The organism is Pseudomonas sp. HC1(2025) (assembly GCF_058742075.1).
In genome coordinates this window covers 4,959,077-5,014,142 of record NZ_CP196017.1, presented here as the reverse complement: position 1 = coordinate 5,014,142, position 55,066 = coordinate 4,959,077, and the positions used below count along the sequence as shown (strand labels likewise).

Genomic DNA, 55,066 nt, shown 5'->3' with positions numbered 1-55,066 from the left:
TTGGAGTGCACGTCTTCTGCGGTCACGTCAGCCTTGCTGAAGATCTGCTGGAAGTGTTCGTGAGTCACAGCGGCGAAGTGATCACGATCTTCTGGAGCAACGCCCAGGACCACGGCATAGGTGGTCAGTGCTTCGCCATTGCCTTTGGCCATGTCTTCGGACAGCTCGTTCATCATGCCATTCATGGCAATCCACGATTTGCCGCCGTAAGTCAGCGCGCTGTTGGTGCTGCAACCGTTGGTGCCCGAGGTCATGCCGAAGGTGGCGTTACCGGAGGTGCCGTTGGTGGTGGAAGCGAGGAAGTGAGCCGGCGTGCCGCGCTGGCCTTCGAACAGCATGTTGCCCCAACCGCAGTTAGGGCCACCTGGCGCTTCGGCCATTGCATTGAGGGAGACAACGGTGAAGAGAGTACCGAGAAGGATCCGTTTCATAGCTTTGTTCTCTTAGTGTGCAAACCAATGGACAAGGGTTCAGGCGCCGCAAAGCACCCTAGGGGCCAGTTATTAGTCCAACCCGCGCAGTTTGGAGTTTAGGCATGTTCCAAGGGTTCCGTGCTTTTTTGTAAAACAATCAATGCAGACTGGTTTTTTTGCAGGCCGCATCCCGTGTCTATGCTTTACCTCAGTCGTGCCTTGCCAGCCAGCTACGCACGGCGCCAGAATGCCGCCATTGCCCCGCCTGATGTAAGGAAGCCCGATGCCTGATCCTGTTGCTGCCAGCTTGCGTCTAGCGCCCGAAGCGCTGACCCGTCCTTTCTCCGCTGAACAGTTCAGCTTCTCGACCACCAATGACTTGGAGCCCTTTCGCGGTGTGCTTGGCCAGGAACGCGCGGTTGAAGCGTTGCAGTTCGGTGTGGCCATGCCACGCCCCGGTTACAACGTATTTGTCATGGGCGAGCCCGGTACCGGCCGCTTTTCGTTCGTCAAACGCTACCTCAAGGCCGAAGGCAAGCGCCTGCAGACCCCGGCGGACTGGGTCTACGTCAATAACTTCGACGAGCCCCGCGAGCCCCGCGCCCTGGAATTGCCTGCGGGCGGCGCGGCCCCGTTCATCGCAGATATCAGTGGCCTGATCGACAACCTGGTCGCCACCTTCCCGGCAGTGTTCGAGCACCCTACGTATCAACAGCGCAAAAGCGCGATCGACCGCGCCTTCAACCAGCGCTACGACCGCGCCCTGGATGTGATCGAGCGCCTGGCCCTGGAAAAGGACGTGGCGCTGTACCGTGACAGCAGCAATATCGCCTTTACCCCGATGCTCGATGGCAAGGCCCTGGACGAGGCCGAGTTCTCGCAACTGCCGGAAGCCGACCGTGAGCGTTTCCACACGGATATTTCCGAGCTCGAAGAGCGCCTCAACGAAGAACTCGCCAGCCTGCCGCAGTGGAAGCGCGAGTCCAACAACCAGATGCGCCAGTTCAACGAAGAGACCATCACCCTGGCCTTGCAGCCATTGCTGGCACCGTTGTCCGAGAAGTACGCCGAGAACGCCGGCGTCTGCGGCTACCTGCAGGCGATGCAGGTCTATCTGCTCAAGACCGTGGTCGAACTGCTGGTGGATGACGCCAAAACCGACGCCCAGGCGCGCAAGTTGCTGGAAGAGCAGTACTGCCCGAGCCTGGTGGTGGGCCATCCGCTCAATGGCGGCGCGCCGGTGGTGTTCGAACCGCACCCGACCTACGACAACCTGTTTGGCCGTATCGAGTACAGCACCGACCAGGGCGCGCTCTACACCACCTACCGGCAACTGCGTCCGGGGGCGTTGCATCGTGCCAACGGCGGTTTCCTGATCCTCGAAGCCGAGAAAATGCTCAGCGAGCCGTTTGTCTGGGACGCGCTCAAGCGCGCGCTGCAGTCGCGCAAGTTGAAGATGGAGTCGCCTCTGGGCGAGTTGGGCCGCCTGGCCACCGTGACCCTCAACCCGCAAGTGATCCCGTTGCAGGTCAAGGTCATCATCATCGGCGCCCGCTCGCTGTACTACACCCTGCAAGACCTGGATCCGGACTTCCAGGAGATGTTCCGGGTGCTGGTGGATTTCGATGAAGACATCCCGATGGTCGATGAAAGCCTGGAGCAGTTCGCCCAGTTGCTGAAAACCCGCACCTCGGAAGAAGGCATGGCGCCGCTGACCTCGGATGCGGTGGCACGCCTGGCGACCTATAGCGCACGGCTGGCGGAGCACCAGGGACGTTTGTCGGCGCGCATCGGCGACCTGTTCCAGCTGGTCAGCGAGGCGGACTTCATCCGCCACCTGGCGGGTGATGAACGCACCGACGCCGGGCACATCGAGCGCGCGTTGAAGGCCAAGGCCACGCGCACCGGCCGGGTCTCGGCGCGGATCCTCGACGACATGCTCGCCGGGGTGATCCTGATCGACACCGCCGGCGCGGCAGTGGGCAAATGCAACGGGCTGACGGTGCTGGAGGTCGGTGATTCGGCGTTCGGTGTGCCGGCGCGCATTTCTGCCACGGTGTACCCGGGCGGCAGTGGCATTGTCGATATCGAGCGTGAGGTCAACCTCGGCCAGCCGATCCACTCCAAGGGCGTGATGATCCTCACCGGTTACCTGGGCAGCCGTTATGCCCAGGAATTTCCCCTGGCGATCTCTGCGAGCATTGCCCTGGAGCAATCCTACGGTTATGTCGACGGCGACAGCGCCTCGTTGGGCGAGGCCTGTACGTTGATTTCGGCGCTGTCGAAGACCCCGCTCAAGCAGTGCTTTGCCATTACTGGCTCAATCAACCAGTTCGGTGAAGTGCAGGCGGTGGGCGGGGTCAACGAGAAGATCGAAGGCTTCTTCCGCCTGTGCGAGGCCCGTGGCTTGACGGGCGAGCAGGGCGCGATCATTCCCCAGGCCAACGTCGCGACGCTGATGCTCGACGAGAAGGTCTTGCAGGCGGTAAGGCAAGGGCAGTTCCACGTGTATGCCGTGCGCCAGGCCGACGAGGCGTTGAGCCTGTTGGTGGGCGAGCCTGCCGGCGAGCCGGATGCCGAAGGGCAATTCCCCGAGGGTAGCGTCAACGCGCGCGTGGTTGAACGTCTGCGGGCGATTGCCGAGATGATCAGCGAGGAAGACCTCAAGGAAGCGGAAAAGGAGCTGGCGCAGCAGGCGTTGGTCGAAGCCAAGCCCAGCTGATGCGGGATCACCCATTGGAGCCGGCTTGCCGGCGATGGCGCTCGATGTATCGCTATCGCCGGCAAGTCGGGTCCGAGCGGGGAAAGCGCCATATTTTTGGCTGGGTTGTGGGGAGCTGATGGCCGTTGGTCCCTACAATCTTGGTTTGTAGCGGTTTTCTTCTATTCTCAGCTCAAGGGATATCTACAGGAGTCATGGGATAGAGACGGCCTTGTGTCTGGAGGCTGAACACCGGATCTACCGAGGGTCGCCGCCATGCCGCGCAGCCTTTGCCTCACCCGCCAGTGCCTGGGCCTGGTCACCCGAATTGAATGTTCCATTCGTCCTCTTGCGGGGGATGCCGGGATGTGGACGTTGCTGTTTGCCGCCGGAATGACAGGTGAGCAGCCCTCGACCATCAAGTCCCAGGGGCCGTTCCATGGCCCGTTCGTCGCGGAAAACATTCTTGAATCCATCGTGCAAAGCCTGACCCTGCACGGCTACGAACTGGCCGACGACCCGCAGATCTGGTGCCTGCACTTGCAGGCCCACCTGCGCCAGCTCAATGGCGGACGGCCCCAGGCCCTGCACCTGTAAACCGCAACCACTGTAGGAGCCGGCTCTTACAATTTGCTCTCGGGCTTGTCCAGCTTGACCTCAAAACCGTATTGCACGGTGTTCAACGCCGTGCGCTGGTAGGTTTCAAGCGCGGTCGGCTGGCCATAAAAGTAATGCACATCAAACAGCGCGGTGCCGTATTCCGCAGCGCGGTGGCTGACGCCGAGGATTTCCTTCAAGTACTTGCCACTGGCGTCCTTGGCAAAGAAGCGCCAGCTATCGGAAGGGAAGAGCGCCTGGTCGACAATCAGCGCGTTGTCCTGGATCGACAGGCCCTTGGGCAGTTGGGCGGTGTTGACGGTGTTCTTTTCGATGGTGGCCAGGAACAGCGGGATCGATCCCACGGCAAATGCCGGGGTTTCCGGGAATAAATTAAGGTCGTAGGTGATGGTGGCGCGCCATGGGTCGACCTCAAAGGCCTCGGTGGGCAGCTCGATGGGCTCGCCGCGCTTGCCTTGATCATTTGCGGTGAAGAACGTCAGCGGGGCGTCGTTGCTGGTGCGAGTCGAGCCGATCAGGTCGTCATTGAAGGTGAAGGGATGGTCAAAGGCGATGTGGGCGGCGCTGGCGTCGTCCACCGACTGGCTGATGGTGACGCTGCTTTTCAACTGGTCTTCGGAGAGGCTGGCACTTTGGAGCCAGCCTGCGGCCTCATCGTCATACACCGTGACGGGCATGGGCAGGCCCTGCACGGTTTTCTCCAGACTGTTCTTGTCGAAGCGCCGTATCGGCAGTTCCAGGTCCTTGCGGGTGACTGTAGCGTCGGAGAAATCCAGCACGCTGACTTGCAGGCTATCGATCGCCCCGTTGAAGTAGACCTTGGCGTAGTGGCTGGCCTGCTTTTGTTCGAAGGTTTTCTGCTCGTCTTGCAACTGCTTTTCAAAGGCCTCGGACCAGGTTGTCTGCTTGCGCATCTGCGCCAGTTGCTGCTCGTAGAACGCCACCTGGGCGGCGCTTTCATTGATCGAACCGGCACGGGAAAGAAATTGCCCGGTGGTGTCCCGGGCCTGGACCAGCAGCGGGTTGGGCGACTCATCCGCCACTTGTGGCGCCAGGGGGCTGGTGTTGGTCAGTTCGATCTCGGCGTAGTTGTTCTTCAGGGCCAGCAGGGTCAGCGTGATGTTTGCCTCGGTGCGCTTGTGGCCCACGTCTTTGCGGGTCAGGTCGAAGGTCAGCACTTTGCTGGGTGCAATCACCTCGACCCGGCCCTTGAGGGTGACGGGTTGGGGCTGGCTCTTGTTGTCCGTCTCGATGCCTTCGATAAAGGGATAGGTGACGGTCAGGTCGTCCGGGTTGGTCAGGTTGGAGCTGCTGGGGCTCAACTGGATGCCGGGGTCGGTTTCCGACCATTCCGGCTGGAACGGGATGATCTTGTTGTTGCTCAAGGTCACCGATTGCCATTCCAGGCCATGGGGAAACGGGAATTGGTCCGGCATATTGAAACTGAACGGGAACACCGGTTGCAGATCGGTCAGGTAGTCCGAATGCGAGTTCTTGCGTAGGACGAACAGCCCGTTGATGTAGGTATCCACCAGAGCTTGCGGGGTAGGGTAGTGCGCAAGCACGGCCAGGCTGTTTTCCCCGTACTCGGTCTCCACTGGCTTGGTGTCGAGCTTGATGCGCGCCCGCTCCAGCAATAGCAGCGAGCCGCCCAGCTCGCCCACGGCCTCCTTGAGGCGCGGATCCTGGATCGTATCCAGGGATTGTTCGAACTGGGTGGTTTTTTCTTCCAGAGAAGCTTGCTTGTGCTCGTCGCTGGGGGAGCAGCCGCTGGCCGCCAGTAATGCCACACATAGGCCAAGACTGGCCAAGGGAGATCGCACATCCATTATTTGAGATTCCTGTCCGGCAGCATCTAGCCACGTTGATGAGGCCGACACTAGCAGAAAAATTGTCTTACAGAAGCGCTACAGGTCAGTTTCCGGGTGGTTATGGCGCAATGTGCGCGGCTGATATACTCGCCGCCATTTCTAGCCAAGCTGTGTGAGATTCCATGGAACGCTTTATCGAAAATGCAATGTACGCCTCCCGCTGGCTGCTGGCGCCGATCTATTTCGGCTTGTCCCTCGGGCTGCTGGCGTTGGCGCTGAAATTCTTCCAGGAAGTGATCCATCTGCTGCCCAATGTCTTTGCGATGGCCGAGTCGGAGCTGATCCTGGTGCTGCTGTCGTTGATCGACATGGCCCTGGTGGGTGGCTTGTTGGTGATGGTGATGATTTCCGGCTATGAGAACTTTGTCTCGCAACTGGATATCGACGACAACAAGGAAAAGCTCAACTGGCTGGGCACCATGGACTCTTCGTCGCTGAAGATGAAGGTGGCGGCGTCCATCGTGGCGATTTCCTCGATCCACCTGCTGCGGATCTTCATGGATGCCAAGAATGTCGATCCACAGCACCTGATGTGGTACGTGATCATTCACATGACCTTCGTGATCTCGGCGTTTGCCATGGGCTACCTGGATAAACTGACCAAGCATTGATCCATGACCGGCGCCTGCCGGCCCGGGATTTTGGGCTCATCAAGCCTGGGGCGAGTGTGCTAGTCTGCTCGCCCTTTTAGTTTGGATGACACGCCAGACCCCGCGTTTTTGCGGATTTTTGCAGTTGTCCTACAGCGGAGCCTTTCCATGTCCGAAGTCAATCTGTCCACCGACGAAACCCGCGTCAGCTACGGCATTGGCCGTCAGTTGGGCGACCAGCTGCGCGACAACCCGCCACCGGGCGTCAGCCTGGACGCGATCCTGGCTGGCCTGACCGACGCGTTCGGCGGCAAGCCAAGCCGTGTTGACCAGGAGCAAATGGCTGCCAGCTTCAAAGTGATTCGCGACATCATGCAAGCCGAAGCAGCGGCCAAGGCTGAAGCAGCCGCGGGCGCGGGCCTGGCATTCCTGGCTGAGAACGCCAAGCGTGACGGCATCACCACCCTGGCTTCCGGCCTGCAATTTGAAGTGCTGACCGCCGGCGACGGCGCCAAGCCGACCCGTGAAGACCAGGTGCGTACCCACTACCATGGCACCCTGATCGACGGCACTGTGTTCGACAGCTCCTACGAGCGTGGCCAGCCGGCAGAATTCCCGGTCGGTGGCGTGATCGCTGGCTGGACCGAAGCCCTGCAACTGATGAATGCCGGCAGCAAATGGCGCCTGTACGTGCCGAGCGAACTGGCTTACGGCGCACAAGGTGTTGGCAGCATCCCGCCGCACAGCGTTCTGGTATTCGACGTCGAGCTGCTCGACGTTCTGTAAGACCTGCTGATGGCTCTATGTAGGAGCTGGCTTGGCGGATCGCGGCGATACAGACGACTCGGTATGGGTTACACCGAGGTGATGTTATCGCCGGCAAGCCAGCTCCTACAGAGGGCCATGCAATCAGGTTCTGCGCGGTTGCTCATGGATGAAACTTGCCATGCAGCTCCGTCACCGGGCGCAACGCTCGGGCATAGCAGAACAGAAACAGATTCCTCACCACCTCTTTAAGCACCCCAGGTTCACTGGAGCTCAGGCCGTTGACGTCCAGGTCGCCCTGGTCCTGCAGTTCATTGAGCGCTTCTTCTTCCAGCACCGCACAGACTTCGCCGGTTTCCCGATGAAGGATCCGCAGGTAAGGGTGCGGACGGTCCAGCCAGGCATCAATCAAATAAGTCATGGGTCGCATCTCCTTGAAGGGTTTCAATGAGAATAATTCTTATTCAAAGAATAGCAAGTCCCTATTGGCAATTTCCTGGTTTTTCTGTGTGGGCATTGTTCAAGGTCAAAAGGGCTGGCCTTTTGCTACTGGGGAGGGGGTGGTACGGGGAGGGTGAAGCGCCATCCCGCGCGGGGCGCGGGATGGAGGTAGGTCAGACCTTGCGGACGAACTCGGACTTGAGCTTCATCGGGCCGATACCGTCGATCTTGCAGTCGATATCGTGGTCGCCATCGCACAGGCGGATGTTCTTGACCTTTGTGCCGACCTTGACCACCAGCGAGGTGCCCTTGACCTTAAGGTCCTTGATCACGGTGATGGTGTCGCCGTCTTGCAGGACGTTACCAACGGAGTCTTTCTTCACGGTTTCATCGCTGGCTGCTTCGGCTTCACCACCGACGGACCACTCATGGGCGCATTCCGGGCAGATCAGCTGGGCGCCGTCTTCGTAGGTGTATTCGGAATTGCATTTTGGGCAGGGTGGCAACGTGCTCACTAAAGCTCCTTGAAAGTCAGGATGGCTAAAAGTCGCACATTATATAGGGTTTTGCCGGGGGCGGGGCGATGCGGTCTCAATGTGGGAGCCGGCTTGCCTGCGATGCAGGCACCTCGGTCTATCAGCTGTAGCGAGGTGATGCTGTCGCAGGCAAGCCGGCTCCCACAGAGTGTTAGTGAGTACGGGCTACCGCAAACTCACTCAGCTCCACCAGGGCGTCCCGGTATTCGCTGGCTGGAAGGGCTTCCAGGCATTTGATGGCGCGGGCCACGTAGTCGCGGGCCAGTTGTGCGGTGTAGTCCAGCGAACCCGAGGCTTCCACGGCGGCGCGGATGCTTTCCAGGTCTTCGATGCCGCCTTTCTGGATCGCCTTGCGCACCAATGCCGCCTGTTCCGGGGTGCCTTCGCGCATGGTGTAGATCAGCGGCAGGGTCGGCTTGCCTTCGGCCAGGTCGTCACCTACGTTCTTGCCCAGGGTTTCGGCATCACCGCGATAATCGAGCAGGTCATCCACCAACTGGAAGGCCACGCCCAGGTGATCGCCAAAGGTGCGCAGGGCTTCGGCCTGTTCGGCGCTCGCTTCGCACAGGGCGGCGGCGCTGTGGGTCGAGGCTTCGAAGAGCATCGCGGTCTTGCCGCGAATCACTTCCATATAGGTTTCTTCGGTGGTGCTCGCGTCACGCACCTTGGACAGCTGCAGCACTTCGCCTTCAGCGATGATGCGCGTGGCCTGGGACAGGATCTTCATCACCGGCATCGAGCCTAGCTCGACCATCATTTCGAACGAGCGCGAATACAGGAAATCGCCCACCAGCACGCTGGGCGCGTTGCCCCACATGGCGTTGGCGGTCTCGCGGCCACGGCGCATGCCGGACATGTCGACCACATCGTCGTGCAGCAGGGTGGCGGTATGCAGGAACTCGATAGTGGCGGCCAGCAGGCGCAGGTCATCGCCTTCGCGGCCCAGGGCCTTGCCACACAGCAACACTAATAATGGCCGCAGGCGTTTACCGCCGGCCGAAGTAATATAGTCGCCAATTTTGGAGACCAGTGGCACTTTAGAAGTCAGCTGCTTCTTGATGATGCCGTCGACGGCGCTAAAATCGTCCGCCACCGCGCGGTAGAAAGCTTGGGGTTGCATCAGCGACAGTCGCTCCAGAAGGGTTGCGCGGCATGCTAGGACCCGCGCCCCTGGGTGTCAAGGCGCGATAGACGGCTACTTGCAAGCCTCTCGCAGCTTGCGTACAATCGCGCACCCTGAACTTCCTGGGCAGCACCTGCCTTACGCAATTGCATTCGGGACGTCCATCCCATGCAGCCATGCCAGCCAATACCTCTTCTTATAAAGCGCTGGGTGAGCAGGATTATCGGAGAAATACCATGTCGTACGCAGTAATTGTTACTGGTGGCAAGCAATACAAGGTCGCCCCAGGTGAATACCTGAAGATCGAAAAACTGGAAATCGCTACCGGCGAATCCGTTACTTTTGATCGCGTTCTGTTGGTCGCCAATGGCGATGACGTGAACATCGGCGCTCCAGTTGTTGCTGGCGCTACCGTTGTGGCTGAAGTGATCTCCCAAGGTCGTCACGATAAAGTCCGCATCATCAAGTTCCGTCGTCGTAAGCACCACATGAAGCGTATGGGCCACCGCCAGTGGTACACCGAGATCAAAATCACCGGTATTCAGGCTTAATTTCAGCCTAATTCCTCACTAGGAGAATTGACTCATGGCACACAAAAAAGCTGGTGGTAGTACCCGTAACGGTCGCGACTCAGAAGCCAAACGCCTTGGCGTTAAGATGTATGGCGGCCAGAAAATCATTCCGGGCAACATCATCGTGCGTCAGCGCGGCACCCAATTCCACGCCGGTTACGGTGTAGGCATGGGTAAAGATCACACCCTCTTCGCGAAAATCGAAGGCGTGATCAAGTTTGAAGTAAAAGGCGCGTTCAACCGCCGTTACGTGAGCGTTGTCTCGGCTTAATTGCGAGCTCGCTGGAAAAGCCCTGTCTTGCGACGGGGCTTTTTCGTTTGTGGGGTGAGTCTCTTGCAAAGCTGTTTGTAATGGCGAAGGCAGCGGGATTTGCGGTCGCTGATTGAGGTCGCTGCGCTCATTTTTGCAAGAGTCTTATGTCTTGGTTTCTTAAGCTCGTCCGTGCGGCGAGAGGCGTTTTGTTATGAAGTTCGTTGATGAAGTTTCCATCCGAGTAAAAGCAGGCGACGGCGGTAACGGTTGCATGAGTTTCCGTCGCGAAAAGTTCATCGAAAACGGTGGCCCGAACGGCGGCGACGGTGGTGATGGCGGTTCTATCTACATGATGGCCGACGAAAACCTCAATACCCTGGTCGACTACCGCTACACCCGGCACTTCGATGCCGAGCGTGGCTCCAATGGTGGCAGCACCGACTGCACCGGTAAAAAAGGTGAGGATCTGGTGCTGCGTGTGCCGGTCGGCACCACGATCATCGACTCCGCGACCCAGGAAGTGATTGGCGACCTGACCAAGGCCGGCCAGAAGTTGATGGTTGTGCAGGGCGGCTGGCACGGTCTGGGTAACACCCGATTCAAGTCCAGTACCAACCGTGCGCCGCGCCAGACTACGCCAGGCAAGCCGGGCGAGCAGCGTGACCTGAAGCTGGAAATGAAAGTGTTGGCGGATGTGGGGCTGCTGGGCCTGCCAAACGCTGGCAAAAGTACCTTCATTCGCTCGGTGTCTGCGGCCAAGCCAAAAGTGGCGGATTATCCGTTCACCACCCTGGTGCCGAACCTGGGCGTGGTCAGTGTCGATCGCTGGAAAAGCTTCGTGGTTGCGGACATTCCGGGCCTGATCGAAGGCGCTTCCGATGGCGCCGGCCTGGGCATTCGCTTCCTCAAGCACTTGTCCCGTACCCGTTTGCTGCTGCACCTCGTCGATATGGCGCCGCTGGATGAAACCAGTGCCCCGGATGCGGCTGAAGTGATTGTCAACGAACTGGCCAAGTTCAGCCCGTCCCTGGCTGAACGTGACCGTTGGCTGGTGCTGAACAAGTGCGATCAGATCCTCGAAGAAGAGCACGAAGAGCGGGTCAAGGAGATCGTTGATCGCCTGCAGTGGGAAGGTCCGGTCTACGTGATCTCCGCCATTGCCAAAGAAGGCACTGAGCGTCTGACTCGCGACATCATGCGCTACCTGGAAGATCGTGCTGATCGCCTGGCTGCCGATCCGGTCTACAAGGCTGAATTGGCTGACCTCGACCAGCGTATCGAAGATGAAGCGCGTGCGCAGTTGCAGGCGCTGGATGACCAGCGTGCCCTGCGCCGCAGTGGCGTCAAGTCGGTCCATGATATCGGTGACGATGATTGGGACGAGGAAGACGTGGATGATGAAGATGGTCCAGAAATCATTTACGTGCGTGACTGATCTGTTGCGATAAACTTAAGCGCCGCTCAATCGAGCGGCGTTTTAGTATCTGGAAATCGGTAGTCACGAATAACGTTATGGGCGGCGCTGGGTCGCGTGGCCCTCAATCTAAGGTTGAAGATGATGCGGAGCAAAGTGACGGGTGCGCAACGCTGGGTCGTAAAGATCGGGAGTGCGCTGCTGACGGCGGATGGCAAGGGGCTGGATCGCGCAGCCATGAGCGTCTGGGTTGAACAGATGGTGGCCTTGCATGAGGCGGGTGTCGAGTTGGTGCTGGTGTCGTCCGGGGCGGTTGCCGCCGGGATGAGCCGCCTCGGCTGGACCGCGCGACCCAGCGCGATGCATGAGTTGCAGGCCGCTGCTGCGATTGGCCAGATGGGGCTGGTGCAGGCCTGGGAATCCAGCTTTGCCGAGCACGGCCGCCATACCGCGCAGATTCTGCTGACCCATGACGATCTGTCCGATCGTAAGCGCTACCTCAATGCCCGCAGCACCTTGCGTGCCCTGGTCGAGCTCAAGGTGATTCCGGTGATCAACGAGAACGACACCGTGGTGACCGACGAAATCCGCTTTGGTGACAATGACACCCTGGCCGCGCTGGTGGCCAATCTGGTGGAGGCCGATCTGCTGGTGATCCTCACGGATCGTGATGGCATGTTCGACGCCGATCCGCGCAACAATCCGCACGCCCAGCTGATTTACGAAGCGCGGGCCGATGATCCGGCGCTTGACGCGGTGGCGGGCAGTGTCGGTGGTGCGCTGGGTCGAGGCGGCATGCAGACCAAGCTGCGCGCGGCGCGCCTGGCGGCTCGCTCCGGTGCCCATACGATCATCGTGGGTGGGCGCCTGGAGCGCGTGCTGGATCGCCTCAAGGCCGGTGAGCGCATCGGCACGCTGTTGTCGCCGGAGCGCGGCATGCTGGCGGCGCGTAAGCAGTGGCTGGCTGGTCACTTGCAGACGCGCGGTACCTTGGTGCTGGATGCGGGGGCTGTTTCTGCGTTGTCCCAAGGCAATAAGAGCTTGCTGCCGGTAGGCGTCAAGCTGGTCCAGGGCAGCTTTCGTCGTGGTGAAATGGTGGTGTGCGTGGCGCCCGACGGTCGTGAAATCGCCCGCGGCCTGGCCAACTACAGTGCCCTCGAGGCGCAGAAAATCATTGGGCAGTCGTCTGAGTCGATTGTCGGTCTGTTGGGTTACATGGCTGAGCCGGAGCTGGTTCACCGCGACAATCTGATTCTGGTCTAAAGGAAAACTGCGATGCGCGTGATGAAGGGGTTGCTCGGTCTGCTGGTGGCGATGCCGCTGCTGGCTTCGGCTGAAGAGATTGGCCAGGTATCGACGGTGTTCAAGTTTGTCGGACCCAACGATCGGATCGTGGTCGAGGCTTTTGATGATCCCAAGGTGGATGGCGTGACCTGCTACCTGTCCCGCGCCAAGACGGGCGGAGTGAAGGGTGGTCTGGGCTTGGCTGAGGATCGTGCCGAGGCGTCGATTGCTTGTCGCCAGGTGGGGCCGATTCGCTTCAAGGGTGAGCTGAAAGATGGTGACGAGGTGTTCAAGGAGCGCACTTCGCTGGTGTTCAAGACCATGCAGGTGGTGCGGTTCCTCGACAAGAAGCGCAATACCCTGGTGTACCTGGTCTACAGCGATCGCTTGATCGAAGGCAGTCCGCAGAATGCGGTGACGGCGATTCCGATCTTGCCGTGGCCTAGCGCGCAATAAACCTGGCAACTCTGCTCTGCATTATGTGGGAGCTGGCTTGCCTGCGATAACGGTTCAACAGTCGACATCAATGTTGAATGTTAATACTCATCGCAGGCAAGCCAGCTCCTACATTTGTTTTGGGGTGTGGCATAAATCGTGGGCAATAAAAAACCGACCCTGGGGTCGGTTTTTTAACAAGCTTATCGCTTAGGCTGCAACAGCAAGGTTCAGAGCCTTGATGTGGCCATTCAGACGACCTTTATGGCGAGCAGCTTTGTTCTTGTGGATGATGCCTTTATCGGCCATACGGTCGATAACTGGCACGGCCAGAACGTAAGCAGCTTGAGCTTTTTCAGCGTCTTTTGCGTCAATGGCCTTAACTACATTCTTGATGTAGGTACGAACCATGGAACGCAGGCTGGCGTTGTGGCTGCGACGCTTCTCAGCCTGTTTTGCACGTTTTTTGGCGGAAGGTGTGTTGGCCACCGTCGAGCTCCTCGAAAGACTTTTTAGGAAATAGCAAACAAAATAGGCCGCGAATCATGCCGATGAGTTGACGTCTTGTCAAGGGCGGCTGATGCGAACTGCTGAGTGGTCGATCTGAAGAGGCGGGTGATTTATTTCCGGCGCTTGACCTGTAAACTCGCGAGCTTTGGCTCTGTGCTGTTGCAGGCGCGCAGTATCGCATAAGTAGGCGCTTTGTTCGCCTGCTCTTTATCTATAGGCAAAAACTCTTTCAATGAATCTGCTCAAATCGTTGGTCGCCGTCAGCTCTATCACGATGATTTCCCGGGTTCTGGGGTTTGTGCGTGACACCCTCATCGCGCGTATTTTTGGCGCGAGCATGGCCACGGACGCCTTCTTTATCGCGTTCAAACTGCCCAACCTGTTGCGGCGGATCTTCGCCGAGGGTGCGTTTTCCCAGGCATTCGTGCCGATCCTGGCCGAGTACAAGACCCAGCAGGGTGAGGAAGCCACTCGCACATTCATTGCCTATGTCTCGGGGCTTCTGACCCTGGTACTGATGTTGGTGACCATCGCCGGCATGCTCGCCGCACCCTGGATTATCTGGGCCACGGCGCCCGGGTTTGCCAACACTCCAGAAAAATTCGCCCTGACCAGTGACCTGTTGCGGGTGACCTTTCCTTATATATTGCTGATTTCCCTGTCGTCCCTGGCGGGCGCGATCCTCAATACCTGGAACCGCTTCTCGGTACCGGCGTTTGTGCCGACCTTGCTTAACGTCAGCATGATCATCTTCGCCCTGTTCCTCACGCCGTACTTCGATCCACCCGTCATGGCACTTGGCTGGGCAGTGCTGGCCGGTGGCCTGGCGCAACTGTTGTATCAACTGCCGCACCTGAAAAAGATCGGCATGCTCGTGTTGCCGCGCCTGAACCTCAAGGACACGGGCGTGTGGCGGGTCATGAAAAACATGCTGCCGGCGATTCTCGGGGTGTCGGTGAGCCAGATTTCGTTGATCATCAACACTGCGTTCGCTTCGTTGCTGGTCTCAGGTTCGGTGTCGTGGATGTATTACGCCGACCGTCTGATGGAATTACCCTCCGGCGTGCTCGGCGTGGCGCTGGGCACCATCTTGCTGCCGACCCTGGCCCGCACCTATGCCAGCAAGGACCGCCATGAGTACTCGCGCATTCTCGACTGGGGCTTGCGCCTGTGCTTTGTGCTGGTGCTGCCGTGCTCCCTGGCCCTGGGGATCCTGGCCAAGCCGCTGACGGTTTCGCTGTTCCAGTACGGCCAGTTCAGCGCGTTCGACGCCTTGATGACCCAGCGCGCGCTGGTCGCCTATTCGGTAGGGTTGCTGGGGATTATCGTGATCAAGGTCCTGGCGCCGGGCTTTTATGCCCAGCAAAACATCCGGACCCCGGTGAAGATCGCAATTTTCACCCTGGTGGTTACCCAGCTGTTCAACCTGATCTTCATCGGGCCTCTGGCGCACGCGGGCCTGGCCTTGGCGATCAGCGCCGGGGCGTGCATCAATGCCGGCCTGCTGTTTTATCAACTGCGTAAACAGAAAATGTACCAGCCGCAGCCGGGTTGGGGCGTGTTCGCCCTTAAATTGCTGGTGGCGGTGGCGGTGATGTCGGCGGTATTGCTGGGCTTGATGCACTGGATGCCCGCGTGGGACGAAGGGCAGATGCTCGAGCGATTCCTGCGCCTGGGCCTGCTGGTCGTGGCCGGGGTGGTCGCCTACTTTGGCATGTTGCTGGTGCTGGGCTTTCGCCTGCGGGATTTCAATCGCAAGGCGCTGAATTGATCACAATCAACAATAAGCCGGCTGTTTTTTCGATTCGAATCATTTGGCCTGCGCTGTTGCCTGTCGCCCAGGGCTGGGTGTGGTTATAATCGACCACTTTATGAGCAAGAAGCGCGTTATGCAGCTGGTTCGAGGTCTCCACAACCTGCGCCCCGAGCATCGGGGGTGCGTCGCCACTATTGGCAACTTTGACGGTGTTCACCGTGGCCACCAGGCTATCCTGGCGCGGCTGCGCGAGCGCGCAGTCGAGTTGGGCGTGCCCAGCTGCGTGGTGATTTTCGAGCCGCAGCCCCGTGAATTCTTCACCCCCGAGACGGCCCCGGCCCGTTTGGCTCGCCTGCGGGACAAACTGCAGCTGTTGGCTGAAGAGGGTGTGGACCGGGTGCTGTGCCTGGCGTTCAACCAGCGTTTGCGCAGCCTCAGCGCCACCGAGTTCGTCGACCGCATCCTTGTCGATGGCCTGGGCGTGCAGCACCTGGAGGTCGGCGACGACTTCCGCTTCGGTTGCGACCGGGTAGGGGATTTCGATTTCCTGCAACAGGCCGGCGTGACCCAGGGTTTTACTGTCGAAGCCGCGCAAACCGTCGAACTGGACGGCCTGCGCGTGAGCAGTACCCAGGTGCGAAATGCCCTGGCCGCTGCCGACTTCGCCTTGGCCGAGCGTTTGCTCGGTCGCCCGTTCCGGATTGCCGGGCGGGTCCTGCACGGCCAGAAGCTGGCGCGCCAACTGGGCACGCCAACCGCCAACGTGCAGCTCAAGCGCCGTCGCGTGCCACTGACCGGGGTGTACCTGGTGAGTGTCGATATCGACGGCCAACCGTGGCCCGGAGTCGCCAATATAGGCGTCAGGCCAACGGTTGCAGGTGATGGCAAGGCCCACCTGGAAGTTCACCTTTTGGATTTTGCCGGGGATTTGTATGACCGGCGTTTGACGGTGGTTTTCCACCAAAAGCTGCGTGAAGAGCAGCGATTCGCCTCCCTGGAGGCGCTGAAAACGGCGATCAATGCGGATGTCGCCGCCGCCCGTGCACTAGCCGCACCTAGCGCCCATCGCTAATGAAGAGCCTTAAATGACCGACTATAAAGCCACGCTAAACCTTCCGGACACCGCCTTCCCAATGAAGGCCGGCCTGCCACAGCGCGAACCGCAGATCCTGCAGCGCTGGGACAGTATTGGCCTGTACGGAAAGTTGCGCGAGATTGGCAAGGATCGTCCTAAGTTCGTCCTGCACGACGGCCCTCCTTATGCCAACGGCACGATTCACATCGGTCATGCGCTGAACAAGATTCTCAAGGACATGATCATCCGCTCGAAAACCCTGGCGGGCTTCGACGCACCTTATGTCCCGGGTTGGGACTGCCACGGCCTGCCGATCGAACACAAGGTCGAAGTGACCTACGGCAAGAACCTGGGCGCCGACAAGACCCGCGAACTGTGCCGTGCCTACGCCACCGAGCAGATCGAAGGGCAGAAGTCCGAATTCATTCGCCTGGGTGTGCTGGGCGACTGGGACAACCCGTACAAGACCATGAACTTCAAGAACGAGGCCGGGGAAATCCGTGCCTTGGCCGAGATCGTCAAGGGCGGCTTCGTGTTCAAGGGCCTCAAGCCCGTGAACTGGTGCTTTGACTGTGGCTCGGCCCTGGCCGAAGCGGAAGTCGAATACGAAGACAAGAAGTCCTCGACCATCGACGTCGCGTTCCCGATTGCCGACGATACCAAGCTGGCCGAGGCCTTTGGCCTGGCAAGCCTGGCCAAGCCTGCCGCCATCGTGATCTGGACCACCACCCCGTGGACCATCCCGGCCAACCAGGCGCTGAACGTGCATCCGGAATTCACCTACGCCCTGGTGGACGTTGGTGATCGCCTGCTGGTACTGGCTGAGGAAATGGTCGAGGCCTGCCTGGCCCGCTACGAGCTGCAAGGTGCGGTGATCGCCACCACCACCGGCTCCGCGCTGGAACTGATCAATTTCCGTCACCCGTTCTACGACCGCCTGTCGCCGGTATACCTGGCTGACTACGTCGAGCTGGGCTCGGGTACTGGCGTGGTTCACTCCGCACCGGCCTACGGCGTGGACGACTTCGTGACCTGCAAGGCCTATGGCATGGTCAACGATGAGATCCTCAACCCGGTGCAGAGCAATGGCGTGTACGCGCCGTCGCTGGAGTTCTTCGGCGGCCAGTTCATCTTCAAGGCCAACCAGCCGATCATCGACAAACTGTCAGAAGTCGGGGCGCTGCTGCACACCGAAACCATCAAGCACAGCTACATGCACTGCTGGCGCCACAAGACCCCGTTGATCTACCGCGCCACCGCGCAGTGGTTCATCGGCATGGACAAAGAGCCTGTGGCTGGCGAAACCCTGCGCAAGCGTGCGATCAAAGCCATCGAAGACACCAAGTTCGTCCCGGCCTGGGGCCAGGCGCGCCTGCACTCGATGATCGCCAATCGTCCGGACTGGTGCATCTCCCGCCAGCGCAACTGGGGCGTGCCGATTCCGTTCTTCCTGAACAAGGAAAGCGGCGAGCTGCACCCACGTACCGTCGAACTGATGGAAGTGGTGGCCCAGCGCGTTGAACAGGAAGGCATCGAGGCCTGGTTCAAGTTGGACGCTGCCGAGTTGCTCGGTGACGAAGCGCCGCTGTACGACAAGATCAGCGACACCCTCGACGTGTGGTTCGACTCGGGCACTACCCACTGGCACGTGCTGCGCGGCTCGCACCTGATGGGTCACGAGACCGGCCCGCGCGCCGACCTGTACCTGGAAGGCTCGGACCAACACCGTGGCTGGTTCCACTCGTCCCTGCTGACTGGTTGCGCCATCGACGATCACGCTCCGTACCGTGAACTGCTGACCCACGGCTTCACCGTCGACGAGAACGGTCGCAAGATGTCCAAGTCCCTGGGCAACGTGATCGCGCCGCAGAAGGTCAACGACACCCTGGGCGCCGATATCATGCGCCTGTGGGTGGCTTCGACCGACTATTCGGGTGAGATGGCCGTTTCGGAGCAGATCCTGCAGCGCAGCGCCGATGCCTACCGCCGTATCCGTAATACCGCACGCTTCATGCTGTCGAACCTGACCGGCTTCAACCCGGCTACCGACATCCTGCCGGCCGACGAAATGCTCGCCCTGGACCGTTGGGCCGTGGACCGTACCCTGTTGCTGCAGCGCGAGTTGCAGGAACACTACGGCGAATACCGTTTCTGGAATGTCTACTCGAAGATCCACAACTTCTGCGTGCAGGAACTGGGTGGCTTCTACCTCGACATCATCAAGGACCGCCAGTACACCACTGGCGCCAACAGCAAGGCCCGCCGTTCGGCACAGACCGCGCTGTACCACATCTCTGAAGCGCTGGTGCGCTGGATCGCGCCGATCCTGGCCTTCACCGCCGACGAACTGTGGGAATACCTGCCGGGCGAGCGTAACGAGTCCGTGATGCTCAACACCTGGTACGAAGGCCTGACCGAATTGCCGGCCGACTTCGAACTGGGCCGCGAGTACTGGGAAGGCGTGATGGCCGTCAAGGTCGCGGTGAACAAGGAACTGGAAGTCCAGCGTGCGGCCAAGGCCGTCGGTGGCAACCTGCAGGCCGAAGTCACCCTGTTTGCCGAGGAAGGCCTGACCGCCGACCTGGGCAAGTTGAGCAACGAGCTGCGCTTCGTGCTGATTACCTCCACAGCCAGCCTGGCGCCATTCGCCCAGGCCCCGGCTGATGCGGTCGCAACCGAAGTGCCGGGCCTCAAGCTCAAGGTGGTCAAGTCGGCCTTCGCCAAGTGCGCCCGTTGCTGGCACTGCCGTGAAGACGTCGGCGTGAACCCGGAGCATCCGGAAATCTGCGGTCGTTGCGTCGACAACATCAGCGGTGCTGGCGAGGTTCGCCACTATGCCTAAATCCAGCCGGTTCGGACGTCTGGGTTGGCTCGCATTGAGCTTGCTGGTCCTGGTCATCGACCAGGTCAGCAAGGCTCACTTCGAGGGCACCCTGGAAATGTTCCAGCAGATCGTGGTGATTCCTGACTACTTCAGCTGGACCCTGGCCTATAACACCGGCGCCGCCTTCAGCTTCCTCGCTGACGGTGGTGGCTGGCAGCGCTGGTTGTTCGCCCTGATCGCCGTGGTGGTCAGTGCGGTGCTGGTGGTCTGGCTCAAGCGTCTGGGCCGCAATGACACCTGGCTGGCTATCGCATTGGCGCTGGTGTTGGGCGGTGCGCTGGGCAATCTGTACGACCGCATTGCCCTGGGCCATGTGATCGACTTCATTCTGGTGCATTGGCAGAACCGCCATTACTTCCCGGCGTTCAACTTTGCCGACAGCGCCATCTGCGTTGGCGCAATCATGCTGGCGCTGGATATGTTCAAGGGCAACAAACCCGGAGAAGCTGTAAATGACTGAACAAGTATTGGCCGAACAACGCATTGGCCAGAACACGGAAGTCACCTTGCATTTTGCATTGCGCCTGGAGAACGGCGACACGGTCGACAGCACCTTCGACAAGGCTCCGGCGACCTTCAAGGTCGGCGACGGCAACCTGCTGCCGGGTTTCGAGGCGGCATTGTTCGGCTTCAAGGCCGGCGACAAGCGCAACCTGCAGATCCCGCCGGAAAACGCCTTTGGCCAGCCCAACCCGCAAAACGTACAGGTCATCCCGCGTTCGCAGTTCCAGGACATGGAGCTGTCGGAAGGCTTGCTGGTGATCTTCAACGATGCGGCGAATACCGAACTGCCCGGCGTGGTCAAAACCTTCGATGACACTCAGGTGACCATCGACTTCAACCACCCGTTGGCCGGCAAGACCTTGACCTTTGATGTTGAAATCATCGACGTTAAAGCGCTCTAACTGACGAAACCGGTTCCTGTAGGAGCCGGCTTGCCGGCGATAGCATCACCTCGGTGTACCCGTTACTCCGAGGCGTTGCCATCGCCAGCAAGCCAGCTCCCACAAAGACACGAGGCACAGCATGCAAATCAAACTCGCCAACCCCCGTGGCTTCTGCGCCGGGGTGGACCGGGCGATCGAAATCGTCAATCGCGCCCTGGAAGTATTCGGGCCGCCGATCTACGTGCGCCATGAAGTGGTGCACAACAAGTTCGTGGTCGAAGACCTGCGGGCCCGTGGCGCGATTTTTGTCGAAGAACTGGATCAGGTGCCGGATGACGTTATCGTCATCTTCAGCGCCCATGGCGTTTCCCAGGCCGTGCGCACCGAAGCAGCAGGCCGCGGCCTGAAAGTCTTCGACGCAACCTGCCCGCTGGTAACCAAGGTGCATATCGAAGTGGCGCGCTACAGCCGCGACGGCCGTGAGTGCATCCTGATCGGCCATGCCGGCCACCCCGAAGTCGAAGGCACCATGGGCCAGTACGACGCCAGTAACGGCGGCGCGATCTACCTGGTGGAAGACGAAAAAGACGTCGCCGAGTTGCAAGTGCATAACCCTGAGAAGTTGGCATTCGTGACCCAGACTACCTTGTCGATGGATGACACCAGTCGTGTCATCGACGCCCTGCGTACCCGTTTCCCCGCCATTGGGGGGCCACGCAAGGACGATATCTGCTACGCCACGCAAAACCGCCAGGATGCCGTCAAGCAACTGGCCGACGAGTGCGACGTGGTGCTGGTTGTGGGGAGCCCCAACAGTTCCAACTCCAACCGCCTGCGCGAGTTGGCCGAGCGCATGGCCACCCCGGCGTACCTGATCGATGGCGCCGAAGACCTGCAGCGCAGTTGGTTCGACGGTGTCGAGCGCATCGGTATCACGGCGGGCGCCTCGGCGCCGGAAGTCCTGGTGCGCGGCGTGATCCAGCAGTTGCAGGCGTGGGGTGCGACAGGCGCCGACGAGCTGGCAGGACGTGAAGAAAACATCACTTTTTCCATGCCCAAGGAGCTGCGGGTTCGTTCGCTGCTCTGAGCCCCAACTCGTCGTACCCGCGGCACAAGGCCTGCTCGGTCTTGTCGCTGCGCAGGCTGATCCGGCCGGTGGGCGCCAACACTACCTGATGCAGGCTCAGCGGCTGGTCCGTTGAGCACACATGCACAGTGCCGGCGCGAAACCCTCCCGCAGACAGCAGGGGTTCGCCCAATCCGCTGAAACGAATTTGCGTGCGCACCGGGGTATTGCCCACGATCGGGATCCGCCCATTGTCCTGGCGCTCCAGCAGGACCGGATTGTCGTCGTCCAGATGACCGCGCCCATTCATGTCCACCACCACTCTCCAGCCTCGGCTCCAGTCATCATCCAGCGCATGGATGATCACTGTTCGATTACGTGCAATGGCTTGGGCGCGCGCGTAGCGCAGGCCGGACGCTAGCGTTTGTGCGGCGCTCAGTCGCGTTTGTGAGTCCAGCAGGCTCTTGAAGCCGGGTACCGCCAATTGCGCCAGGATGCCGCTGACGATCAAGCCGAGCAGCAGTTCGATCAATGTAAAACCTCGTTGTTTCATACCTCGTCCCTCCATGGACCGTGTGGCTGAACTAGTTATAGCGGCACTGCGGGCAGGGCGGTGATGGCCTTTCTGTCCAAAGTATTTCCCTTTATTCCGAGAGGCAGCGCGGTCACGGGAGCGGCGCTAGTCTTGGGCAACACACGGCTCTCTCGGTCGTTTTGATGACCTTCGACAAGGATGACGATGGCTATGCGAACCTGCCCGGCAACCTCTTGTGCCTCCCCTGCTACCGCCCGACAGGCCGGCATGAGCCTGATCGAAGTGCTCGTCTCGCTGCTGATTCTCGGTGTTGGCCTGCTGGGGGCCGGGCTGATCCAGCTGAATGCGCTCAAATACACCGACAGTTCCAGGATGATCAGCCAGGTGAGTTTCATCGCCTACGACATGCTCGACCGGATCCGCGCCAACGCTGGTGCCGACTATTCCTGGGGAAGCGACGATATCTCGCCCCCCAGCACCTTGGCCGTGAGTGTCCGCGACCAGGACTTGCATGACTTCGAGGCCAATATCAGCCACCTTGCCGGCGATTCCGCCAAAGGTTCGATTGCGATCAATCAGCGTGAGGTGACCATCAGCATCAGTTGGGATGACTCCCGTGCGGCCAAGGCCGGCAATACCCGTGAAACATTTACCCTGACCAGTCGCGTCGCTGTCGATCCGAGGCCTGTGCGATGAGGCGCTCCAGCCTGGGTTTGGGCCTGGTCGAAGCATTGCTGGCGGCGGCCCTGGGGTTGCTCGTGGTCCTGGCGGCCGTCCAGTTAACCCTGGCCGCCCGAAGCAGCGCCGCCAGCCAGCACGCGTCAGCATTGTTGCAGGATGACGGGCGATTCATCCTGGGCAAGATGATCCAGGAGATTCGCCTGGCGGGGATGTTCGGGTGCCTGTCCCTGCCTCTGATAGCTCAGGCGCCTGCTGATTTTTCCAGGCCGGTCAGCGTGGTGGTCAATGGTGCCTCGACCAGCCTGACACTGGTCACCGGCGATGTTGGTGGCCAAGGCAGTCGGCCTGACTGGACTGTGCTCAGCAATTGTGTCGACAACGCCCAGGCTTATTCGGATGTGCCGCCCAAGCCGGGGCCCGGGCAGATCGCCTTTCCCGTGCGCAAACTGACCTACACCTTTGAGTCGGGGCAGCTAAAACTCAGCACGCCAGCAACGCCGGCCAAGGCGGTGCTGGTGGATAACGTAGGGGCGTTCGAGTTGAGTTTCGGGATGGCCAGCCAGCCTGGCTCCAGTGTTGTAAACCGGTATGACAGCCATCCTGGCGACGAATCGCTGATCCGCAGTGTGCGTGTGCTATTGACGCTTCGCGACCCGGCAGGCCGTGTGCGGGACCAGGTCTACAGCGCCGTCGCCGCCGTGCGTAATCGCCTTGAATAGCGGATGGCGGATCACGGCTCCCAGGCAGCGCGGCGTGGTGCTGTTGATCAGCCTGGTATTGCTGCTGTTGTTGACGGTTCTCGGTCTGTCATCGATGCAGGGCTCTACGTCGCAGGAACAGCTCGCCGGCAGCCTCAGGCATCGCAACCAATCGTTTCAAACCGCCGAAAGTGGGCTCCGGCTCGGTGAGTCGGCAGTGCAAGCACACGGATTTGGTTTGCCGCCCTGCCAGTCCCAAGTTACCTGCGCACCGCCTAACGAGGCATATGCCATCAGCCAGCCGGGCGTCGATCCAATTTCGGCTATCACCTGGGTCGGCATACGGGGAGGCGTATATGGCATTCAAAACCTGGGGCCCGCTGTCGGGTTGGCACATTTGCCGCCCGATACCCCGGCGACCTTGTATCGGGTCACTGCAGTGGGGATCAGCGGCCAGTTGCGCACGGTTCTGGAGAGCGTCTATGCGCGGGTAGACCCGGAGGCCGATGGGCGATTTCGACGAATTCTCTGGCGACAACTTCAGTAGGTGAGCATCACGATGAGCGGCAACTGCAAAGGATTCACCTTGTTAGAGTTACTGATTGCACTGGCGATCATCGGCACATTGGTCGCGGTGACTTATCCGGTGTACACCGCCCAGGTGAAAAAGGCCTATCGCACAGAAATCGTCGGGCTGCTCACGGAGCAAGCCCAGCACCTGGAGCGCTATCACGTGAGAAATGGCACTTTTATTGATGCAAGCGGCGTCAGTACCGGCAATGATCGCTATAGAATCACCGTGATACTGGACCCGCAGGACTTCACCTTGATCGCGACGCCTTTTGCAGGCGCGATGCTGGGTGATCCTTGTGGTGAGTTCAGTTTGACCCGCACGGGCGCGCGGACCAATCCCGGCGCTGTGCCCGGCACTACGCGTCAAGAGTGCTGGGGGCGATGAGGCGGGTGGGCGACGGGGCGCCAGCGGCGCTCCTTTCTTTATATGGGCTGGATCGAACAATGACTAAGCAGCAAGTCGTGGTTGTGGGTGGTGGTGTTATCGGGTTGTTGACGGCGTTCAACCTGGCAACTCAGGGGGTGGCGGTTGTCGTGCTTGACCGTTCGTCGGTCGGCCAGGAGTCTTCCTGGGCCGGAGGCGGGATTGTTTCGCCGTTATACCCATGGCGCTACAGCCCGGCTGTCACGGCGCTGGCCCATTGGTCCCAGGACTTCTACCCGCAATTGGCCCAGCGTCTGTTTGCGGCCACCGGCGTGGATCCTGAGGTTCATACCACCGGCCTTTATTGGCTGGACCTCGACGACGAGGCCGCTGCCCTGGCCTGGGCTGAGCGGGAAGGCCGGCCGTTGAGCAAGGTGGATGTGTCGGCTGCCCGTGACGCGGTTCCAGTGTTGGGGCCGGGGTTTGCACAGGCCATTTATATGGCAGATGTGGCCAACGTGCGTAATCCACGCCTGGTCAAATCCCTCAAGGCTGCACTGTTGGCGTTGCCTGGCGTGACCCTCCATGAACATTGCGCGGTACAGGGGTTTATCCAGGAGGGCGGCAGCATCGTTGGGGTCAATACGGCGCACGGTGAGGTGCGGGGTGATCAGGTCGTGCTTGCCGCCGGTGCCTGGAGTGGTGAATTGCTGGGTAGCCTGGGGCTGACGTTGCCGGTGGAGCCGGTCAAGGGCCAGATGATTCTGTACAAATGCGCCTCGGACTTTCTGTCCAGCATGGTCTTGGCAAAAGGCCGCTATGCGATCCCGCGCCGTGATGGGCACATCCTGATTGGCAGTACGCTGGAGCATGAGGGCTTCGACAAGACACCGACCGAACCGGCCCTGGAAAGCTTGAAGGCCTCGGCGGTGGAGTTGATTCCGGCACTGGCAGATGCCCAAGTGGTGGGGCATTGGGCCGGTTTGCGGCCTGGTTCGCCCGAGGGCATCCCCTATATAGGCAAGGTGCCAGGGTTTGAAGGGTTGTGGCTCAACTGTGGGCATTACCGCAACGGGCTGGTATTGGCGCCTGCGTCTTGCCAGTTGTTTGCTGACTTGCTGCTGGGGCATGAGCCGGTGATCGACCCGGCCCCTTATGCGCCCACTGGTCGAATATAAACCGGGGCTCCTACCGTTCCAGAGTACTCAGCGCTCGATAGATTTCGGTCCCTGCTCCAGGTGCGCCTGGGTGCAGTACCAGTCCTGGCGTTGGCTCAATGCCCGGTCTTGAGGCAGATGCACGCCGCAGTGCGCACAGCGAACCATGGGCGCGGCACTTTGTTCGCCGGGCTGTTGCTGGGTCGAAGCGGGGCGCTTGAATTTGCGCCAGAACCATACCGCAGCAGCAATCAGGGCAATCCAGAACAGTAAACGAACCATGGCAGGCAGCTTCTCGACAGGGAATCCGGCAGTTTAGCCAAGGATGTTAGCGGCGCACAGGGTAATAAAGTCGCGCCATAAAAAAAGGAGCCCCGAGGGGCTCCTTCTTGCGCTGCCAAGACGGGTTCAGTCAAAGACACCGAACGTCATGTAGCTGAACCACGAGCGATCCTGGTTGTTGCCCAGGGCCTCTGGTGCCTCTTCCTCGATCACGTCGCCGTTCTCGTCGTGCGGCTTGAGCTCGGACGGAATGGCGTCCTTGGCGTCCTGGTATTGCTTGAGGATGTCCTGGTTGGCGCGGGTTTCGCCCGGCGGCAACGGTGGACGGGACTCGATCAGGCCCAGGGTGTACTTGCTCAGCCACGAGCGGTTGTCCGCTTCGGCAACCTGCGGCACAAACTGGCCGTCTTGCAGGCTAGGGTGGTCCGGGTAGTTGAGTTTCAGGGTTTCCAGGCTGGTAGCCGCAAGGGTGTCGAGGTGCAGGCGCTGGTAAGCCTCGGTCATCACTGCCAGGCCATCACCCACGGAAGGGGTTTCCTGGAAGTTTTCCACTACATAGCGACCACGGTTGGCGGCAGCAACATAAGCCTGGCGCGTCAGGTAGTAGTGGGCTACGTGGATTTCGTAGGAAGCCAGCAGGTTGCGCAGGTAGATCATGCGCTGCTTGGCGTCCGGCGCGTAGCGGCTGTTGGGGAAGCGGCTGGTCAGTTGGGCGAACTCGTTATAGGAGTCGCGCGCAGCACCTGGGTCACGCTTGGTCATGTCCAGCGGCAGGAAGCGCGCCAGCAGGCCAACGTCCTGGTCAAACGAGGTCAGGCCCTTGAGGTAGTAGGCGTAGTCCACGTTCGGATGCTGCGGGTGCAGGCGGATAAAACGCTCGGCAGCGGACTTGGCAGCTTCCGGCTCGGCGTTCTTGTAGTTCGCATAGATCAGTTCGAGCTGGGCCTGGTCGGCATAGCGGCCAAACGGATAGCGCGACTCCAAGGCCTTGAGCTTGGCCGTGGCGCTTGTGTAGCTATTGTTGTCCAGGTCGGCCTGAGCCTGCTGGTACAGCTCGACTTCACTGAGGTTTTCGTCGACGACGTCCTTTGTTGACGAGCAAGCAGCAGTCATGGCGAGGATGGCGATCAGCAGCAGGTGTTTCACTTGCATGGCGGCTTGCGTCCCTATGACGGCCGCTGTCTTGGGCGGGGCCGTCCTGTTATGATGAGCGCCCCGATGAAAGCCTCGGGGCAAAAGACGCCGTATTTAACCACAAGCGCGCAGCCGAAACCAAAGGCTGTGCCACGCCTAGTCTGAGCATGTCCGATAAAATTGAACTTCGCGCAGAGGTGCCGTCCGAATTGGGCGGCCAACGCCTCGATCAAGTCGCCGCACAACTATTCGCTGAGCACTCGCGCTCGCGCCTTTCCGCCTGGATCAAAGACGGCCGCCTGACTGTGGATGGAGCGGTTATCCGCCCGCGAGACATAGTTCATGGCGGTTCGGTTCTTGAGCTGACTGCCGAGCAGGAAGCCCAGGGAGAATGGATCGCCCAGGACATCGAGCTGGATATCGTCTATGAAGACGACGACATCCTCGTGATCAACAAACCCGCAGGCCTGGTGGTTCACCCGGCGGCCGGGCACGCTGATGGCACCTTGCTCAATGCCTTGTTGCACCATGTGCCGGACATCATCAATGTCCCGCGCTGCGGCATCGTCCACCGCCTGGACAAGGACACCACCGGTCTGATGGTAGTGGCCAAGACCATCCAGGCGCAGACGCAGTTGGTCACACAATTGCAGAGTCGCAGTGTCAGCCGCATCTATGAGTGCATCGTGATTGGTGTGGTCGTGGCCGGTGGCAAGATCAACGCGCCTATCGGTCGTCACGGCCAGCAGCGCCAGCGCATGGCGGTGATGGAGGGCGGCAAGCAGGCCGTCAGCCACTATCGCGTGCTGGAGCGCTTCCGTTCACACACCCATGTGCGGGTCAAGCTGGAAACCGGCCGTACCCACCAGATCCGGGTACATATGGCGCATATCAACTTCCCGTTGGTCGGCGATCCGGCCTACGGTGGTCGCTTCCGTATTCCGCCGGCCGCCAGCGTGACCATGGTTGAGTCATTGAAGTCGTTCCCGCGCCAGGCGCTGCATGCACGCTTCCTGGAACTGGATCATCCGACGAGCGGTGAGCGGATGAGCTGGGAATCGCCACTGCCCGACGACTTTGTCTGGTTGCTGTCGTTGCTCAAGCAGGACCGCGAGGCCTTTGTCGGATGAATGACTGGCTGATTCCTGACTGGCCTGCGCCGGCCGGGGTGAAAGCCTGCGTCACCACCCGTGCGGGCGGCGTCAGTCTGGCGCCGTTCGACAGCCTCAACCTAGGTGATCACGTCGAGGACAGCCCTGCAGCTGTGCTTGAAAATCGTCGTCGCCTCACTGCCGCGTTCGATATCCAGCCCGCCTGGCTGCGCCAGGTGCATGGCGTGGTCGTGGTTAAGGCCGACCCGGGACAGATTGCCGAGGCTGATGGCAGTTGGACCGAGACGCCGGGCGTCGCCTGCACGGCGATGACCGCCGATTGCCTGCCGGCCCTGTTTTGCAACAAGGCCGGTACCCGGGTTGCTGCGGCCCATGCCGGCTGGCGTGGCCTGGCGGCGGGTGTACTGGAAGCTGCCGCCGACAGCCTGGGGGCTGTGCCGACCGACGTACTGGTGTGGTTGGGCCCGGCGATTGGCCCCAAGGCCTTTGAAGTCGGCCCTGAAGTGCGTGAAGCGTTTATGCAGCAACACCCGCAAACCGCGCAGGCCTTCGTTCCCAGCCACAACCCCGGCAAGTTCCTGGCCGACATCTACCAGTTGGCGCGCCTGCGCCTGGCTGCGCGTGGAATCACCGCCGTCTACGGTGGCGGCTTGTGCACCGTGACCGATCCGCGCTTCTTTTCTTACCGGCGCAGCCCGCGCACCGGTCGATTTGCCTCCCTGATCTGGCTCGAACGCTAGACTCTGCTGATCCATATCAAGCAGTGCCGGCTTGAATCTTCCAGAATCCACCCCATCTATAGGGGTATCTGGCAGGTTTCTTCATTCAGGATGCGTTAATCGCGGGCAAGCTCGCTCGCACATAGCTCCGGCCTGCTCAAAAGGAAGGTGACTAATGCGTATTGATCGTTTAACCAGCAAATTACAATTGGCGTTATCGGATTCCCAATCCCTGGCGGTTGGCCTCGACCATCCGGCCATCGAGCCCGCGCACTTGATGCAGGCACTCCTCGAACAGCAGGGTGGTTCTATCAAGCCCCTGTTGATGCAGGTGGGCTTCGACGTCAACAGCCTGCGCAAAGAGTTGAGCAAAGAGCTCGACCAACTGCCGAAAATCCAGAATCCGACGGGCGACGTGAATATGTCCCAGGATTTGGCGCGCCTGCTCAACCAGGCAGATCGCCTGGCCCAGCAGAAGGGTGACCAGTTCATCTCCAGCGAACTGGTGTTGCTCGCCGCCATGGATGACAACAGCAAGCTCGGCAAGTTGTTGCTGGGCCAGGGCGTGAGCAAAAAGGCCCTGGAAAATGCCATCAACAACCTGCGCGGCGGCGAGGCGGTGAATGACCCCAATCATGAGGAGTCACGCCAGGCCCTGGACAAATACACCGTCGACCTGACCAAGCGCGCCGAAGACGGCAAGCTGGATCCGGTGATCGGGCGTGATGACGAGATTCGTCGCACCATCCAGGTCCTGCAGCGTCGTACCAAGAACAACCCGGTGCTGATCGGTGAACCTGGGGTGGGTAAAACTGCCATCGCCGAAGGCCTGGCCCAGCGCATCATTAATGGTGAGGTGCCGGACGGCCTCAAGGGCAAGCGCTTGCTGTCCCTGGACATGGGGGCGTTGATCGCCGGTGCCAAGTTCCGTGGCGAGTTCGAAGAACGCCTCAAATCCCTGCTTAACGAGCTGTCGAAGCAGGAAGGGCAGATCATTCTGTTTATCGACGAACTGCACACCATGGTCGGCGCTGGTAAAGGCGAAGGCTCGATGGACGCAGGCAACATGCTCAAGCCAGCACTGGCCCGGGGTGAGTTGCATTGTGTGGGGGCGACCACGCTCAACGAATACCGCCAGTACATTGAAAAGGACGCGGCCCTTGAGCGTCGCTTCCAGAAAGTCCTGGTGGAAGAACCGAGCGAAGAAGACACCATCGCGATCCTGCGTGGCCTGAAAGAGCGTTATGAGGTCCACCACCGCGTGGCAATCACTGACGGTGCGATCATCGCGGCGGCCAAGTTGAGCCATCGCTATATCACTGATCGTCAGCTGCCGGACAAGGCCATTGACTTGATCGACGAAGCGGCCAGCCGGATTCGCATGGAGATCGACTCCAAGCCTGAGGTGCTGGACCGCCTGGAGCGCCGCCTGATTCAACTGAAAGTGGAATCCCAGGCGCTGAAAAAAGAGGACGATGACGCGGCGAAGAAACGCCTGGAAAAACTCCAGGAAGAAATCGTCCGCCTGGAGCGTGAGTATTCGGACCTGGAAGAAATCTGGACCTCGGAAAAAGCCGAAGTACAGGGTTCCGCACAGATCCAGCAAAAAATAGAGCAGTCGCGCCAGGAACTGGAAGCTGCCCGCCGTAAAGGCGACCTGAACCGCATGGCCGAGTTGCAGTACGGGGTGATCCCGGATCTGGAACGCAGCCTGCAAATGGTCGACCAGCATGGCCACAGCGAAAACCAGTTGCTGCGCAGCAAGGTGACCGAGGAAGAAATTGCCGAGGTTGTGTCCAAGTGGACCGGCATTCCGGTGTCGAAGATGCTGGAAGGCGAGCGTGACAAACTGTTGCGTATGGAAAGCCTGTTGCACCAACGCGTGATTGGCCAGGAAGAGGCCGTGGTGGCAGTGTCCAATGCGGTGCGGCGTTCACGGGCCGGTTTGTCCGACCCGAATCGCCCGAGTGGCTCGTTCATGTTCCTCGGCCCGACCGGTGTGGGTAAGACCGAGCTGTGCAAGGCCCTGGCCGAGTTCCTCTTTGATACTGAAGAGGCGATGGTGCGCATTGATATGTCCGAGTTCATGGAGAAACACTCCGTGGCTCGTTTGATCGGAGCGCCACCAGGCTATGTGGGCTACGAGGAAGGCGGCTATCTGACCGAAGCGGTACGGCGCAAGCCTTACTCGGTGATCCTTCTGGATGAGGTCGAGAAGGCCCACCCGGATGTGTTCAACGTGTTGCTGCAAGTGCTGGAAGATGGCCGTCTGACAGACAGCCACGGGCGTACCGTGGACTTCCGTAATACGGTGATCGTGATGACCTCCAACCTGGGCTCGGTACAGATCCAGGAGATGGTCGGGGATCGTGAAGGCCAGCGTGCTGCGGTAATGGACGCGCTGACCAGCCACTTCCGCCCGGAATTTATCAACCGGGTCGACGAAGTGGTGATCTTCGAGCCTTTGGCGCGGGATCAGATCGCTGGCATTACCGAGATCCAACTGGGTCGCCTGCGCAGCCGTCTGGCAGAGCGCGAGCTGATGCTGGAACTGAGCAGCGAGGCCTTGGACAAGTTGATCGCGGTTGGCTACGACCCGGTGTATGGCGCACGGCCTTTGAAACGTGCGATCCAGCGCTGGATCGAGAACCCGCTGGCGCAACTGATCCTCTCGGGCAGCTTTATGCCGGGGACCAGCGTCAAGGCCACCGTGGAAAACGACGAAATCGTCTTCCACTAAGCCTGCAACTGGTGGTTATAAGCAGAGGCCCCGCATTGCGGGGCCTTTTTTTTCGATAGGGCGTTGAACTGTAAGGCAAAGGCTTGTAAAGTGCGCCCCGCAGCAACGTCAGCCCACGGGTTTCTTCTCCCCAAGGAGAAATCAGAAAGAAGCGCAAATCATTGTCTTAAAAGCAATTTAAAGGGTTGACAGGGGTTTTTAAGATTGTAGAATAGCGCGCCTCAGACACACGAACGTAGCGATACGGACGGGTTGAAGAGAAGGTAGTAAGCAGTATCGTAGTACTTTGAAATATGTAGTTCCGTGATAGCTCAGTCGGTAGAGCAAATGACTGTTAATCATTGGGTCCCAGGTTCGAGTCCTGGTCACGGAGCCAATTTCAAACCGGGGTATAGCGCAGTCCGGTAGCGCGCCTGCTTTGGGAGCAGGATGTCAGGAGTTCGAATCCCCTTACCCCGACCATTTTTGGGTCGTTAGCTCAGTTGGTAGAGCAGTTGGCTTTTAACCAATTGGTCGTAGGTTCGAATCCCACACGACCCACCATTTTTGAGACCAGTTAACGCTGGAATCGAATCTTAAGATCAGAGGCCAAAAGTCCTGATCGAAGAAGGCGACTTGAAAAGGTCGCCTTTTTTTTACCGGGGTATAGCGCAGTCCGGTAGCGCGCCTGCTTTGGGAGCAGGATGTCAGGAGTTCGAATCCCCTTACCCCGACCATATTAAAAATCCTCGTATCGAAAGATACGGGGATTTTTTTTGCCTGTGCAAAAGCTGAAGTTACCTCGATCAAATGTGGGAAGGGGCAAGCCCCCTCCCACATTGAGCAGCCCCACCCGGGACCGCGTTGTTAGTGGAGCTTGAGCCGCGGCTCGGTGCCTCGGCCAATCTTGCTGCCCAGCATCAACATCATCGTGCGGAAGAACCCGTACAACGCCATCTGGTGCATGCGGTACAGCGACACATAAAACATCCGCGCCAGCCAGCCTTCGAGCATCACACTGCCGGTCAGGTTGCCCATCAAGTTACCCACAGCCGAAAAACGCGACAGCGAGATCAGGGAGCCATAGTCGGTGTACTTGTAGTTGGGCAGTGTCTTGCCTTCGATGCGCAATTTCAGGGACTTGGCCAGCAGTGACGCCTGCTGGTGCGCTGCTTGCGCCCGTGGTGGAACGTTGCGGTCGGTGCCTGGCTGCGGGCAGGCGGCGCAGTCACCGAAGGCGAAGATATTCTCGTCACGGGTGGTCTGCAGGGTTGGCAGCACCTGCAATTGGTTGATGCGGTTGGTCTCCAGGCCGTCGATGTCCTTGAGGAAACCTGGCGCGCGAATCCCGGCGGCCCACACCTTGAGGCTGGCGGGGATAACTTGGCCGCTGCTGGTAATCAGGCTGTCGGCAGTGACTTCGCTCACGGCCGAGTTGGTCATGACCGTCACGCCAAGCTTTTCCAGGGTTTTATGCACAGGCCCGCTGATCCGCTCTGGCAGCGCTGGCAATACCCGAGGGCCGGCTTCGATCAGGGTGATGTGCATGTTTTCCGGCTTGATCCGGTCCAGGCCGTAGGCCGCCAGTTCATGGGCGGCGTTGTGCAGTTCGGCGGCCAGTTCGACGCCGGTAGCGCCAGCGCCAACGATTGCCACGCTGATTTGTTCCACCACATCGGTTTGCCCGGCATGGGCGCGCAGGTAGTGGTTGAGCAATTGCTGATGGAAACGTTCGGCCTGCTTGCGGGTATCGAGGAACAGGCAGTGCTGTGCCGCGCCTTCGGTGCCGAAGTCATTGGTGGTGCTGCCGACGGCAATCACCAGGGTGTCATACCCCAGCACGCGTGCAGGCACCAGCTCGCGGCCTTCTTCATCAAGGGTTGCGGCCAGTTGGATTTTCTTCTGTTCACGATCGAGCCCGCTCATGCGCCCTAGCTGGAACTCGAAGTGGTTCCATTTTGCCTGGGCAACATAATTGAGTTCGTCTTCAGAAGAGTTCAGCGAGCCGGCCGCCACCTCGTGCAGCAGGGGCTTCCAGATATGGGTCAGGTTGGTATCGACCAGCGTAATGCTGGCGGTACCGCGCTTGCCCAGAGTCTTACCCAGGCGGGTAGCCAACTCCAGGCCGCCGGCGCCGCCGCCGACGATAATAATACGATGGGTCATGGGGGTATCTCGCAAGGCTAAAAGAAATCGGTGCAGTTACCCGAGCGAGCGCCAGGCAGCTCATAGCGTCAGGTAACTCAAAAGACGGCTCAGAATGCCCAGGCCAATCACCACAACCAGTACCACCCCAAGGAGCAGCCACGGCCGGAAAGGCTTGCGCTCAACCTGGTGCTGGGACAGTTGCAGGTACTCTTCGACATGTTGTTGGTCGTCAGGGTTCAGGCGGCTGGTCATAAAGGCCTCGTCAGGTAGACGTTGCAGAAGGGCACCACGTTACAGGCTGATACCCACATCGAACACTATGCTGCGCCCCAGGTTGTTGCGCAAGAAATCCGGCGCGTCCGGATGGGCGAACAGCACCCGCGCAAAGGTCGGACCGACCAATGACAGCGAGCGCCAGCCCTGGCGCAGGTACTCGGTGGGCGGCGGGAAATGGCTGTTGAGGTCCAGCACTTCGCGCTTGAGGCTGGCGAAGGCGATGATATCCAGCTCGCCCAGGTCCATGCCGCGTTCTTTGTAATTATGGGCTTTCTTGCGCAGGGTCGGCGCCAGGCGCAGGAGGAATTCATGGGCGGGAATGCGCCTGGGCTTGGCCTCGCGCCGCACCAATTGGCTCAGGGAAAAGGCACTGCGTCGGCGCAGCAGTTCGTCGCGCCATTCGTCATTCAGGCGCCGGCCTTCGTCGAGGACAAAAAACACCTCGAAACTGGCATCGCGAAACAGCACATCGGGCGGTTCTTGACCCGCGGCATGAAACTCTTCGGCGCGGTAGGGCACATTCAGGCCTTGCAGCAGGCGCTGGCAGACCCAACGCTCACGCTCCCATTTGCGGGCATTGGACAGGAACGCGTTGGCTTGTTCGGCCGCTATGGTGAGCAGGCGCAAATAATCTGAGTCATCCATGGTTCCAGCTTAGCGTTCAAATGATGACCGCAGGAAGTCCCGTGTGAAAAGGCTCGGTGTAGACTGGCGGTTCGGTTGACGGTTTTGCACAAGGAGTTTGCGGTGAGGTTTTTGCTTGCGGTATTTCTGAGCTTTCTGCCCCTGTGGGCCCAGGCGGTTGAACTCGGGGAGCGGTTGGCGCCGTGGACCCTGCTCGATCAATTCGACCAGGCCTACACCCTGGATAACCAGGCGCAGGTCCTGCTGGTGGCGCGCAGCATGGACGCGGCCAAACTGGTGGATACGGCATTGCAGGGCCAGCCCAAGGGGTATCTGGAGGCGCGCCATGGGGTGTTTGTCGCCGATATCCAGCGCATGCCGAGGCTGATCGCCAAGCTCTTTGCGGTCCCGGCGATGCAGGCCTACAACTACCGGGTGATGCTCGATCGTGATGCGCGGATCGCTCCGCGCTATCCGGCACCTGTGGATAAAGTGCTGTGGCTGCAACTGGAAGACGGCAAGCTGGTGGCGCGCCATGAGTACGCCTCTGCCGCCGAACTGCGCCAGGCCCTGGAGCAGGTGCAGCCGTGATCAGCGCCGCCGTGCTGGCACCGCACACCCTGTGGCTGGGCTGGCTGCTGTATGCGCCGGTGATTGTATGGGCGATCCTGCGCTCGTCCTGGGTCGAACTGTTTGCCGACCGGCGGCGTCAGCACCTGTTATTTGGCACGGTGTTCGCGCTGTTCATGCTGTGGTTGGTGCGCCGGGACTTCGACACCGGGGTGTCCTACCACTTTATCGGCATGACCGCCGTGACCCTGCTGCTCGACTGGCCATTGGCAATCGTCGGCGGGCTCGCGGCGCAACTGGGCCTGGTGCTGCTCGGGCGCCAGGACTTGGCGGCAGTCGGGGTCAACGGCGCGCTGCTGGTCCTCTTGCCGGTATTGGTGACTGAGACGTGCGCGTTGCTGGTGGAACGGGCGCAGCCGCGCAATCCCTTCGTGTATATCTTCTGTTCCGGCTTTTTTGCCGCCGCATTGTCGGCGTTGCTGTGCCTGTTGGCCGGCCTGGGCTTGTTGTGGCTGGATGGGCGCTTTGCCATGCCCGAGTGGATCGAGGACTTCATCGGTTACCTGTGGCTGATCATCTTTCCCGAAGCGTTTATCAACGGCATGGTGATCAGTGCGCTGGTGGTGTTTTGCCCGGAATGGCTTGAGACTTTCAACCGCACGCGCTACCTCTCGGCGCCCTGGAAAGATGACAATTCACGCCCTTGATCCAAATCAAAGGCGTGACGCAAAAGTGGTCGCATGCTCTGCGAAACTTCCAGGAGCACGATCATGAGTGTGTACGAGTGGGCACGGCAGGAGTTGCGCAGAAGCCAGGATGCGGCACAGGAAATCGGTTTTGACCCGGGCTTGAGCCTGCGTGCCTTGCTCAGTGCAGTGGTGCAGCAGAGCAAGGGCGTGCGTAGTGCCGAAGACCTGGCCGACGAGTTGCAGTTTTTAGCGGAAAACCTCGACGACCAACAGGACTACGGCTTTATGCGGCCTTAGTGGGCGCGCGGTGGCAGGTCTTCGGAGAACAGTTCGTCTTCGGCGTCCGGGCTGACCGGAATCTTGTGTTCCTCTGAGGCCCAGGCACCCAGGTCGATCAGTTTGCAGCGATCCGAGCAGAATGGCCGGTTGAGGTTGGTCGCTTTCCATTCCACGGGGGCGCCGCAGGTTGGGCATTCGACGGTCAAGGGTTGGCTCATGTTCGGCCTCCACGCAAAGTAAGGTAAAAGTGGTGCAGTCGCTCGACCTCGGCCTGTAGCCAGGCCAGGTCCTGGTCATTGACCAGTACATCGTCGGCATGGTGCAGGCGATCTTCCCGTGAGGCCTGGGCCTTGAGAATTGCCTGCACCTGTCCTTCGCTGATGCCATCGCGCAGCAGGGTACGCTGAATCTGTGTTGATTGCGGCACATCGATCACCAGGATGCGCTGGGTCATGGTGTGCTGGCCCGACTCGATCAACAACGGCGACACCAGGATCGCATAGGGCGAGCGGGCGCGGGCCAGATGGCTGCGGATCTCGTCGGCAATCAGTGGGTGCAGCAGGGCCTCAAGCCACAGGCGTTCTTGCGGCGCCTCGAAAATACGCTTGCGCAAGGCAGCGCGATCCAACTGGCCATTGGGCAGCAGGATCGCGCTGCCAAAGTGCTCGGCAATCTTTGCCAACGCCGGCCGACCGGGCTCCACCACCCAGCGCGAGGCATGGTCGGCGTCGATAAGGTCTACGCCAAGGTCGATAAAGTGCTGGGCGGCAGCGCTTTTGCCGCTGCCGATGCCGCCCGTCAAGCCAAGAATCCAGGGTGTTGCGACAGAAGTGGTCATCTGAAACCGACAGACTGCAAATAGAAGTCGGTTATTTGACCACCCCAGAGCAATGCAATCCAGCCGGCAATCGCCAGATAGGGACCAAACGGCAGGGGCACCGATGTCTGCGCGTTACGCATGCGCAACAGAATCACCCCTGCTATCGCGCCCACCAGCGATGCCAGCAGCAGCGTCAGCGGCAGGATCTGCCAGCCACCCCAGGCGCCGAGCAGGGCCAGTAGCTTGAAGTCGCCATAGCCCATGCCGTCCTTGCCAGTGCACAGCTTGAACAGCCAGAACACCGACCACAGGCTCAAGTAACCGGCAACCGCGCCCAACAGGGCATCGGGCAGGGGCGTGTACAACTCGAAATAATTGAGGATCAACCCCAGCCACAGCAGTGGCAGCACCAGCACATCCGGCAGCAGTTGGTGATCGGCGTCGATCAGGCTCATAGCCAGCAGGCCCCAACTCAAGAACAGCACTCCAGCGGCCGGCCAGCCGAAGCCGTAGTGCCAGGCAATAAATGCCGAGAGCAGCCCGCAGGCCAGTTCGGTCAGCGGGTAGCGTGGGCTGATGGAGGCGTGGCACTGCGCGCAGCGCCCCCGCAGCAGCAAGTAGCTGAGCACCGGGATGTTTTGCCACGGGCGAATCGGCTGTGAGCAGTGCGGGCAGCAGGAGTTGGGGTGCAGCAGGTTATAGGTCGGGCCGCTGGGCTCCGGGGGCAGGCCGAGTATTTCATGGGCCTGGGCGCGCCAGTCCCGCTCGAGCATTTTCGGCAGGCGCCAGACCAGCACGTTGAGGAAGCTGCCAACGATCAGTCCCAGCACCAGTGCAGCCCAGACGAACAGCCAGGGGTGGAGGATCAGGAGTTGCTCCAGGGTCATGTTCAAAACGCCGTGCCAAGCTGGAAGATCGGTAGGTACATGGCGATCACCAGCGCCCCGACAATGCTGCCGAGCACCACCATGATCAGCGGCTCCATCAGGCTGGTCAGGTTGTCCACCAGGTTGTCGACGTCCGTTTCATAATGCTCGGCGACCTTCTCCAGCATGCTGTCCAGCGTGCCCGACTCTTCGCCGATGGCTGTCATCTGGATCGCCATGCCAGGGAACAGGCCGCTGGCGCTCATGGATTGATTCAATTGCATTCCTATTGCCACGTCCTGGCGCATGCGCGTGATTGCCTGGGTGAACCGCTCGTTGCCGGTGGCTGCGGCCACTGAATCCAACGCCTGTGCCAGCGGCACGCCGGCGGCGAAGGTAGTGGCGAGTGTGCGGGCGTAGCGGGCGACAGCGGTTTTTTTCAGCAGTGTGCCTGCCAACGGCAGTTTCAACAAACCAGTGTCCAGCCACAGGCGCAAGCCGTTGTGTCGACGGTAGCCACGGCGTATCCCCCAGGCAGTCGCGGCCACGGCCAGCAACAGCATCCACCATGCGCTCTGCATGAATTCGGACAGCAGGATAACCAGTTGGGTAAAGCGCGGCAGCGGTGTGTCGATGCCGGCGAACAGGCTTTCGAACTGGGGTACGACGTGGATCAGCAAGATGCTGCTGACCAGCGCCGCCACGAGCAGGACCACCAGCGGATAGGTCATGGCCTTCCTGATCCGGGTCTTGAGGCGTTGGCTCTTTTCCAGGTGGGTGGCTACTCGTTCCAGAAGGGTTTCCAGGGTGCCAGCCTGTTCGCCGGCCGCGATCAGGCTGCAATACAGTGGGGTGAAACACTGCGGCTGTTTCAATAATGCGCCGGTCAGGCTGTTGCCTGCGGCAATCTCCTGCTTCAATCCCTGGACCATCGTGCGCATGGCGCGGCTGTCAAAGCCTTCGCCAATCATGTCGAAGGCTTGCAGCAGGGGGATTCCCGCCCTCAGCAGAGTGGCCAGTTGGCGAGTGAACAGCGCAATATCGGCCGGGGTGATGGGGGTGCCCAGGCCCGAAAGGAGGCTGGAGCGCATCTGTACCCGAAGCGGGTTGATACCTTGCCGGCGTAATTGGGCCTTGATCATGGCGGGGCTATGGCCACGGGTTTCGCCAGAGACCTTGCGGCCATTGCGCAACGTGCCTTCCCAGGCGTAGGTGGTGGCGGGGTTCGCGGTGACATCATTCATTGGCGGCGACAGCTCATCGGCAGGTGACGATCTACAGCTTAGTCAGGCCTCTGTGTCCGTCAGGCTATTGGACAAGGGGAAAATGTCAGATTGTGCGTCTTGTGAGGGCCTAGCCCGGCGCGGATGAGTACACTGGCGCGGTTGTTGAGGGCAGGGCGCAGGACGTGCCTTGCGATGGGGTTTTATTCTGGAGAGTGAGTGTGATGCGTCAGAACGGCTTTACTTTGATCGAGTTGTTGATCGTCGTGGCGATCATCGGCATCTTGGCCACCATTGGCCTGCCCATGTACACCAAGCACCAGGCCAAGGCCAAGTTCACGGCTGGGCTGGCGGAAATCTCGGCGTTGAAGGCGGGCTTCGAAGACACGTTCAACCAGGGCACGGTGCCCACGCTGGCGCTGATCGGTGGCACCAGCCCGACCGCCAACTGCGTGATCAGCGTGGTGGGTGATGTGGCTGCGGGGACGGGCTCGATTGCCTGCGAAATCCTCGATGCGCCTGCGCCGATCCAGGGCAAGCTCATTACCCTGGCGCGCAGTGCCAGTGAGGGTTGGAAGTGCACCACCAGCGCTGACGAGCAGTACGTTGCAAAGGGGTGTGCGGCTGGCAACTGAGGCCGGGCTGCCTTAATCAGTGACAGGAGCCCGGCGTGACGGGCTCCCAAGTAAAGGTTGCCCATGACGTTATCCGTGCAACAGCGAGGAAGCGTGTTCCTGGTGCTGGCGCTTAGCCTTTTGCTACTGGGTATTACCCTGTCCTTCAGTGGCCATGACTGGCAGCGTGTCATGCAGGTCGGCGTGGGTGTCTGTGCGTTGCTCTATGGCCGGGCGACTCCCGCCATGCGCCTGGTCGACAAGCCCACCGCTATCGGCCTGGCGCTGGTATTCGGCCTGGGCCTGATCTCTTCGTCGTTGGCCCACCAGCCACTCTGGGCGCTGACCGAGTGGGCGCTGATGATCACCTGCGGGGTGATTGCCGCAGCGTTTGCCCGGTTGCGGCGCAATGGCGATCCAACCCTGGATCAGGTGCTGATCCTGTTTGTGTTGCTGCTGTGCCTGATCAAGGTTGTGCAATACGGGTACGCGGGCGTGCTGGCGTTTACCAGTGGCGCACCGACACTGGACACTGACCTCCTGCTTTCCGGGTTCTCCAACAAGCGCTTCTACGGCCAGTTCCAGACATTTACCTTGCCGTTGCTGGCATTGCCGCTGTTGCTCGCGAGCACCTCGCGGTTGGCGCGAGGGTTGGTATTTGCCCTGTTGTGTGCCTGGTGGTTGATTGCAATCAGTGGCGGCACCCGTGGCACCTGGCTGGGCATCGGCGTGGCTGCAATCGTCGTGGCTTTCCTGGGGGCTGCGGGGCGCCGCTGGTTGACCTGGCAGTTGGCTGCACTGTGTGGCGGGCTGTTTTTGTACTGGTTGTTGTTCACGGTCCTGGCGCGTTACCTGGGGCTGGAAATTGCCAGTCTTTCCAATGACCGGCTCACCACCAGCCTTTCGGGCCGTGAAGTGATCTGGTGGCAAGCCTGGGACATGATCCGCGAACGGCCGTGGCTGGGTTTCGGGCCGATGCACTTTGCCGATATCCCTAACCCGATTGCCGCCCACCCGCACCAGGCGATCCTGCAGTGGGCCAGTGAGTGGGGCGTGCCATCGGCCTTGTGTGTGGCGCTGCTGGCGTTGCGCGGCGGTTGGGCCACGTTGGTGGTCATTCATCGGCAAGGGGCGGCAGGGTCCGCGCAAGACCTTCTGCGCCTGTGCCTATTTGCCGCGCTGCTGGGCGCGACGGTGCAGGCCATGGTCGATGGGGTGATTGTGATGCCCTATTCGCAACTCTGGTTGGCGCTGGTGGTGGGTTGGCTGATGGCATTGCATCCGTGGCGCACGCCGGTTGTCGCGCCTATGCCGCTGTTGTACCGGGCCTGGCAAGCGTCGGCAGTGCTCGCGGTGGTGTGGCTGGTATTTGTCGTGTATCGCGACTTGCCTGGTGCCACTGAGCGCAGCCAACACTACATTGACGTTGCCAAAAGCCATCTGCAGCCACGGTTCTGGGTCCAGGGAGTCATTGCGCCGCACATTCGGTAAGTTGCCGGGCGCCCAATGCAGTGCTAGCTTTAGCCCACCGCCCGTGTAGCTCAGTTGGTAGAGCAGCGCACTCGTAACGCGAAGGTCGCAGGTTCGACTCCTGTCTCGGGCACGATTAGCTAGATTCATACGGTGCCAAGCCGTGTCATTAGGCTGTTAAAGTCCAGTGTAATAAAGGCTTTTCGTTTCATGCGGTGCCATCCAGTTCCACACAAGCGCTTGTCTTATGAGTACCTCTACAAGTACCCTTAGGTTGTTCAATAATCCATAGGTACTCGGCATGGCTCTGACGGCTTTGCAGGTGAAGAATGCTGCGCCACGAGAGAAGGACTATGGCCTTGCTGACGGCGGTGGCCTGTTCCTTTGGACTCGGGCGGCAGGAGGTAAGTCTTGGCGCCTCCGCTTCCGCTTGGATGGCAAGCAGTCTCATATTTCACTTGGCACCATCGACAAGGTAACCCTCGCCCAAGCGCGGCAGCTTGCTTCTGATGCTCGCCAGCTTGTGGCGCAAGGGCGGCATCCTGGGCTTGAGCGGAAGGTTGTGCGTGCCCAGGCGGCAATCTCCCGCGCTAATACGTTCAAGAGCCTCTCGCTGGAGTGGCACCGACATAAGTCGTCACGTTGGTCGGTAGGTTATGCCAGTGACGTTATCGAGGCTTTTGAATTGGACATTTTCCCCAAGGTGGGAAGTTTGCCGTTGACCGAAATCAAGCCCATGCAATGGTTACAGGTTTTTCGCCGCATAGAGTCACGAGGGGCTCTGGAGAAGCTGCGCAAAGTTCGCCAACGCTGCCAAGAGGTCTACCGTTTCGCGATTGCCACTGGTCGTGCTGAGTACAACCCAATCGCAGATATTGGAGGGGCACTTCAGAGTCCTACCACCCGGCACTATCCCTTCTTGCCCATTGCTGAAATTCCCGAACTCATTCGCAGTATCCAGGCGTGTCCGGGGCATGATGTAGTTAAGATTGCCACCCGCCTATTGATTCTGACGGGAGTGCGTACGGCTGAGCTGAGGGGGGCGCCCTGGTCGGAATTTGATCTTGATAAAGCTCTCTGGCTGATCCCTGCTGCTCGAATGAAGATGCGCCGCGCTCATCTAGTTCCGCTTCCCAAGCAGGCGGTGATTGCACTGCGCGAGCTTGAGGATATTACAGGTGGCTACACGCTAGCGTTCCCAGGTCGCAACGATCCGGCAAAGCCAATGAGCGAAGCTGCAATTAACCAACTACTGAAACGGTCTGGCTACGACGGGCGTGCCACTGGTCATGGGTTTCGTCACACAATGTCTACCACTTTGCATGAGCAGGGATACCTCAGTGAGTGGATCGAAACCCAGTTAGCACATGTGGATAAGAACAGCATACGCGGCACATACAACCATGCCCAGTATCTTGAGTCGCGGCGAGAAATGCTTCAGTGGTACGCCGACCATTTATATGTTCAGCCATTGGGGGCTGTCGGAACTCCCATCGAATCAGGGGAGGGCGCTATATGAATGATGATTTGATGCGCCTGTCTGATTTGGTACCGACATACGCTCGTTGCTACAAGGTCAGCACTCAAGAAGCTGCATATGCGCTGCATGAACTGATCGAAGAGCTATATGTTGAATATGGCGTAAATCGGTGTCGCCCAAACTCGGTAAATAGTATTTTTTGGGTTGGAACGGCGGGGGGGGCGAAACGCACACTCAGGGCTTACGTGCTCTATTTTCAGTTGCTGAGCAAATATTTCTATGATCTTTTTGATTCTCCAATTGAGAGTGATAAAAATCTCGTAAGCTGTTATTGCGAGGACGATCAAAAGTCAAAAAATATACCTGCAAGTGTGGTTTATTTTTCTAGGGCCGCTCTTAGTGAGTGGGTTATTGATGCTGGGGTTGAGGTTCCGATCTTTTTGTCTGTTGGTACTGCTGGTAGGCAGGCTGAGGGGGATGATGAACGTAGGGAGTTCCAAACAAAAGAGTTGAACTCAATCAGTCTCATCATCAACGGTTTGATTAGCCTGATAAAGGAAGTTGATAATGCCCATGTCGAGCAGCCCCTTGATGATGCCGCCGCGAGACGCGCATCTACTATTAGGCATCGTGCTTTAAAGCTTCGCTCGTCACGTAAGAGCTTTGCTGTAGGCATGGCAGTTTTAGCTCTCGCAGATGCAGCAGAGGTTGAAATGCCCAAAACTCAAAAGACTTTTCGAAAGTACCTGGGTGATCATTCTTCCTGTGGTACAGATAAGTCATAGGAAAAAAAATGGAATTTCCTCAGAAAAAATGGCAATTGCCACGACTCGCCGTTTGATGTGCCATTAAATCCCTAGTCATCCAGCCGGTCCCAAGGAGACCCGTCCCGATGGCTAGTCAATCTGTCTCACCTCTACTGCTTCGCCTTCCTAGCGTCTGTGCTTTGGTGGGGCTGAGCAAATCTCAGATATATCGCCTGATTCGAGCTGGCGAGTTCCCTGCCAGTATTTCGCTTGGGACAAACTCTGTTGCTTGGCCTTCCGATCAAGTGCAGACCTGGGTTGCAGAAAAAATCAGCGCATCCGTTCGTTTAGGATGACTGCCAATACGCCAATTCCTAGCCGTATCTTTGCCCTGCTAGAAGAGAACCAAAAGCGTTCTCGTGAGCTGCCGCTAGAGGTCAAGGTCAAGGTCAAGGTCGAGAAGGAACGTAGCTCATTGCCGAATTGGTCAGACTCGGTTCGGCGTGTTCCCAACGTCGCGCTTCGCTCTGCCCTGTTCGGTGCAATCAGAAAAGGGCCCCGTCCATACGTAGAGCAAGCGGAAATCAACGCTCTAGGCGGTATCAACATTGTTTACACGGGCGCTTTGCTTGATCAGATCGATCTAGACGTATGGGAAACTGTGCTGCATCTGTCGCGGGCGCAGGACCTCTGCTCAGAGTGTAGAGTAACTGCCTATCAGCTTCTGAAAATTCTCGGGAAAACCGATGCAGGAAAAAATCGAACGAACCTAGATAAAAGTATAAGTAGACTCAAGGCAACTGCCTTGAAGATTAGAGTAGGGAAGAACTCATATGAGGGAAGTTTGATTCACGAAGTCTATCGAGATCATGACGAGCGGAGTGCGCGCATGTATGTCATTCGATTAAATCCCAAACTCGGTGTACTCTTCCAAGGTGACCAATATACTGACTTGAATTGGCTTGTCCGCCAAGCTTTACACGGGAAACCACTTGCGCAATGGTTGCATGGCTTTTATTCAACCCATGCAAAGCCCTACGATTTCAGGATCGAGACATTGCATCAGCTATGTGGAAGTCGCGCTAGATGTCTATCTGGTTTCAAAAAGGATTTGCGGCGATCCCTTGAGGCTTTAGAACGTGCGAGCGCTGCCGCAGGTAAGACATTTAGTTACCAAGTAGAAGGAAGCCTAGTACGAGTCAAGACTACTCCTAGCGCGTCACAGCAGCGACACTTGGCCAAAAAACACTAGTGCCGCTCCAGGGCCACTGCTTATGCCGCTCCAGCAGTCTGGGGGGCCCCTGCTTATGTCATTCCAACCGTCTGGGGAATGCCGTTCCAGCGCCCCTGCTTATGCCTCTCCAGTAATGTGGTGTATACCGTTCCAGCACCCTGCTTATGCCCCTCCAGCAATGTGGGGTGTACCGTTCCAGCGCCCCAGCTAATGCTGCTCCAGCAGTCTGGGGCATGCCGTTCCTGTACCTCAGCATTTGCCGTACCAACACCCTGAGTCATGCCGTACCAGCACCCCCGACTACCGTTCTAGCACCCCGTTGATACCGTTCTGACACCCCTGTAGATACCGTACTAGCACCCCCTAGTCGTAGCGAGGAAATAGCCCTCTAGGCCAGAAGGAGTCGGCTGTGTAGAGATTTTTGAGGAGTATAGTAATCTATTATTAATCAATATTAATCGCGGCCTTTTCGGCGAAACCACGCGGGTGACCGAGTGTTAACGCTGAGTCGGCAGGAAGCTCTGTTCGGGTTGGACCTCATTAGAAAAGCGTCTTGAGCTTAGATCCGCCACTGCTGGGTAATTGCACTCCACCTGAGCACCCATTTGCATTCCACTTGCCTACTCATTTGCATTCGACTCGACCAGTCGTTTGCATCGGATTTCACCAGCACACTGGGTGCCCTGACTGGCAGAAGTCGACCCGAAGCGGCCGTTCAAAAAGGGCGGTAGTCGGCCCAGGCTGTGTAAAAACGCAGAGGCCGTTTTCAAGTCCTCGCGTCTACGTTAAATCTGCAAGCGTTCGGTTAGGCAGCAAACCTGGATTTTGCGTAGGAGCGTGATTTTTGCGCCGATTTTGATTGCTACGACTACCCGAAAGAGTTTTTACACAGCCTCGGCCAAAAGCGGTCACTCACGAATACACGCTTTCAACTGAATTGGCCGGTAGCGGCCTATCGCGAAGGAGAGATACCGATCTATAGCTACATCCTTTCGTTATCAGAATTGGCCGAAGGCTCACACGGACAAGCTACAGTTTTTCGTACACCACCTCGAATTCTTCACCCAATTCCTCTTGGATGGATTTCAGTAATTTGGTGGCAGCCTCTTCAAATCTTGCGTAATCGTCTGTATTCCAAGGGCCGGGATCAGTTGGGGAATCCCAGTTCAGCGAGGTGTCATGCCACTGTGAAAGCTTGTTAAGCAGTGCTTGGACTTCGTCACTGAGTGGCAGCTTCTCTTCAATAGGCCCTACAGAAAATTTATCCAGGGCAGTATCGTTTCCACACCAAAGGCAACCGCCGCCCCATTCGAACATTAAACGAACACGATAGCGTTCTGCCTCCATCATTGGGCTCCTTTTTTACACATCAGCAGGGTAAAAATTCATTACTGAGGTCATCCAATTGGTTTCTCGCAGCCTCAATTTTACCGATGATGAGTTCGAGCGAGTTTTTGGAGAATTGGACAAGTTCATGCTCAAGCCCCCTCTTGCTGAATTTAATTTTGACTTGGGTGTACCCATCCTCATTGGTGTGCATCCAATTCGCATGAACAACCTTGTTGCGAAGGCTGCCACATTCCCGAAGATCTGACAGGAGCTGTGAGAACCAGGCAGGCTGATCGCCTCTGTCACGGAAAAAATCAGAAGCGAATCGCTCGAACAAATCCAGCTTAGTCGCATACATCATATTACCCACGACCAAGAGACCTTTTTGATCTGTTCGGTCAGAGATGAATCCGCATAAGATATTATCGATGTCCGCCTCAAGTGTATTAAACCAGAGGACAACCTCTCCGATTAGAGGCATCAACTCGTAGACATACTCATACGCATTATCTGTATCTCCGAGACCTTCAATAATCAGTTGGCCTACCGGCATGGTCTTTGTCCGCATGAGTTTCTGATTCTCTGAATTAATCCGTCGCATACAGTACCGTCTCAACACTGACGTTACGAGGAGCATCAGGTCGACTAGCGCCGGCCAAATAGCCCATGACGGTCAGCTTAGGATCGCAAGCGGTCTGTCCGGGCATGGACGCCTCAAGCTAGGCCCAAGCAAGCTTCGTGACGGGAAATATAAAAACTCCTGAAGGGCAGCAATCGGCCCAGGCTGTGTAAAAACGCGGGCCTCGTTTTGAAGTCTGCGCCGCTACGTAAAATCCGCCAGCGTTTGGTTATGCAGCAGACCTGAAATTTGCGTAGGCGCGCGATTTTCGTTCCGAATCTGCTCCTCAAACCTGCTCTAAAACGTTTTTACACAGCCTCGGCCAGAAGCAGACGTTCGCGAGAGGCTGCTTAAGGCCAAATGCAGCCGCTCTCGGGGTAGAACGTGGATGGCAGCGTCCGCATGAGCAATCAAAATATAGGACTTTGGTCATATCACCACGCTGCCATGGCACTAACTGCCTATTGATCCTGAGTTCTTAATATATTGATCCATGCTGTTGGAATCTCGCGCCCCCAAGCGATGTAGATTGGAGAGAAAGCAATTTGCGCCTGATCCCGAGATGTTTCAGTTTCTGCAAGTGTCACAGCGGTGTTATCGCGAATAATTTTGGCGCGAAGATGTACTGGTTCCCCACACTTACTCACGAGGGTGCCCGTCAGAAACTCATCCTTTTCAGGTGAGTCTACGGCTCGACGGTAAGGGTTACTTGCGTCAAAACGCGCTGACCAAACCTCACCGATAATGATTACAGCATCCGCGCCGTGCTTAATAACCTCATTTGCAAGCTTTCTCATGACAAGGTACTTTTCGCCGTGCTCTTCCATGTTCAGTGTGATCATGCTCGCTATCGCAGCCCCCTTAAGCAGGAATGCAATAGTGATATGACCCCCATCAACCGTGAGCATTTTTCGAGCAGTAGCGAATAGGTTATTAAGAATAGATTCCGGGCCGACAGCTGATGATGGCAATATTTCTTTAGGATCTAACCCGTATCTTTTTGCGACTTGCTCCGTTTCGGCTAAGTCAATTTCAACTTTTTTCTGCTCTAACTTTATTGCTTGACCCGTCGCAAGCCATATATCTTGGCTACGCGCATCACTATGGCCAATCATGCAGGGTAGCCTACCTCCCCGCGACTCTCTGCCAGAAGTGTGATCTACGTCATCGACCATTGTCGATGGTGACTCTAAGCCGAGTTCAAGGTGAGCATCAGCCACTAATTCAGCTATTTTTCCATAGGCTATCCCCACAGCTTCTAATAGCTCGTAATCCGGCAAGCTATTTTCAACCCAGCGCCGTTGAATGCGAAGAATACCATCCTTGAGAACATGCTTTTTTAGTTCTTCAGTTTGAATGCTATCTATCAATTCTGCCGAGTTTTGGAAAAGTTCGGCGGGCACTTCAATGATGGGACCCTCCTCGTAGTATGACGCTATGATTTCGGCTCTAACAAAACTGTGTGTCTCCAGATCGCCCTGTTTTTCGATTTTGTTGCGTGCGTCCACCATCCAGCGCATCAATGGATCAGCGCGTAACTTTGACTGCCACGTTTCATACCAAGGATCGAAATTAGTAAAGATACGTTTGTTGCTCTGCAAAATGAAACTAACAGTGCGCAGGGTCTGAATTGCAGTCTGTATAGAAATCCTGAAGGTTTCGGGATCGAAATATCCACGCTCGGCCTCATGCCAGTGACGATGGACATCATTAAGTCGGCGATCTACGGCACCTAATGGGCATTTATACTCATGCTGATCTATCGTCATTTCAGAATCCTGCTGAAAAATTGCAAAAAAATCGTTGAACCGAGCGGAGGTTAGCGTCGACCTCACCTAGCTTGAGCCTCTATCGCGAGTTTCGACGAGTTATGTGAATGAGTCTAGATGCTGCAATAAACGAGTTTCCGCTTCTGGCCTATCTCCGCAAGCCATGGCAGGCAGAACCGGCCAAAATCGGATGCTCGCTTAAGGGAAAAGATAGCTATTTCACAACGACGTATTGGTCTACGCCGACAGAGTATTTGTATGGCACGCCACCTTTGATCAAAAGGTCATCCGCAGGAGGATCTATACCGTTGAGGGCGAGAAAGTGGATGAGGTAAATACCTGAGTTCTCGAGGCTCTGTACAAATGTGATCTCATAGCTCTCACCTGCCCCAACATTCACGAATCGCAGTGGTGCACGGTTTAGAGTTCCCGCGTAGCGACCAGAAAGGAGGTTGATCGGTTTCTGGAAGAGCGGTTTGCCATCAGCAAAAGTAACCGGCACCAGCGTCAAGGCGTCATCGTCTAAGGTAACTTTGCTTTCCTTGTTTCCAAGATTGGAAAGAATCACCTTAACCTGAAGTAGGTTTTGCCCTTCCATGAGTGTCTGAACCGTTGACTCGACCTTGGCTTGGATATGCGGCTTTTGTGTGGTCTTCTGATCCATTTCCTTCAGTGTGTACTCTGTGACTTCCTTTTCCTTTTTTACATACACAGTGGAGTAGTAACCCCATACCGCCACGACGATTGCGGCGATGATCGTCGTAGCCTGCGCTAGGATCTGAGATCCGAGATGGACCTTTTCGATTTTGCTTAGCGAACTCACTGGTTTTCCTCGTTCCTTAATAAACAAAAAACAGGCATGCTCTCGGCTTGCTATGGTTCCTATCCGCCCTCTAGTTTAGAAAAAAGAATTTTCAAGAAGACACATGTTCGCCATCCAAGATAGCTTAGAAAAGAAAACGCTAAAAAGATGGAGAGTTCTATCGGCAAGACTTCATTATCCGAAAAATAAAAGCAAAGTAAAATTGCAGCGGAGCAGGCTATGACCACGATAAGTGCTACCATCTCAAGCAGAGCATACTGGTACTTATATCTCGATACGAGTGCCAAATATTGATCAGTAAATTGGAGTTTTATCATTTCGTGTTTGTTTTTTATTAGTGACCATTCGCTATCTACTTCGCGAATAATAGAGCGCAGTGTATTCCACTGATTAACTATAAGAAGAATCATGAACAAGGAAAAAACAATTACACCGGCTGTAATTATCCCATTTTTTAACGTGAGGTGATTCGATTTCTCATACTGGCTTCCAGCAATAATCAATGCGGCGGGCACAGTTAAAAGCTGATTCTGAATGTCTGAGAATACCTTATTAATCCTTGAAATAAACTCTAGCTTGCTCTTCTCAACCTCAGCCTTTACTTTCTGAAAGGAGAACTCCGAAACATACAGCTGATATCCAGAGGATACCCTACGATAAAACTCATCAAAGTTTTCGGTAATCAAGCCGAGAGACAATGGCTCCTCAAACTCTTTAGACAGCTCAAGCAATACCACTTTGACAATAGTTGCCTTTTGGTCCGAGTGAATCTCATCTTCGATAAATCTAGACTTGAAGTCTTCTAGTTTTTCTAGCGGCTGTATTTCATTTGCTGAATAGCTAACGAATAAATCAACTTTCTCCTTATTGAAAAATACTAAACAATCAGAGTCAATTTCTTTGCCATGATCCGCAATTTTTCTTAAAAGTGCATATAGCGAAACAGCATCCAAATAACCTTGTACTTGTTCTGGGGTGCTTTCATTAATTTCGGAGTGGAGATAATCAAAGTCTGCTATATAAAAGTCTTGCGGAGCTTCTTTTCTACGTGAGCCAGCCGCCAGCAGATCGGAAAATGTCGGCGAAAAATACTCTGCCTTTGAGGAAAGAGCTTGATATTTGACCGTTGATTTAGCTTTGTCTGAAGCTATCAGTAGCCCTGCAGAATCCAGCTGTGCACATACATCATCGAAACCCTCGGACCTGATGATTCCTTCAACCCGACCTCGGTCAATAACAGGCTCAATCAACTCTCGATATATATCTACCGAAAGCTGTAATTTACTCTTCAACATCTACGAGTTCTCCCAACGCCCGCTTCATATCTAGCAGAAGCTCTTTAGGGGGGTGGAGAATAACTATAGCATCAAGATCTTCTCGATACTTTACAGTTTCCTGCCGCAAATCTTCGACGTCAAAACTAACGCTAATGCTTCCGAATCGCCTGCTAACTCGCATCAGTTTTTTATAGGACGCCGGATTCGGAGAAAAAATATCATTAATTTCGTAGCCGGACTCTTTTACAAATGTTAGAAAACTTTCGGGGTCTTGGTCATCTATATGAGCAGACAAAGCACCTAAATTAACAGGCAGTTCATTGTGCTTCATCTCTGCGCAAAAATTGTAAAGCTTATCTCGTGCATTTTGTGTTCGCTCGGGGTTCCATCCTTTTGCCTCGCAAAAGTCCTCTACGGCTTTAATTGTGACGTCGGTGTTATGCTTCGCATCCGTGTACTCCGTACACGATAGAGCATTCCTAAAATACCTAGAGATGTCACTATCACCAGCGCGGCGCTTAATAAAAGAGAGATAGGGCTGCTCATTTATAAGCCATTTATTAATGTCGATGCGAGCAGCTTCGTGCAGGTGACTGATATCAAAAGAAAGAGAGTTGTTGAGATCTAAAGTATCTTCGTCGATTCCCACGCCGTCTTTCAATTTCAGCAATGCAATCAGCAACCAGTCTCTACCCTGATTCGTGTACCGAACATATAGAGGCCAAGACGTTGTGGCCATAAACTGATCCTGCATTTTGGAAGCAATCAGGCTCGCCAAGTTTTCGCTAAAAGCTACCAAGTCAATATCTTGCGTGACATAGCTTTTCAGAAGGGGGGGGAAAGGGTGAACTATTTCTTCAAGACCAAACGTACCATAACCATTACTAAGTTTTGTATAAAGACTTAAAACATCCGCGCATAGAGCTTCTAGCTTTTCATCGACAGGCAAGACCTCTTTGCGAGGCCTGATAACTACCGATCCCTCACCAATGGTTTCTTTTGCTTTGACGACACCATGGATTATAGACTCTGTGATTTCCATATCTTTACTCTCAAAGTACCCAGCAAAAATTAGATGGCTGGAATTAGGAGCGTATAATGGCAAATTGCCTTGGCGCAACCTTTCTCTCATACAGCTTAGCTTTACTGGTTTTTTATACAGCATATGCAGCTCTGCCACATCTACCATTCAGCGGTTGCCACGGAGCCAGAGTTTCGAGGTATGAGAGCAATTGCCTTCACACCTACTCGCCAACCGTCCAATACGCTCGTCTCAGTAAAGACGCCGGTAAATATTTGGCCGGAACAATCACCATTCAATGTCCGCTTCTGGCCGTTTTTTGCCGGTCAAGGCCACCCAGTGTGCTGGTGAAATCCGATGCAAACGACTGGTCAAGTCGAATGCAAATGGGTGGTCAAGTCCATGCAATTACGCAACTGCACAGTTAGAGTGCTCGACTCTCAGGTATGTCTCACGGTAGCAGATGCCCAATCGCTTTCAGACGATCAATGCTTTGATCTGTTGACCAGGCTTGCACGCCTACTGCGTAGCCTTAGAAGTGGCCTTCATCGCCGCGTCGAGATCTTGGTCAGCGATGGAAAGCATGACCCTTAGATTCTCCATCTCGTAATGATGACTCTTGGATGCCGCACCCATTTTGACCAGATACTGTTGATTGATTTCCTCGATCTCGGCGCGATGCTCTTGGATTAGGATGTTCTGACGAGCCACGCTGGCATCAAGCGTTGCTGCTAACTGTGCTCGAGACTTTTTACTCTCGATCAATAGCAGTACCAGTACCCCCGTCACAATCAGAAGCGTACCGATCACGAACAGCAAACTGCTGCTGATCCATACGGGGGAAATGCTTATGTTCAACGTAGATAGACCTCGGTAATTTCTGGACGAAAGTGCCCAAGCTCCTGAGAGACGACTCGCTTGGCTTCTTCACGGGTGAGATGAGTTTGCATTGTACTAAGGCGTTCTTGGGCGTAACTGTGACGCAGTCCGTGGGCTCCATTGGACCAACCAAACGCTGATTTTGAAGCCGCACCGAATGATTTGCTCCAGGGCTGACCACCGCCAAGTTCGTAGAACTGTTGGTAGCGGACACCACGATCTATAACGCTACGTGCCTCTGGTAGACGTGTCGCTTCCAGGCGCCTGGCTAGGTGTATTGGAATGCGCACCTCGCGGGTAAGCCCCCCTTTACCGTAGACAGTGTAAGCAATGGAGTTTTCCCGGATACCGGCAAACTTCAGACCATGCGCAGGGCGAGCATCTGGAGCTTTGTGGTGGATACGGCGCAGCGTTAGTAACTCATGGGCACGTAGTCCTGACGCATGGGAAATCTCGGTTGCTAGGGCGTTGTGTGGCGACTGGCGAGCGGCGATGAGAGTCACTTGCTCACGGGTGTATGACCTCGACTGCTCGGCCAATCGGCGTCCAAGTGTCGGCTGCCCCGCCTTTCCTTTTCGGGCTGCCGGTGCGGTGCTTTTGATGACAGCCAGAGATTGACCTGGTGGGAGCTGATGAGTGACATGCTGCATCATCGCTTGCAGGGCTTGCCGCTCCATATCGAGCGTCTTTTGGCCAACGACTTCGGCACGTTGTTTTAGATATTCGAGGGCACGAGTCGGAGTCATATCACGAAGGCTGCCCAAGCGGTGCTCTTGGAGATGGACAGTGATCTGCTTTAGGCGTTGTTCATAGTTCCGCACGGTGCTGACCGATTTGATGTGGCTGCCCTGCAGTTGCTTCATCACGGACGCCGCTTGCTTCGCCGGTTTGGCGAATTTAGCCATACTGGCGGTTCCGATGTAGCCAGCGGTTTACGGTCGAGCGTTCGACTGTAATGCCTTTCTCGGCTATCCAGCGCTGTAGCTCGCTTCCATTACAACCTACTGCGTCTAGCTGCAACAGCTCGTGCTTGTAGTTATCAAGTAACGAGCGCCGTTGGGCATAAGTTCGGGGTTTTCTCCGAATCCTAGACTCGGACTTGAGGCGCGCAGCGATGATCTGCGCATCGAATTCGCTCATGAGAAGCTCTCTGGTTGTGTAAGAACTTCTGACCGTTTCCGGTTCAGCGACACACCATCCTAAGATGGTTCGTTGTGTGCCTGTTCGCCCCCCTTTGCACTGGTGTGCAGGCGGGGACTGTTCACGCCTACTCGGAGTCTCCGAGCGGGTTCCTGATTGTCCGTTCAGGTGCGGTTGCCATTGTTGGTTTGGCTACCCTGGTTAGGTTTTCGTTTCTCCTCTGTTGGTCGTTGATGTTCCCGATAATTTAGTCGGGGCCAAGCCGGTTACGCGAGCGATGACGCGACGCGTAATCGATAAGGCCCTGTCTGCGATGACGCAGGACAGGAGCCCTCTGCCATTGCTTACACCCATGAATAACACGGGCACGAGCGACCGGGCAGGGCGGTTTTGAGCTTGGTCAGCTTACGAGAGCCACAGTGGATGACGCAATCGTTTGGGGTTGCGTTGTGTGTGTTGCGCAAAATCATAGATACCCAGTAAGCCCGCTATGTAAAGCGCCGGTTAGGCGCGTTACATAGCGGGCTTGCCGTGATGAATTTGACGCATTGTAGTAAGTGCAACGAGTTGCATTGAGAAGCGAAGAGCCGGTCCTTAGTCTGAATACTTGCCGAAGCCAAAGTCAGTAAAAATGAGGGTGAGGGAATGTCAAAACGAAAAATCGCAGGAATTTTGGACGCGGTGTACGAGCGGGCGCCGTCGGTCACCAAGTGGGTCGGATGGACCGGCATCGTGCTAGGGCCTGCTCTTGGTTTTCTTCACATAGTGGCGGTGTTTTTAATGCCTGGTGTGTACGGGAAGCGCGTCTTGGAACAGTACGACCTGGTGCAGCGAACCGGCGATTTGCTGGTGGCCCCATTTGCCCAATACCTGATAGTCATCGGTTTTACGTTGTGCCTTCTGTGGATCGGTTTATGGGGCGTAAGACTTGTGCTAGCAGCACGTTCCTGGTTTCAGAGGCGTTCCGTATGAGCGCCTCTGCAACTCCTGAAGGGTATGCGGGATTCAGCTGGATATTCGCGCTTTGGGAGGACGTCGGTATGACAATGCTCGCAGCCACCCAACCGATTTTCACCGCCCTTAACAACAGCAGTTCAACACTGGTCTTCAGCGTGGGCATCATGTGGCTCGTCATGATTATGTTGAAGGTCGCAGACGGTGGGATGGCTCGTGGCCTAGCCGGAGGTGCGGTCATTTTTTTGGTCATGCTTTTAGGCATGAGACCAGAGACCGTTCAGTTGCCTAGCGGGGTTTCGGTTACATTAATTGATGCGCAGGCAACGCCCCTGAAAGTGGCTATGGCTGTTCATCGCATTTACAGATCTGCCCTAGATGGGGTTCTCAACGAACATACTATTGCGGGATCGATTGTGCCCGCACAGGCGGCAGTGGATGACATTGCCGCGAGAGGTACGCAGATCTATCAAGGCACTGATTTGGCTCGTCTGATACACGACTACAACACCAGCTGTGCGCCGAGCCGGGCGGAACTTGGACGGGCTGAGCATTCGACTAAAATCGAGGCGATGCATGCTGTGGGATTGCTCGGCGGCGGCGGGTTGGGTATCCCAGATGAACAAATTAGTCTAATCGCTCAAGCTAAGGCGGCTGGCGGCGGCATCACTACCTATATGACCGGATCTGCGGAGGAAAACGGTGGGTGGCTCAACTACCTTCTAGGTGGAGGCGCCGCCCGAAAAGGTCTTGAGAAAGCTGTAGACCTCGGTTCGGTTCAATCGCGTCGTGAGGCAGGAATAACTGCGTTGGGCAGCGCAGGGCCTTTTATGGGCGGGCGTTATGCCCTGCCTACCAAAGCCCATTGGCAAGCATTATTCACCGGGCAGCCGGACTCAACACCTTCGTATTTGCCCATAACATTGGTTCCGGGTCAGAAGTCTCAGGTTATTGGATCTGATGATCATGCCATGATGTTTGAGCCCACCAGTTGCTTAGAGGCCTACAAAATCGCTCAGATTGGGGCTGAGCAGGCCTACTTGGCTTT

Annotated in this window: 58 protein-coding genes and 5 tRNA genes (2 of these 63 cut by a window edge); 39 read left to right on the top strand and 24 right to left on the bottom strand. The window is 57.5% G+C overall.

Annotated features, from left to right (window positions below; all coding sequences use genetic code 11):
* A protein-coding gene (locus ACSSVH_RS22470; RefSeq protein ID WP_029292080.1) for a DUF3015 domain-containing protein crosses the window boundary here: on the bottom strand, positions 1–431 show its 5' portion. 58 nt of this gene lie to the left of the window's left edge; the window shows 431 of its 489 coding nt (coding positions 1–431); it begins with the start codon at positions 429–431; its stop codon lies off the left edge, out of view.
* 265 nt (positions 432–696) lie between these two features.
* On the opposite strand from ACSSVH_RS22470, the gene ACSSVH_RS22465 reads away from it, so the two are divergent.
* Together ACSSVH_RS22465 and ACSSVH_RS22460 are read left to right on the top strand one after the other, a co-directional pair.
* On the top strand, positions 697–3,135 hold the full coding sequence (locus ACSSVH_RS22465) for a Lon protease family protein (protein ID WP_169951066.1): 2,439 nt from the start codon (positions 697–699) through the stop codon (positions 3,133–3,135).
* 255 nt (positions 3,136–3,390) lie between these two features.
* Positions 3,391–3,711, top strand: a complete 321-nt coding sequence (locus ACSSVH_RS22460; protein ID WP_169951064.1) for a PA4575 family protein — start codon at positions 3,391–3,393, stop codon at positions 3,709–3,711.
* 26 nt (positions 3,712–3,737) lie between these two features.
* Here the strand turns inward: ACSSVH_RS22460 and ACSSVH_RS22455 are convergent, their stop codons facing one another.
* Positions 3,738–5,561: a hypothetical protein gene (locus tag ACSSVH_RS22455; RefSeq protein WP_492633753.1), complete on the bottom strand. Its 1,824-nt coding sequence runs from the start codon at positions 5,559–5,561 to the stop codon at positions 3,738–3,740.
* Between the two features lie 164 nt (positions 5,562–5,725).
* Here ACSSVH_RS22455 and ACSSVH_RS22450 point away from each other — a divergent pair, with 164 nt between their 5' ends.
* Positions 5,726–6,214 carry a TIGR00645 family protein gene (locus ACSSVH_RS22450; RefSeq protein WP_057441112.1) on the top strand — a complete coding sequence of 163 codons (489 nt, stop codon included), beginning with the start codon at positions 5,726–5,728 and terminating at the stop codon, positions 6,212–6,214.
* Between the two features lie 147 nt (positions 6,215–6,361).
* Positions 6,362–6,979, top strand: coding sequence for a BamJ family beta-barrel-assembly machinery protein (gene bamJ / locus ACSSVH_RS22445; protein WP_038443496.1), 618 nt, complete (start codon positions 6,362–6,364; stop codon positions 6,977–6,979).
* Between the two features lie 142 nt (positions 6,980–7,121).
* Here bamJ and ACSSVH_RS22440 read toward each other — a convergent pair whose 3' ends face one another.
* The 3 genes from ACSSVH_RS22440 to ACSSVH_RS22430 form a co-directional block, all read right to left on the bottom strand.
* Complete coding sequence (locus tag ACSSVH_RS22440) at positions 7,122–7,379, bottom strand: PA4570 family protein (RefSeq protein ID WP_029292069.1); 258 nt, start codon at positions 7,377–7,379, stop codon at positions 7,122–7,124.
* Between the two features lie 193 nt (positions 7,380–7,572).
* A complete protein-coding gene (locus tag ACSSVH_RS22435) occupies positions 7,573–7,914 on the bottom strand; it encodes a zinc ribbon domain-containing protein YjdM (protein WP_032861873.1) in 342 nt (113 codons plus the stop codon).
* Between the two features lie 172 nt (positions 7,915–8,086).
* Positions 8,087–9,055, bottom strand: a complete 969-nt coding sequence (locus ACSSVH_RS22430; RefSeq protein ID WP_038443490.1) for a polyprenyl synthetase family protein — start codon at positions 9,053–9,055, stop codon at positions 8,087–8,089.
* A gap of 239 nt (positions 9,056–9,294) precedes the next feature.
* Here ACSSVH_RS22430 and rplU point away from each other — a divergent pair, with 239 nt between their 5' ends.
* From rplU to ACSSVH_RS22405, 5 genes are all read left to right on the top strand, one after another.
* Complete coding sequence (gene rplU, locus ACSSVH_RS22425) at positions 9,295–9,609, top strand: 50S ribosomal protein L21 (protein ID WP_003176051.1); 315 nt, start codon at positions 9,295–9,297, stop codon at positions 9,607–9,609.
* Positions 9,610–9,643: 34 nt separating this feature from the next.
* Positions 9,644–9,901 carry a 50S ribosomal protein L27 gene (rpmA, locus tag ACSSVH_RS22420; protein ID WP_029292052.1) on the top strand — a complete coding sequence of 86 codons (258 nt, stop codon included), beginning with the start codon at positions 9,644–9,646 and terminating at the stop codon, positions 9,899–9,901.
* A gap of 193 nt (positions 9,902–10,094) precedes the next feature.
* Positions 10,095–11,318: an Obg family GTPase CgtA gene (gene cgtA, locus ACSSVH_RS22415; protein WP_154906582.1), complete on the top strand. Its 1,224-nt coding sequence runs from the start codon at positions 10,095–10,097 to the stop codon at positions 11,316–11,318.
* A gap of 123 nt (positions 11,319–11,441) precedes the next feature.
* Complete coding sequence (gene proB / locus ACSSVH_RS22410) at positions 11,442–12,560, top strand: glutamate 5-kinase (protein WP_169951401.1); 1,119 nt, start codon at positions 11,442–11,444, stop codon at positions 12,558–12,560.
* A 12-nt stretch (positions 12,561–12,572) separates the two neighbouring features.
* Positions 12,573–13,037: a CreA family protein gene (locus ACSSVH_RS22405; protein ID WP_169951059.1), complete on the top strand. Its 465-nt coding sequence runs from the start codon at positions 12,573–12,575 to the stop codon at positions 13,035–13,037.
* 189 nt (positions 13,038–13,226) lie between these two features.
* Here the strand turns inward: ACSSVH_RS22405 and rpsT are convergent, their stop codons facing one another.
* Positions 13,227–13,505, bottom strand: a complete 279-nt coding sequence (rpsT, locus tag ACSSVH_RS22400; protein WP_029292043.1) for a 30S ribosomal protein S20 — start codon at positions 13,503–13,505, stop codon at positions 13,227–13,229.
* Between the two features lie 253 nt (positions 13,506–13,758).
* Here rpsT and murJ point away from each other — a divergent pair, with 253 nt between their 5' ends.
* From murJ to ispH, 6 genes are all read left to right on the top strand, one after another.
* Complete coding sequence (murJ, locus tag ACSSVH_RS22395; protein ID WP_492633752.1) at positions 13,759–15,297, top strand: murein biosynthesis integral membrane protein MurJ; 1,539 nt, start codon at positions 13,759–13,761, stop codon at positions 15,295–15,297.
* Positions 15,298–15,415: 118 nt separating this feature from the next.
* A complete protein-coding gene (gene ribF, locus ACSSVH_RS22390) occupies positions 15,416–16,354 on the top strand; it encodes a bifunctional riboflavin kinase/FAD synthetase (protein ID WP_057441100.1) in 939 nt (312 codons plus the stop codon).
* A gap of 13 nt (positions 16,355–16,367) precedes the next feature.
* Positions 16,368–19,199, top strand: coding sequence for an isoleucine--tRNA ligase (gene ileS / locus ACSSVH_RS22385; RefSeq protein WP_170041708.1), 2,832 nt, complete (start codon positions 16,368–16,370; stop codon positions 19,197–19,199).
* Entirely contained in the window at positions 19,192–19,701 is a 510-nt protein-coding gene (gene lspA / locus ACSSVH_RS22380; RefSeq protein WP_169951053.1) for a signal peptidase II, read from the top strand. The genes ileS and lspA overlap by 8 nt, the downstream gene beginning before the upstream one ends.
* A 7-nt stretch (positions 19,702–19,708) precedes the next feature.
* Complete coding sequence (fkpB, locus tag ACSSVH_RS22375; RefSeq protein ID WP_169951398.1) at positions 19,709–20,146, top strand: FKBP-type peptidyl-prolyl cis-trans isomerase; 438 nt, start codon at positions 19,709–19,711, stop codon at positions 20,144–20,146.
* A gap of 121 nt (positions 20,147–20,267) precedes the next feature.
* On the top strand, positions 20,268–21,215 hold the full coding sequence (gene ispH, locus ACSSVH_RS22370; protein ID WP_032861885.1) for a 4-hydroxy-3-methylbut-2-enyl diphosphate reductase: 948 nt from the start codon (positions 20,268–20,270) through the stop codon (positions 21,213–21,215).
* On the opposite strand, the gene ACSSVH_RS22365 is transcribed toward ispH, so the two are convergent.
* Complete coding sequence (locus ACSSVH_RS22365; protein ID WP_492633751.1) at positions 21,169–21,747, bottom strand: GspH/FimT family pseudopilin; 579 nt, start codon at positions 21,745–21,747, stop codon at positions 21,169–21,171. The genes ispH and ACSSVH_RS22365 overlap by 47 nt on opposite strands.
* A 192-nt stretch (positions 21,748–21,939) precedes the next feature.
* Between ACSSVH_RS22365 and pilV the strand changes: the two genes are divergently transcribed.
* From pilV to thiO, 5 genes are read left to right on the top strand one after another with little or no spacing between them, the layout of a single operon-like run.
* The gene (pilV, locus tag ACSSVH_RS22360; protein WP_492634731.1) at positions 21,940–22,425 is read left to right on the top strand and encodes a type IV pilus modification protein PilV; all 486 of its coding nucleotides are present in this window, start codon (positions 21,940–21,942) and stop codon (positions 22,423–22,425) included.
* A complete protein-coding gene (locus ACSSVH_RS22355; protein WP_492633750.1) occupies positions 22,422–23,129 on the top strand; it encodes a pilus assembly protein PilW in 708 nt (235 codons plus the stop codon). The genes pilV and ACSSVH_RS22355 overlap by 4 nt, the downstream gene beginning before the upstream one ends.
* 34 nt (positions 23,130–23,163) lie before the next feature.
* Positions 23,164–23,655, top strand: coding sequence for a pilus assembly PilX family protein (locus tag ACSSVH_RS22350; RefSeq protein WP_492633749.1), 492 nt, complete (start codon positions 23,164–23,166; stop codon positions 23,653–23,655).
* A 12-nt stretch (positions 23,656–23,667) separates the two neighbouring features.
* Complete coding sequence (locus ACSSVH_RS22345; RefSeq protein WP_492633748.1) at positions 23,668–24,066, top strand: type IV pilin protein; 399 nt, start codon at positions 23,668–23,670, stop codon at positions 24,064–24,066.
* Positions 24,067–24,125: 59 nt separating this feature from the next.
* Positions 24,126–25,223 carry a glycine oxidase ThiO gene (gene thiO / locus ACSSVH_RS22340; protein ID WP_492633747.1) on the top strand — a complete coding sequence of 366 codons (1,098 nt, stop codon included), beginning with the start codon at positions 24,126–24,128 and terminating at the stop codon, positions 25,221–25,223.
* Between the two features lie 27 nt (positions 25,224–25,250).
* On the opposite strand, the gene ACSSVH_RS22335 is transcribed toward thiO, so the two are convergent.
* Both ACSSVH_RS22335 and ACSSVH_RS22330 read right to left on the bottom strand, forming a co-directional pair.
* Complete coding sequence (locus ACSSVH_RS22335; protein ID WP_169951040.1) at positions 25,251–25,484, bottom strand: PP0621 family protein; 234 nt, start codon at positions 25,482–25,484, stop codon at positions 25,251–25,253.
* 126 nt (positions 25,485–25,610) lie between these two features.
* Positions 25,611–26,636, bottom strand: coding sequence for an outer membrane protein assembly factor BamD (locus ACSSVH_RS22330; protein ID WP_169951038.1), 1,026 nt, complete (start codon positions 26,634–26,636; stop codon positions 25,611–25,613).
* Positions 26,637–26,785: 149 nt separating this feature from the next.
* On the opposite strand from ACSSVH_RS22330, the gene rluD reads away from it, so the two are divergent.
* From rluD to ACSSVH_RS22295, 7 genes are all read left to right on the top strand, one after another.
* Positions 26,786–27,748 (top strand): 23S rRNA pseudouridine(1911/1915/1917) synthase RluD, encoded by a 963-nt coding sequence (gene rluD, locus ACSSVH_RS22325; protein ID WP_029292014.1) that lies wholly within the window; start codon positions 26,786–26,788, stop codon positions 27,746–27,748.
* A complete protein-coding gene (gene pgeF, locus ACSSVH_RS22320; RefSeq protein WP_170041712.1) occupies positions 27,745–28,470 on the top strand; it encodes a peptidoglycan editing factor PgeF in 726 nt (241 codons plus the stop codon). The genes rluD and pgeF overlap by 4 nt, the downstream gene beginning before the upstream one ends.
* A gap of 154 nt (positions 28,471–28,624) precedes the next feature.
* Positions 28,625–31,189, top strand: a complete 2,565-nt coding sequence (gene clpB, locus ACSSVH_RS22315) for an ATP-dependent chaperone ClpB (protein WP_092230488.1) — start codon at positions 28,625–28,627, stop codon at positions 31,187–31,189.
* A gap of 300 nt (positions 31,190–31,489) precedes the next feature.
* Positions 31,490–31,565: transfer RNA gene (locus tag ACSSVH_RS22310), tRNA-Asn, on the top strand.
* A 9-nt stretch (positions 31,566–31,574) separates the two neighbouring features.
* A tRNA-Pro gene (locus ACSSVH_RS22305) sits at positions 31,575–31,651 on the top strand.
* A gap of 5 nt (positions 31,652–31,656) precedes the next feature.
* Positions 31,657–31,732, top strand: a tRNA-Lys gene (locus ACSSVH_RS22300).
* A gap of 96 nt (positions 31,733–31,828) precedes the next feature.
* Positions 31,829–31,905, top strand: a tRNA-Pro gene (locus ACSSVH_RS22295).
* Positions 31,906–32,035: 130 nt separating this feature from the next.
* Here the strand turns inward: ACSSVH_RS22295 and ACSSVH_RS22290 are convergent.
* Genes ACSSVH_RS22290 through ACSSVH_RS22280 form a run of 3 tightly spaced genes read right to left on the bottom strand, consistent with a single transcriptional unit; the run spans position 32,036 to position 34,237 of the window.
* Positions 32,036–33,334, bottom strand: coding sequence for an NAD(P)/FAD-dependent oxidoreductase (locus ACSSVH_RS22290; protein WP_492633746.1), 1,299 nt, complete (start codon positions 33,332–33,334; stop codon positions 32,036–32,038).
* A 60-nt stretch (positions 33,335–33,394) separates the two neighbouring features.
* On the bottom strand, positions 33,395–33,568 hold the full coding sequence (locus tag ACSSVH_RS22285) for a DUF3094 family protein (RefSeq protein ID WP_169951032.1): 174 nt from the start codon (positions 33,566–33,568) through the stop codon (positions 33,395–33,397).
* Positions 33,569–33,607: 39 nt separating this feature from the next.
* A complete protein-coding gene (locus ACSSVH_RS22280; RefSeq protein WP_029292005.1) occupies positions 33,608–34,237 on the bottom strand; it encodes a DUF1780 domain-containing protein in 630 nt (209 codons plus the stop codon).
* A 102-nt stretch (positions 34,238–34,339) separates the two neighbouring features.
* Here ACSSVH_RS22280 and ACSSVH_RS22275 point away from each other — a divergent pair, with 102 nt between their 5' ends.
* The 3 genes from ACSSVH_RS22275 to ACSSVH_RS22265 all read left to right on the top strand — a co-directional run bounded on the left by ACSSVH_RS22275 (position 34,340) and on the right by ACSSVH_RS22265 (position 35,772).
* Positions 34,340–34,807 (top strand): FAD/FMN-containing dehydrogenase, encoded by a 468-nt coding sequence (locus ACSSVH_RS22275; protein WP_169951030.1) that lies wholly within the window; start codon positions 34,340–34,342, stop codon positions 34,805–34,807.
* On the top strand, positions 34,804–35,493 hold the full coding sequence (locus ACSSVH_RS22270; protein ID WP_169951027.1) for an energy-coupling factor ABC transporter permease: 690 nt from the start codon (positions 34,804–34,806) through the stop codon (positions 35,491–35,493). The genes ACSSVH_RS22275 and ACSSVH_RS22270 overlap by 4 nt, the downstream gene beginning before the upstream one ends.
* 63 nt (positions 35,494–35,556) lie before the next feature.
* Positions 35,557–35,772: a hypothetical protein gene (locus ACSSVH_RS22265; protein ID WP_057441062.1), complete on the top strand. Its 216-nt coding sequence runs from the start codon at positions 35,557–35,559 to the stop codon at positions 35,770–35,772.
* Here the strand turns inward: ACSSVH_RS22265 and yacG are convergent.
* From yacG to ACSSVH_RS22245, 4 genes are read right to left on the bottom strand one after another with little or no spacing between them, the layout of a single operon-like run.
* Positions 35,769–35,972 carry a DNA gyrase inhibitor YacG gene (gene yacG, locus ACSSVH_RS22260; RefSeq protein ID WP_092238375.1) on the bottom strand — a complete coding sequence of 68 codons (204 nt, stop codon included), beginning with the start codon at positions 35,970–35,972 and terminating at the stop codon, positions 35,769–35,771. The genes ACSSVH_RS22265 and yacG overlap by 4 nt on opposite strands.
* Positions 35,969–36,592, bottom strand: coding sequence for a dephospho-CoA kinase (gene coaE / locus ACSSVH_RS22255; RefSeq protein ID WP_492633745.1), 624 nt, complete (start codon positions 36,590–36,592; stop codon positions 35,969–35,971). The genes yacG and coaE overlap by 4 nt, the downstream gene beginning before the upstream one ends.
* Complete coding sequence (locus tag ACSSVH_RS22250) at positions 36,589–37,461, bottom strand: prepilin peptidase (protein WP_170041717.1); 873 nt, start codon at positions 37,459–37,461, stop codon at positions 36,589–36,591. The genes coaE and ACSSVH_RS22250 overlap by 4 nt, the downstream gene beginning before the upstream one ends.
* A gap of 2 nt (positions 37,462–37,463) precedes the next feature.
* Complete coding sequence (locus tag ACSSVH_RS22245; protein ID WP_492633744.1) at positions 37,464–38,684, bottom strand: type II secretion system F family protein; 1,221 nt, start codon at positions 38,682–38,684, stop codon at positions 37,464–37,466.
* Between the two features lie 203 nt (positions 38,685–38,887).
* Here ACSSVH_RS22245 and ACSSVH_RS22240 point away from each other — a divergent pair, with 203 nt between their 5' ends.
* The 7 genes from ACSSVH_RS22240 (at position 38,888) to trfA (ending at position 44,225) form a co-directional block, all read left to right on the top strand.
* Complete coding sequence (locus tag ACSSVH_RS22240) at positions 38,888–39,298, top strand: pilin (protein ID WP_170041950.1); 411 nt, start codon at positions 38,888–38,890, stop codon at positions 39,296–39,298.
* A gap of 63 nt (positions 39,299–39,361) precedes the next feature.
* The gene (locus ACSSVH_RS22235) at positions 39,362–40,768 is read left to right on the top strand and encodes an O-antigen ligase family protein (RefSeq protein WP_492633743.1); all 1,407 of its coding nucleotides are present in this window, start codon (positions 39,362–39,364) and stop codon (positions 40,766–40,768) included.
* A gap of 39 nt (positions 40,769–40,807) precedes the next feature.
* A tRNA-Thr gene (locus ACSSVH_RS22230) sits at positions 40,808–40,880 on the top strand.
* A 168-nt stretch (positions 40,881–41,048) separates the two neighbouring features.
* Positions 41,049–42,266: a tyrosine-type recombinase/integrase gene (locus tag ACSSVH_RS22225; RefSeq protein WP_492633742.1), complete on the top strand. Its 1,218-nt coding sequence runs from the start codon at positions 41,049–41,051 to the stop codon at positions 42,264–42,266.
* Positions 42,263–43,012 (top strand): hypothetical protein, encoded by a 750-nt coding sequence (locus tag ACSSVH_RS22220; RefSeq protein WP_492633741.1) that lies wholly within the window; start codon positions 42,263–42,265, stop codon positions 43,010–43,012. The genes ACSSVH_RS22225 and ACSSVH_RS22220 overlap by 4 nt, the downstream gene beginning before the upstream one ends.
* Positions 43,013–43,119: 107 nt before the next feature.
* Complete coding sequence (locus ACSSVH_RS22215; RefSeq protein WP_492633740.1) at positions 43,120–43,329, top strand: helix-turn-helix transcriptional regulator; 210 nt, start codon at positions 43,120–43,122, stop codon at positions 43,327–43,329.
* On the top strand, positions 43,326–44,225 hold the full coding sequence (trfA, locus tag ACSSVH_RS22210) for a plasmid replication initiator TrfA (protein WP_492633739.1): 900 nt from the start codon (positions 43,326–43,328) through the stop codon (positions 44,223–44,225). The genes ACSSVH_RS22215 and trfA overlap by 4 nt, the downstream gene beginning before the upstream one ends.
* Positions 44,226–45,236: 1,011 nt before the next feature.
* Here the strand turns inward: trfA and ACSSVH_RS22205 are convergent.
* The 8 genes from ACSSVH_RS22205 to ACSSVH_RS22170 all read right to left on the bottom strand — a co-directional run bounded on the left by ACSSVH_RS22205 (position 45,237) and on the right by ACSSVH_RS22170 (position 52,829).
* Complete coding sequence (locus ACSSVH_RS22205; RefSeq protein WP_492633738.1) at positions 45,237–45,554, bottom strand: immunity protein CdiI family protein; 318 nt, start codon at positions 45,552–45,554, stop codon at positions 45,237–45,239.
* 22 nt (positions 45,555–45,576) lie between these two features.
* Complete coding sequence (locus tag ACSSVH_RS22200) at positions 45,577–46,089, bottom strand: hypothetical protein (RefSeq protein WP_492633737.1); 513 nt, start codon at positions 46,087–46,089, stop codon at positions 45,577–45,579.
* Positions 46,090–46,616: 527 nt separating this feature from the next.
* The gene (locus ACSSVH_RS22195; RefSeq protein ID WP_492633736.1) at positions 46,617–47,924 is read right to left on the bottom strand and encodes a hypothetical protein; all 1,308 of its coding nucleotides are present in this window, start codon (positions 47,922–47,924) and stop codon (positions 46,617–46,619) included.
* 214 nt (positions 47,925–48,138) lie between these two features.
* Entirely contained in the window at positions 48,139–48,747 is a 609-nt protein-coding gene (locus ACSSVH_RS22190; protein ID WP_492633735.1) for a hypothetical protein, read from the bottom strand.
* A 59-nt stretch (positions 48,748–48,806) separates the two neighbouring features.
* Positions 48,807–50,042, bottom strand: a complete 1,236-nt coding sequence (locus tag ACSSVH_RS22185) for a hypothetical protein (RefSeq protein WP_492633734.1) — start codon at positions 50,040–50,042, stop codon at positions 48,807–48,809.
* Entirely contained in the window at positions 50,029–51,213 is a 1,185-nt protein-coding gene (locus tag ACSSVH_RS22180) for a nucleoid-associated protein (RefSeq protein WP_492633733.1), read from the bottom strand. Before ACSSVH_RS22180 ends, ACSSVH_RS22185 begins: the two co-directional genes overlap by 14 nt.
* 351 nt (positions 51,214–51,564) lie before the next feature.
* On the bottom strand, positions 51,565–51,864 hold the full coding sequence (locus ACSSVH_RS22175; RefSeq protein WP_492633732.1) for a hypothetical protein: 300 nt from the start codon (positions 51,862–51,864) through the stop codon (positions 51,565–51,567).
* A gap of 35 nt (positions 51,865–51,899) precedes the next feature.
* The gene (locus ACSSVH_RS22170) at positions 51,900–52,829 is read right to left on the bottom strand and encodes a site-specific integrase (protein WP_492633731.1); all 930 of its coding nucleotides are present in this window, start codon (positions 52,827–52,829) and stop codon (positions 51,900–51,902) included.
* An 880-nt stretch (positions 52,830–53,709) separates the two neighbouring features.
* On the opposite strand from ACSSVH_RS22170, the gene ACSSVH_RS22165 reads away from it, so the two are divergent.
* Together ACSSVH_RS22165 and ACSSVH_RS22160 are read left to right on the top strand one after the other, a co-directional pair.
* Entirely contained in the window at positions 53,710–54,036 is a 327-nt protein-coding gene (locus tag ACSSVH_RS22165; RefSeq protein ID WP_492633730.1) for a hypothetical protein, read from the top strand.
* On the top strand, positions 54,033–55,066 hold the 5' portion of the coding sequence (locus tag ACSSVH_RS22160) for a hypothetical protein (RefSeq protein ID WP_492633729.1). It continues 910 nt past the right edge of the window; 1,034 of the gene's 1,944 nt are visible here — the first part of the coding sequence; the start codon lies at positions 54,033–54,035; the stop codon falls past the right edge of the window. The genes ACSSVH_RS22165 and ACSSVH_RS22160 overlap by 4 nt, the downstream gene beginning before the upstream one ends.

Excerpts from the sequence above, each read along its gene's own strand:
- ACSSVH_RS22465 (WP_169951066.1), top strand. The coding sequence starts at position 697 with ATGCCTGATCCTGTTGCTGCCAGCTTGCGTCTAGCGCCCGAAGCGCTG.
- ACSSVH_RS22460 (WP_169951064.1), top strand. The coding sequence starts at position 3,391 with ATGCCGCGCAGCCTTTGCCTCACCCGCCAGTGCCTGGGCCTGGTCACC.
- ACSSVH_RS22455 (WP_492633753.1), bottom strand. The coding sequence starts at position 5,561 with ATGGATGTGCGATCTCCCTTGGCCAGTCTTGGCCTATGTGTGGCATTA.
- ACSSVH_RS22450 (WP_057441112.1), top strand. The coding sequence starts at position 5,726 with ATGGAACGCTTTATCGAAAATGCAATGTACGCCTCCCGCTGGCTGCTG.
- bamJ (WP_038443496.1), top strand. The coding sequence starts at position 6,362 with ATGTCCGAAGTCAATCTGTCCACCGACGAAACCCGCGTCAGCTACGGC.
- ACSSVH_RS22440 (WP_029292069.1), bottom strand. The coding sequence starts at position 7,379 with ATGACTTATTTGATTGATGCCTGGCTGGACCGTCCGCACCCTTACCTG.
- ACSSVH_RS22430 (WP_038443490.1), bottom strand. The coding sequence starts at position 9,055 with ATGCAACCCCAAGCTTTCTACCGCGCGGTGGCGGACGATTTTAGCGCC.
- rplU (WP_003176051.1), top strand. The coding sequence starts at position 9,295 with ATGTCGTACGCAGTAATTGTTACTGGTGGCAAGCAATACAAGGTCGCC.
- rpmA (WP_029292052.1), top strand. The coding sequence starts at position 9,644 with ATGGCACACAAAAAAGCTGGTGGTAGTACCCGTAACGGTCGCGACTCA.
- cgtA (WP_154906582.1), top strand. The coding sequence starts at position 10,095 with ATGAAGTTCGTTGATGAAGTTTCCATCCGAGTAAAAGCAGGCGACGGC.
- proB (WP_169951401.1), top strand. The coding sequence starts at position 11,442 with ATGCGGAGCAAAGTGACGGGTGCGCAACGCTGGGTCGTAAAGATCGGG.
- ACSSVH_RS22405 (WP_169951059.1), top strand. The coding sequence starts at position 12,573 with ATGCGCGTGATGAAGGGGTTGCTCGGTCTGCTGGTGGCGATGCCGCTG.
- murJ (WP_492633752.1), top strand. The coding sequence starts at position 13,759 with ATGAATCTGCTCAAATCGTTGGTCGCCGTCAGCTCTATCACGATGATT.
- ribF (WP_057441100.1), top strand. The coding sequence starts at position 15,416 with ATGCAGCTGGTTCGAGGTCTCCACAACCTGCGCCCCGAGCATCGGGGG.
- ileS (WP_170041708.1), top strand. The coding sequence starts at position 16,368 with ATGACCGACTATAAAGCCACGCTAAACCTTCCGGACACCGCCTTCCCA.
- lspA (WP_169951053.1), top strand. The coding sequence starts at position 19,192 with ATGCCTAAATCCAGCCGGTTCGGACGTCTGGGTTGGCTCGCATTGAGC.
- ispH (WP_032861885.1), top strand. The coding sequence starts at position 20,268 with ATGCAAATCAAACTCGCCAACCCCCGTGGCTTCTGCGCCGGGGTGGAC.
- ACSSVH_RS22365 (WP_492633751.1), bottom strand. The coding sequence starts at position 21,747 with ATGAAACAACGAGGTTTTACATTGATCGAACTGCTGCTCGGCTTGATC.
- pilV (WP_492634731.1), top strand. The coding sequence starts at position 21,940 with ATGCGAACCTGCCCGGCAACCTCTTGTGCCTCCCCTGCTACCGCCCGA.
- ACSSVH_RS22355 (WP_492633750.1), top strand. The coding sequence starts at position 22,422 with ATGAGGCGCTCCAGCCTGGGTTTGGGCCTGGTCGAAGCATTGCTGGCG.
- ACSSVH_RS22345 (WP_492633748.1), top strand. The coding sequence starts at position 23,668 with ATGAGCGGCAACTGCAAAGGATTCACCTTGTTAGAGTTACTGATTGCA.
- thiO (WP_492633747.1), top strand. The coding sequence starts at position 24,126 with ATGACTAAGCAGCAAGTCGTGGTTGTGGGTGGTGGTGTTATCGGGTTG.
- ACSSVH_RS22335 (WP_169951040.1), bottom strand. The coding sequence starts at position 25,484 with ATGGTTCGTTTACTGTTCTGGATTGCCCTGATTGCTGCTGCGGTATGG.
- ACSSVH_RS22330 (WP_169951038.1), bottom strand. The coding sequence starts at position 26,636 with ATGCAAGTGAAACACCTGCTGCTGATCGCCATCCTCGCCATGACTGCT.
- rluD (WP_029292014.1), top strand. The coding sequence starts at position 26,786 with ATGTCCGATAAAATTGAACTTCGCGCAGAGGTGCCGTCCGAATTGGGC.
- pgeF (WP_170041712.1), top strand. The coding sequence starts at position 27,745 with ATGAATGACTGGCTGATTCCTGACTGGCCTGCGCCGGCCGGGGTGAAA.
- clpB (WP_092230488.1), top strand. The coding sequence starts at position 28,625 with ATGCGTATTGATCGTTTAACCAGCAAATTACAATTGGCGTTATCGGAT.
- ACSSVH_RS22290 (WP_492633746.1), bottom strand. The coding sequence starts at position 33,334 with ATGACCCATCGTATTATTATCGTCGGCGGCGGCGCCGGCGGCCTGGAG.
- ACSSVH_RS22285 (WP_169951032.1), bottom strand. The coding sequence starts at position 33,568 with ATGACCAGCCGCCTGAACCCTGACGACCAACAACATGTCGAAGAGTAC.
- ACSSVH_RS22280 (WP_029292005.1), bottom strand. The coding sequence starts at position 34,237 with ATGGATGACTCAGATTATTTGCGCCTGCTCACCATAGCGGCCGAACAA.
- ACSSVH_RS22265 (WP_057441062.1), top strand. The coding sequence starts at position 35,557 with ATGAGTGTGTACGAGTGGGCACGGCAGGAGTTGCGCAGAAGCCAGGAT.
- yacG (WP_092238375.1), bottom strand. The coding sequence starts at position 35,972 with ATGAGCCAACCCTTGACCGTCGAATGCCCAACCTGCGGCGCCCCCGTG.
- coaE (WP_492633745.1), bottom strand. The coding sequence starts at position 36,592 with ATGACCACTTCTGTCGCAACACCCTGGATTCTTGGCTTGACGGGCGGC.
- ACSSVH_RS22250 (WP_170041717.1), bottom strand. The coding sequence starts at position 37,461 with ATGACCCTGGAGCAACTCCTGATCCTCCACCCCTGGCTGTTCGTCTGG.
- ACSSVH_RS22245 (WP_492633744.1), bottom strand. The coding sequence starts at position 38,684 with ATGAATGATGTCACCGCGAACCCCGCCACCACCTACGCCTGGGAAGGC.
- ACSSVH_RS22240 (WP_170041950.1), top strand. The coding sequence starts at position 38,888 with ATGCGTCAGAACGGCTTTACTTTGATCGAGTTGTTGATCGTCGTGGCG.
- ACSSVH_RS22235 (WP_492633743.1), top strand. The coding sequence starts at position 39,362 with ATGACGTTATCCGTGCAACAGCGAGGAAGCGTGTTCCTGGTGCTGGCG.
- ACSSVH_RS22225 (WP_492633742.1), top strand. The coding sequence starts at position 41,049 with ATGGCTCTGACGGCTTTGCAGGTGAAGAATGCTGCGCCACGAGAGAAG.
- ACSSVH_RS22220 (WP_492633741.1), top strand. The coding sequence starts at position 42,263 with ATGAATGATGATTTGATGCGCCTGTCTGATTTGGTACCGACATACGCT.
- ACSSVH_RS22215 (WP_492633740.1), top strand. The coding sequence starts at position 43,120 with ATGGCTAGTCAATCTGTCTCACCTCTACTGCTTCGCCTTCCTAGCGTC.
- trfA (WP_492633739.1), top strand. The coding sequence starts at position 43,326 with ATGACTGCCAATACGCCAATTCCTAGCCGTATCTTTGCCCTGCTAGAA.
- ACSSVH_RS22205 (WP_492633738.1), bottom strand. The coding sequence starts at position 45,554 with ATGGAGGCAGAACGCTATCGTGTTCGTTTAATGTTCGAATGGGGCGGC.
- ACSSVH_RS22200 (WP_492633737.1), bottom strand. The coding sequence starts at position 46,089 with ATGCCGGTAGGCCAACTGATTATTGAAGGTCTCGGAGATACAGATAAT.
- ACSSVH_RS22195 (WP_492633736.1), bottom strand. The coding sequence starts at position 47,924 with ATGACGATAGATCAGCATGAGTATAAATGCCCATTAGGTGCCGTAGAT.
- ACSSVH_RS22185 (WP_492633734.1), bottom strand. The coding sequence starts at position 50,042 with ATGTTGAAGAGTAAATTACAGCTTTCGGTAGATATATATCGAGAGTTG.
- ACSSVH_RS22180 (WP_492633733.1), bottom strand. The coding sequence starts at position 51,213 with ATGGTAGATGTGGCAGAGCTGCATATGCTGTATAAAAAACCAGTAAAG.
- ACSSVH_RS22170 (WP_492633731.1), bottom strand. The coding sequence starts at position 52,829 with ATGGCTAAATTCGCCAAACCGGCGAAGCAAGCGGCGTCCGTGATGAAG.
- ACSSVH_RS22165 (WP_492633730.1), top strand. The coding sequence starts at position 53,710 with ATGTCAAAACGAAAAATCGCAGGAATTTTGGACGCGGTGTACGAGCGG.